Source organism: Nocardia sp. NPDC050408 (assembly GCF_044458905.1).
Taxonomy (GTDB): domain Bacteria; phylum Actinomycetota; class Actinomycetes; order Mycobacteriales; family Mycobacteriaceae; genus Nocardia.
On record NZ_JBITIL010000003.1, the window covers coordinates 470,502 to 528,172 of the forward strand.

General features: G+C 65.6%; 55 protein-coding genes (2 of these 55 cut by a window edge). 40 read left to right on the forward strand and 15 right to left on the reverse strand.

Annotated features, from left to right (window positions below; translation table 11 throughout):
• The 3 genes from ACIBJI_RS11910 to ACIBJI_RS11920 all read left to right on the forward strand — a co-directional run.
• Positions 1-272, forward strand: partial view of a VWA domain-containing protein gene (locus ACIBJI_RS11910; protein ID WP_364339110.1) — the final stretch only. The gene continues 1,144 nt to the left of window position 1, outside the view; the window shows 272 of its 1,416 coding nt (coding positions 1,145-1,416); the start codon falls outside the window, past its left edge; it ends in the stop codon at positions 270-272.
• A gap of 91 nt (positions 273-363) precedes the next feature.
• Positions 364-2,217 (forward strand): HSP90 family protein, encoded by a 1,854-nt coding sequence (locus ACIBJI_RS11915; RefSeq protein WP_364339112.1) that lies wholly within the window; start codon positions 364-366, stop codon positions 2,215-2,217.
• A gap of 1 nt (position 2,218) precedes the next feature.
• Positions 2,219-4,171 (forward strand): hypothetical protein, encoded by a 1,953-nt coding sequence (locus tag ACIBJI_RS11920; protein ID WP_397084008.1) that lies wholly within the window; start codon positions 2,219-2,221, stop codon positions 4,169-4,171.
• Here the strand turns inward: ACIBJI_RS11920 and ACIBJI_RS11925 are convergent, their stop codons facing one another.
• Complete coding sequence (locus tag ACIBJI_RS11925; RefSeq protein WP_364339116.1) at positions 4,172-4,606, reverse strand: nuclear transport factor 2 family protein; 435 nt, start codon at positions 4,604-4,606, stop codon at positions 4,172-4,174.
• Positions 4,607-4,902: 296 nt separating this feature from the next.
• On the opposite strand from ACIBJI_RS11925, the gene ACIBJI_RS11930 reads away from it, so the two are divergent.
• The 8 genes from ACIBJI_RS11930 to ACIBJI_RS11965 all read left to right on the forward strand — a co-directional run bounded on the left by ACIBJI_RS11930 (position 4,903) and on the right by ACIBJI_RS11965 (position 11,085).
• Entirely contained in the window at positions 4,903-5,652 is a 750-nt protein-coding gene (locus tag ACIBJI_RS11930; RefSeq protein ID WP_364339118.1) for an RsiV family protein, read from the forward strand.
• 65 nt (positions 5,653-5,717) lie between these two features.
• Positions 5,718-6,398, forward strand: a complete 681-nt coding sequence (locus ACIBJI_RS11935; RefSeq protein ID WP_364339120.1) for an RsiV family protein — start codon at positions 5,718-5,720, stop codon at positions 6,396-6,398.
• Positions 6,399-6,446: 48 nt separating this feature from the next.
• On the forward strand, positions 6,447-7,088 hold the full coding sequence (gene nadD, locus ACIBJI_RS11940; protein ID WP_364339122.1) for a nicotinate-nucleotide adenylyltransferase: 642 nt from the start codon (positions 6,447-6,449) through the stop codon (positions 7,086-7,088).
• On the forward strand, positions 7,089-7,526 hold the full coding sequence (gene rsfS, locus ACIBJI_RS11945) for a ribosome silencing factor (protein ID WP_364339124.1): 438 nt from the start codon (positions 7,089-7,091) through the stop codon (positions 7,524-7,526).
• Positions 7,523-8,182, forward strand: coding sequence for a histidine phosphatase family protein (locus tag ACIBJI_RS11950; protein ID WP_397084011.1), 660 nt, complete (start codon positions 7,523-7,525; stop codon positions 8,180-8,182). Before rsfS ends, ACIBJI_RS11950 begins: the two co-directional genes overlap by 4 nt.
• Positions 8,183-8,630: 448 nt before the next feature.
• Positions 8,631-9,392 carry a diglucosylglycerate octanoyltransferase gene (octT, locus tag ACIBJI_RS11955; protein ID WP_397084244.1) on the forward strand — a complete coding sequence of 254 codons (762 nt, stop codon included), beginning with the start codon at positions 8,631-8,633 and terminating at the stop codon, positions 9,390-9,392.
• Positions 9,393-9,395: 3 nt separating this feature from the next.
• Complete coding sequence (locus ACIBJI_RS11960) at positions 9,396-10,238, forward strand: DegV family protein (protein ID WP_364339127.1); 843 nt, start codon at positions 9,396-9,398, stop codon at positions 10,236-10,238.
• 346 nt (positions 10,239-10,584) lie between these two features.
• A complete protein-coding gene (locus tag ACIBJI_RS11965; RefSeq protein WP_397084013.1) occupies positions 10,585-11,085 on the forward strand; it encodes an HIT family protein in 501 nt (166 codons plus the stop codon).
• 3 nt (positions 11,086-11,088) lie between these two features.
• Here ACIBJI_RS11965 and thrS read toward each other — a convergent pair whose 3' ends face one another.
• Together thrS and ACIBJI_RS11975 are read right to left on the reverse strand one after the other, a co-directional pair.
• Positions 11,089-12,291: a threonine--tRNA ligase gene (thrS, locus tag ACIBJI_RS11970; protein ID WP_397084015.1), complete on the reverse strand. Its 1,203-nt coding sequence runs from the start codon at positions 12,289-12,291 to the stop codon at positions 11,089-11,091.
• 200 nt (positions 12,292-12,491) lie between these two features.
• Positions 12,492-13,247 (reverse strand): NAD(P)H-binding protein, encoded by a 756-nt coding sequence (locus ACIBJI_RS11975; RefSeq protein ID WP_364339133.1) that lies wholly within the window; start codon positions 13,245-13,247, stop codon positions 12,492-12,494.
• Between the two features lie 105 nt (positions 13,248-13,352).
• Here ACIBJI_RS11975 and lexA point away from each other — a divergent pair, with 105 nt between their 5' ends.
• The 5 genes from lexA to ACIBJI_RS12000 all read left to right on the forward strand — a co-directional run bounded on the left by lexA (position 13,353) and on the right by ACIBJI_RS12000 (position 17,301).
• On the forward strand, positions 13,353-14,012 hold the full coding sequence (gene lexA / locus ACIBJI_RS11980; protein WP_364339135.1) for a transcriptional repressor LexA: 660 nt from the start codon (positions 13,353-13,355) through the stop codon (positions 14,010-14,012).
• Positions 14,013-14,099: 87 nt separating this feature from the next.
• Positions 14,100-14,591 carry an FBP domain-containing protein gene (locus tag ACIBJI_RS11985; RefSeq protein ID WP_364339137.1) on the forward strand — a complete coding sequence of 164 codons (492 nt, stop codon included), beginning with the start codon at positions 14,100-14,102 and terminating at the stop codon, positions 14,589-14,591.
• A gap of 237 nt (positions 14,592-14,828) precedes the next feature.
• Positions 14,829-15,779: a non-homologous end-joining DNA ligase gene (ligD, locus tag ACIBJI_RS11990; RefSeq protein ID WP_364339139.1), complete on the forward strand. Its 951-nt coding sequence runs from the start codon at positions 14,829-14,831 to the stop codon at positions 15,777-15,779.
• 83 nt (positions 15,780-15,862) lie between these two features.
• Positions 15,863-16,597, forward strand: coding sequence for an NAD(P)H-binding protein (locus tag ACIBJI_RS11995; RefSeq protein ID WP_364339141.1), 735 nt, complete (start codon positions 15,863-15,865; stop codon positions 16,595-16,597).
• A 65-nt stretch (positions 16,598-16,662) separates the two neighbouring features.
• Positions 16,663-17,301, forward strand: a complete 639-nt coding sequence (locus ACIBJI_RS12000) for a histidine phosphatase family protein (RefSeq protein WP_397084017.1) — start codon at positions 16,663-16,665, stop codon at positions 17,299-17,301.
• Here ACIBJI_RS12000 and ACIBJI_RS12005 read toward each other — a convergent pair.
• Positions 17,282-17,869 carry a TetR/AcrR family transcriptional regulator gene (locus ACIBJI_RS12005; RefSeq protein WP_364339145.1) on the reverse strand — a complete coding sequence of 196 codons (588 nt, stop codon included), beginning with the start codon at positions 17,867-17,869 and terminating at the stop codon, positions 17,282-17,284. The two genes, ACIBJI_RS12000 and ACIBJI_RS12005, sit on opposite strands and share 20 nt — an antisense overlap.
• A gap of 63 nt (positions 17,870-17,932) precedes the next feature.
• Between ACIBJI_RS12005 and ACIBJI_RS12010 the strand changes: the two genes are divergently transcribed.
• The 4 genes from ACIBJI_RS12010 (at position 17,933) to holA (ending at position 23,800) form a co-directional block, all read left to right on the forward strand.
• Entirely contained in the window at positions 17,933-18,748 is an 816-nt protein-coding gene (locus ACIBJI_RS12010) for a class I SAM-dependent methyltransferase (protein ID WP_397084019.1), read from the forward strand.
• A 170-nt stretch (positions 18,749-18,918) separates the two neighbouring features.
• Positions 18,919-20,025 (forward strand): helix-hairpin-helix domain-containing protein, encoded by a 1,107-nt coding sequence (locus tag ACIBJI_RS12015; protein WP_397084021.1) that lies wholly within the window; start codon positions 18,919-18,921, stop codon positions 20,023-20,025.
• Positions 20,022-22,586 (forward strand): ComEC/Rec2 family competence protein, encoded by a 2,565-nt coding sequence (locus ACIBJI_RS12020; protein ID WP_397084023.1) that lies wholly within the window; start codon positions 20,022-20,024, stop codon positions 22,584-22,586. Before ACIBJI_RS12015 ends, ACIBJI_RS12020 begins: the two co-directional genes overlap by 4 nt.
• Positions 22,587-22,828: 242 nt before the next feature.
• Entirely contained in the window at positions 22,829-23,800 is a 972-nt protein-coding gene (holA, locus tag ACIBJI_RS12025; RefSeq protein ID WP_364339154.1) for a DNA polymerase III subunit delta, read from the forward strand.
• 81 nt (positions 23,801-23,881) lie between these two features.
• On the opposite strand, the gene ACIBJI_RS12030 is transcribed toward holA, so the two are convergent.
• Positions 23,882-24,952: an aldo/keto reductase gene (locus ACIBJI_RS12030; RefSeq protein WP_364339156.1), complete on the reverse strand. Its 1,071-nt coding sequence runs from the start codon at positions 24,950-24,952 to the stop codon at positions 23,882-23,884.
• A gap of 180 nt (positions 24,953-25,132) precedes the next feature.
• Here ACIBJI_RS12030 and ACIBJI_RS12035 point away from each other — a divergent pair, with 180 nt between their 5' ends.
• Complete coding sequence (locus ACIBJI_RS12035) at positions 25,133-25,987, forward strand: helix-turn-helix domain-containing protein (RefSeq protein ID WP_396955793.1); 855 nt, start codon at positions 25,133-25,135, stop codon at positions 25,985-25,987.
• A 49-nt stretch (positions 25,988-26,036) separates the two neighbouring features.
• On the opposite strand, the gene ACIBJI_RS12040 is transcribed toward ACIBJI_RS12035, so the two are convergent.
• Both ACIBJI_RS12040 and rpsT read right to left on the reverse strand, forming a co-directional pair.
• Positions 26,037-26,282: a hypothetical protein gene (locus ACIBJI_RS12040; RefSeq protein ID WP_364339161.1), complete on the reverse strand. Its 246-nt coding sequence runs from the start codon at positions 26,280-26,282 to the stop codon at positions 26,037-26,039.
• Between the two features lie 348 nt (positions 26,283-26,630).
• A complete protein-coding gene (gene rpsT, locus ACIBJI_RS12045; protein ID WP_364339163.1) occupies positions 26,631-26,891 on the reverse strand; it encodes a 30S ribosomal protein S20 in 261 nt (86 codons plus the stop codon).
• Positions 26,892-27,318: 427 nt separating this feature from the next.
• Between rpsT and ACIBJI_RS12050 the strand changes: the two genes are divergently transcribed.
• The 4 genes from ACIBJI_RS12050 to ACIBJI_RS12065 all read left to right on the forward strand — a co-directional run bounded on the left by ACIBJI_RS12050 (position 27,319) and on the right by ACIBJI_RS12065 (position 31,754).
• On the forward strand, positions 27,319-28,983 hold the full coding sequence (locus ACIBJI_RS12050; protein ID WP_397084246.1) for a circularly permuted type 2 ATP-grasp protein: 1,665 nt from the start codon (positions 27,319-27,321) through the stop codon (positions 28,981-28,983).
• 7 nt (positions 28,984-28,990) lie between these two features.
• Complete coding sequence (locus ACIBJI_RS12055; protein WP_396955794.1) at positions 28,991-29,965, forward strand: alpha-E domain-containing protein; 975 nt, start codon at positions 28,991-28,993, stop codon at positions 29,963-29,965.
• On the forward strand, positions 29,962-30,804 hold the full coding sequence (locus ACIBJI_RS12060; RefSeq protein WP_396955795.1) for a transglutaminase domain-containing protein: 843 nt from the start codon (positions 29,962-29,964) through the stop codon (positions 30,802-30,804). The genes ACIBJI_RS12055 and ACIBJI_RS12060 overlap by 4 nt, the downstream gene beginning before the upstream one ends.
• Positions 30,805-30,965: 161 nt before the next feature.
• Positions 30,966-31,754 (forward strand): aquaporin, encoded by a 789-nt coding sequence (locus tag ACIBJI_RS12065; protein ID WP_396955796.1) that lies wholly within the window; start codon positions 30,966-30,968, stop codon positions 31,752-31,754.
• Between the two features lie 33 nt (positions 31,755-31,787).
• Here ACIBJI_RS12065 and ACIBJI_RS12070 read toward each other — a convergent pair whose 3' ends face one another.
• Both ACIBJI_RS12070 and ACIBJI_RS12075 read right to left on the reverse strand, forming a co-directional pair.
• Positions 31,788-32,366: a type II toxin-antitoxin system PemK/MazF family toxin gene (locus tag ACIBJI_RS12070; RefSeq protein ID WP_396955797.1), complete on the reverse strand. Its 579-nt coding sequence runs from the start codon at positions 32,364-32,366 to the stop codon at positions 31,788-31,790.
• 72 nt (positions 32,367-32,438) lie between these two features.
• Complete coding sequence (locus ACIBJI_RS12075) at positions 32,439-33,167, reverse strand: hypothetical protein (protein WP_396955798.1); 729 nt, start codon at positions 33,165-33,167, stop codon at positions 32,439-32,441.
• A gap of 66 nt (positions 33,168-33,233) precedes the next feature.
• Here ACIBJI_RS12075 and ACIBJI_RS12080 point away from each other — a divergent pair, with 66 nt between their 5' ends.
• The 3 genes from ACIBJI_RS12080 (at position 33,234) to ACIBJI_RS12090 (ending at position 36,551) form a co-directional block, all read left to right on the forward strand.
• Positions 33,234-33,887 carry a DUF6304 family protein gene (locus tag ACIBJI_RS12080; RefSeq protein ID WP_396955799.1) on the forward strand — a complete coding sequence of 218 codons (654 nt, stop codon included), beginning with the start codon at positions 33,234-33,236 and terminating at the stop codon, positions 33,885-33,887.
• Positions 33,888-33,973: 86 nt separating this feature from the next.
• A complete protein-coding gene (gene lepA, locus ACIBJI_RS12085) occupies positions 33,974-35,836 on the forward strand; it encodes a translation elongation factor 4 (protein ID WP_396955800.1) in 1,863 nt (620 codons plus the stop codon).
• A gap of 106 nt (positions 35,837-35,942) precedes the next feature.
• Entirely contained in the window at positions 35,943-36,551 is a 609-nt protein-coding gene (locus ACIBJI_RS12090) for a Uma2 family endonuclease (protein ID WP_396955801.1), read from the forward strand.
• A gap of 3 nt (positions 36,552-36,554) precedes the next feature.
• Here ACIBJI_RS12090 and ACIBJI_RS12095 read toward each other — a convergent pair whose 3' ends face one another.
• The 3 genes from ACIBJI_RS12095 to ACIBJI_RS12105 form a co-directional block, all read right to left on the reverse strand.
• On the reverse strand, positions 36,555-38,129 hold the full coding sequence (locus ACIBJI_RS12095) for an ATP-binding protein (RefSeq protein ID WP_364339182.1): 1,575 nt from the start codon (positions 38,127-38,129) through the stop codon (positions 36,555-36,557).
• 407 nt (positions 38,130-38,536) lie between these two features.
• Positions 38,537-39,235, reverse strand: a complete 699-nt coding sequence (locus ACIBJI_RS12100) for a response regulator transcription factor (protein ID WP_396955803.1) — start codon at positions 39,233-39,235, stop codon at positions 38,537-38,539.
• Between the two features lie 67 nt (positions 39,236-39,302).
• On the reverse strand, positions 39,303-39,689 hold the full coding sequence (locus ACIBJI_RS12105) for a hypothetical protein (protein WP_364339186.1): 387 nt from the start codon (positions 39,687-39,689) through the stop codon (positions 39,303-39,305).
• 404 nt (positions 39,690-40,093) lie between these two features.
• Between ACIBJI_RS12105 and ACIBJI_RS12110 the strand changes: the two genes are divergently transcribed.
• Together ACIBJI_RS12110 and ACIBJI_RS12115 are read left to right on the forward strand one after the other, a co-directional pair.
• On the forward strand, positions 40,094-42,319 hold the full coding sequence (locus tag ACIBJI_RS12110) for a hypothetical protein (RefSeq protein WP_396955804.1): 2,226 nt from the start codon (positions 40,094-40,096) through the stop codon (positions 42,317-42,319).
• 87 nt (positions 42,320-42,406) lie between these two features.
• On the forward strand, positions 42,407-44,206 hold the full coding sequence (locus ACIBJI_RS12115) for a hypothetical protein (RefSeq protein ID WP_397084026.1): 1,800 nt from the start codon (positions 42,407-42,409) through the stop codon (positions 44,204-44,206).
• Between the two features lie 23 nt (positions 44,207-44,229).
• Here the strand turns inward: ACIBJI_RS12115 and ACIBJI_RS12120 are convergent, their stop codons facing one another.
• Complete coding sequence (locus tag ACIBJI_RS12120) at positions 44,230-46,218, reverse strand: glycoside hydrolase family 15 protein (RefSeq protein WP_364339192.1); 1,989 nt, start codon at positions 46,216-46,218, stop codon at positions 44,230-44,232.
• Positions 46,219-46,324: 106 nt separating this feature from the next.
• On the opposite strand from ACIBJI_RS12120, the gene ACIBJI_RS12125 reads away from it, so the two are divergent.
• Complete coding sequence (locus tag ACIBJI_RS12125; RefSeq protein WP_396955806.1) at positions 46,325-46,612, forward strand: hypothetical protein; 288 nt, start codon at positions 46,325-46,327, stop codon at positions 46,610-46,612.
• Between the two features lie 66 nt (positions 46,613-46,678).
• On the opposite strand, the gene ACIBJI_RS12130 is transcribed toward ACIBJI_RS12125, so the two are convergent.
• The gene (locus tag ACIBJI_RS12130) at positions 46,679-47,749 is read right to left on the reverse strand and encodes a M48 family metallopeptidase (protein ID WP_396955807.1); all 1,071 of its coding nucleotides are present in this window, start codon (positions 47,747-47,749) and stop codon (positions 46,679-46,681) included.
• A gap of 106 nt (positions 47,750-47,855) precedes the next feature.
• Between ACIBJI_RS12130 and ACIBJI_RS12135 the strand changes: the two genes are divergently transcribed.
• From ACIBJI_RS12135 to ACIBJI_RS12175, 9 genes are all read left to right on the forward strand, one after another.
• Entirely contained in the window at positions 47,856-47,945 is a 90-nt protein-coding gene (locus ACIBJI_RS12135; protein ID WP_309546086.1) for an Ms4533A family Cys-rich leader peptide, read from the forward strand.
• Between the two features lie 163 nt (positions 47,946-48,108).
• A complete protein-coding gene (locus ACIBJI_RS12140) occupies positions 48,109-49,167 on the forward strand; it encodes a sulfate ABC transporter substrate-binding protein (protein WP_364339200.1) in 1,059 nt (352 codons plus the stop codon).
• 208 nt (positions 49,168-49,375) lie between these two features.
• Positions 49,376-50,176: a sulfate ABC transporter permease subunit CysT gene (gene cysT / locus ACIBJI_RS12145; RefSeq protein ID WP_364339776.1), complete on the forward strand. Its 801-nt coding sequence runs from the start codon at positions 49,376-49,378 to the stop codon at positions 50,174-50,176.
• A complete protein-coding gene (gene cysW, locus ACIBJI_RS12150; protein ID WP_364339202.1) occupies positions 50,173-50,979 on the forward strand; it encodes a sulfate ABC transporter permease subunit CysW in 807 nt (268 codons plus the stop codon). Before cysT ends, cysW begins: the two co-directional genes overlap by 4 nt.
• A complete protein-coding gene (locus tag ACIBJI_RS12155) occupies positions 50,976-51,971 on the forward strand; it encodes a sulfate ABC transporter ATP-binding protein (RefSeq protein WP_364339204.1) in 996 nt (331 codons plus the stop codon). Before cysW ends, ACIBJI_RS12155 begins: the two co-directional genes overlap by 4 nt.
• A gap of 293 nt (positions 51,972-52,264) precedes the next feature.
• The gene (locus ACIBJI_RS12160; protein WP_364339206.1) at positions 52,265-52,975 is read left to right on the forward strand and encodes a hypothetical protein; all 711 of its coding nucleotides are present in this window, start codon (positions 52,265-52,267) and stop codon (positions 52,973-52,975) included.
• A 512-nt stretch (positions 52,976-53,487) separates the two neighbouring features.
• A complete protein-coding gene (locus ACIBJI_RS12165; protein WP_364339209.1) occupies positions 53,488-54,591 on the forward strand; it encodes an Hsp70 family protein in 1,104 nt (367 codons plus the stop codon).
• Between the two features lie 127 nt (positions 54,592-54,718).
• The gene (locus ACIBJI_RS12170) at positions 54,719-55,723 is read left to right on the forward strand and encodes a diiron oxygenase (protein WP_364339778.1); all 1,005 of its coding nucleotides are present in this window, start codon (positions 54,719-54,721) and stop codon (positions 55,721-55,723) included.
• Position 55,724: 1 nt separating this feature from the next.
• A complete protein-coding gene (locus ACIBJI_RS12175; protein WP_364339211.1) occupies positions 55,725-57,308 on the forward strand; it encodes an FAD-dependent oxidoreductase in 1,584 nt (527 codons plus the stop codon).
• A gap of 155 nt (positions 57,309-57,463) precedes the next feature.
• Here the strand turns inward: ACIBJI_RS12175 and ACIBJI_RS12180 are convergent, their stop codons facing one another.
• On the reverse strand, positions 57,464-57,671 hold the 3' end of the coding sequence (locus ACIBJI_RS12180) for a glucose 1-dehydrogenase (RefSeq protein ID WP_364339213.1). It continues 554 nt past the right edge of the window; only the last 208 of its 762 coding nucleotides appear in the window; the start codon falls outside the window, past its right edge — the gene reads right to left on this strand; its stop codon occupies positions 57,464-57,466.

The window sequence follows — 57,671 nt, forward strand, 5'->3', positions numbered from 1 at the left end:
CCTTCGTCGAGCAGTGGCCCGATGCGGTGACCTCCCGCAGCTCGCTGCTGATCCTCGGCGATGCCCGCACCAATTACCGTGATCCGGATCTGAATACGCTGCACGAGCTGGTGCGCACCGCCAAGCACGCGCATTGGCTGAATCCGGAGAAGCAAAGCAACTGGGGCACAGGCGATTCCGCCGCCAACAGATACCGCGAAGTGATCGAGATGCACGAGTGCCGCTCGGCCAAACAGCTGACCGCGGTGGTGTCGCGGCTGCTACCGGTGTGACGCGATTGTGACCGAAGTCATTATCGGTCTGCGTTAACACCATCAGCATTCGTTAAGAGAACTATTGGCGCTGCGCACCAGGATTCGCTCCATGGTGAACAACGCGCCGGATGGGTCTGGCCGCAGCGGTAGTGGGGATTATTCGTTCCAGGTCGATCTGCGTGGAATCGTCGATCTGCTCTCGCATCACTTGTATTCGAGCCCCCGTGTCTACCTCCGTGAGCTACTGCAGAACGCGGTTGATGCCGTCACGGCGCGCAGGCAGCGTGATACATTGGCGCCCACCGCGATTCGGCTGCTCATCGACGAATCAGGTCTGCGGATAACAGATCACGGTATCGGTCTCACCGAGACGGATGTGCACCGTTTCCTCGCCACCATCGGGCAATCGTCCAAGCGAGACGATATCGAGGGCGCGCGTCGAGAGTTCCTCGGGCAGTTCGGCATCGGGCTGCTGGCGTGCTTCACCGTGGCCGAGACGATCCGTGTGGTCACCCGCTCGGCCCTCGACCCGGACGCCTCGCCCGTCGAATGGCTGGCCGCAGCCGATGGCACCTACTCGCTGCGTCAGCTCGATCCGGCAGTGCGGCAAGAGCCGGGAACTACGGTGCATCTCACACCGCGAGCCGGTGCGCAGGAGTGGTTCACACCTGGGCGGGTGCTGGACCTGGTCCGCGATTATGGATCGCTACTGCCCTACGAAGTGACGGTCGAGGCGAATGGTGCCGGACTGCGCGGCACCGATGGTCCACCGGTATGGCGGCGCAGCTACGCATCTGCGGCGCAGCGACGCGCGGCGCTGTTCGAATACGGCGAGCGCGTCCTCGGTTTCACCCCGCTTGATGTGATCGATCTCGATGCCGAATTAGCGGGGGTCAGCGGGATTGCCTTCGTGCTGTCGCAGCCGGGCAATCCCGCCGAAAGCAGTGCGCACCGGGTGTATCTCAAGGGCATGTTGCTCGGTGACGCCGTGCGCGGACTGCTGCCGGACTGGGCCTTCTTCGTGCGATGTGTCATCGACACCGACAGCCTGCGTCCGACCGCCTCGCGTGAGGGCCTCTACGAAGACGAACGCCTCGCCATCGTCCGCGACAGCCTCGGCGACCGAATCCGTGACTGGCTCACCGAAATCGCCGCCGAACAGCCCGAGCGGCTCGCCGCGTTCCTATCCGTGCACGCACTCGGCGTCAAGGCAATGGCGCGGCATTCACCGGACATGCTGCGGATCATGGTGCCGCACTTGCTGTTCGAGACGACCGACGGCCGGGTTCCACTGACCGAATTCGCGCGCAACCATCCGACCGTGCGGATGACGGCGACGGTGGAGGAATTCCGTCAGGTGGCAGCCACGGCTGCTGCGCAGGGCATCGGCGTCGTCAACGGCGGATATACCTACGATGCGGAACTCGTCGCGCTGCTGCCCACGATCCTGCCCGGAGTCACGGTGACCGAGCTGGACGCGGCTGCCGTCACCGCCGCCCTCGACCTGGTGGATCCGGCCGAGGAACTGGTACTGGCCCCGGTGCTCGCCGCCGCGCGCACCGCACTGGATCCGCTGTCCTGCGATGTGATTCTGCGTGCGTTCCATCCGGTTTCGGTGCCCGCACTGCATCTGGACAGTCGGGGCGCGCGCAATGAACGAGCACGCGTCGAGACCACCGTGGGCGCGGATGAGATCTGGACCGAAATCCTCGGCGCGCTGGAGGCGAGTGCGCCCCGAGCGCAACTGGTGTTGAACCACAACAGCCCGGTGGTCCGACGATTGAGCCGGATCGACGACCCCGCCTTCCTGCGAACCGCGGTCGAATCGCTCTACGGCCAAGCGTTATTGATGACACACCGACCGTTGCGACCGGCCGATACCGCGCTGCTCAGTCGCGCATTCGGCGAATTCCTCAGCTGGGCGACCCGACGTGCGGCGGGCGAGACCGCGGAGGAGGCCTGAAATGGAAACCTCCGAGATCCAATCGGCCCTGGCGCAGAGCCGTTCGCTGCCGCACGGACGTGGCCGCACCGAACGCCTGGAAACGCTTGCCGCCGCGGCGAAGTCGGGTCCGGACCGGGCACTGGAGGGGAGTGTCCTGTTGGAACTGGCCCAGGCGTATGCCTATGCGGGCGAACGCGATCTGGCGCCGGTCGCCTACGGCAGGTTGCTGCGGATCTATGACGACTTCCCGGCCGAGCTCGGTCCGCTTGCGCATTCGGTGCACTGGTATCTGAAATGGCTGACCTGGGGGCTGATCGAGAACCCCGCGGTGCCGTTGCAGACTACCTACCGCTGGCTCGACGAGCTCGAAAGTCGTTATCGGCAGCGGGGATACAGTGTGCGCCCGGTGCTCGCATTGCGCTCGGACCTGGCGCGGGAACTGGGTCAGCACGATATGGCCGCCGAACTGCTGGACGCGGCGTGTGCCGCAGCACGGGACAGCATGTCCGATTGCGATGCCTGCGAACGCAACCAATGGGGTGCGAACTACGCGCAGGCCGGTGACGATGAGTCCGCGCTGGAGAGCTGGCGTCCGGTCATCGACGGTGCGCGCAGCTGTGCCGAGGAGCCGCATCGGGTGCTCGGGCAGGCGTTGCTGCCGATGCTGCGCACCGGGCGCACCGTCGAGGCGCGCAGTGCGCATTTGACGGGTTATCCGCTAGTGCGCCACCTTCCGGATTTGCGGCGTTCGGTCGGCGAGCACATCGAGTTCTGCGCGTTGACCGGAAACGAGGCGCGTGGTCTGGAGATGCTGGCCGAACACGCGGCGTGGCTGACCGATCCCGGCGCGGACGTCGCCATTCGGCTGGCCTTCATATCGGGAGTGTGCGTGCTGTTGCGGCGGCTGAGCGAGTTGGATCTCGGTGCACTCGCAGTCGGGGCGGGGACGGTGGATTCGGTACGCACCGAGTTGAGCGTCGAAATCGGCGAGCTGACCGCGAAGTATGACGCGCGTAATGGTAATACGGTGGTCAGCGATCGGGTCGCGGCACGGCTCGCGCAAGGACCGCTGGTTGGCCATCTTCCGCTCGGTATGCGAAATACCTTGCCGCGCAAGGTTGCCGCCGTGGCCCCCGCGACTTCCGCCACGGTCGACGAACAAGCCGAGGACGCACTGCAGCTGGCCGAACTGGCCGCGGTACGCCTCGTCGACTACCCGAAGGATGCCGAACAGTATCTGCGCCGGGCGCTTTCGATCGGCGCGACCGCGCTGCCCGCCGAACACCTCGCCCGCCTGAGTTCCCAGCTCGTGATGGTGCTCTCCGGACAGCCGGGCCGCGAATACGAACTGGCCGATGCCGCGCTCACCGCCGCCGCACGCTGGGAACCGATCTCGACCGCGGATGCGATACACCTCACCTTCGTCGCCGCGCGCGCCTGCCACCGGGCCGGACGGCACGGGGAGGCGGCCGCCCTGTTCGAACAGCCACTGGCCAGTGGAGAGCAGCCGTACCCGCCCGCCGAAATGGCGATAGTGCGCAGGCAATGCGGCGAATCCCTGCGCAAGCTGAACCGATTTCGTGATGCGGCAAAGCAATTCGTCGAGGCGGCCCGTCTCGTGCACAACGATCCTGACCGCGTCGAACTCGAAGCCGAGCTCGCCTGGTCGGCGGCCGCGGTCTTGGACTACTGCGGCGAAGACGAACAAGCGGTCGTGGCCTTTCTCCGCGCCGCCCACCTCTGGGGCGCCCTCGACCGCATCGGCCCCCGGGCCAAATGTCTACGCTCCGCGGCCTGGCTACAGCTCTACGGCGCCGGTATGGAATCCGACCGTCCATGGCTCACGACCATGCGCGACCTGCTCAGGGAACTGGAGAGCCTGGCCGAAACGTCCCCATCACCCGAGCTGACCACCGAACTCCTCAACACCCGCACCCAACTCGCCGACATGCAGCGCGACGAGGACCGCTGATCACCTGGCGACCAGCCCACCGAGCAGTGCCTCGACCTGGTCGAAAGCGATGGCACCAGCGAGCGGATTCGAGTAGCTGCGAGTCGAGACGATCAACCCGTCACGCACCCGGGAGACGTTGATGATCAGCAGGTCGAACCGCTTGCCGGTGGCCAACACGGTTCCGTTGATCCGATACTCGGCGATGACGACCTCAGGGTCGGCCGTCTCGTGAATGCGGACGTCGTCGACGGAATCGAAGCGCTGAATCCGAGCACCCTCCACCAGATGAGCGCGAAACGCCTCGCGCCCGACCTCGGGATGCTCGGCACCCGGCGGCAGAAACGGCAATTCGAACACCGCATCGTCGGCATACACATCGGCCATCTCCGGCGTCGGGCCGTCAGCGGTCAAGGAAAGCAGGCGTTCAATGGTCTCACGAGGGGTGGTGGACATGGCATACTCCTATTCGACAATTAACCGGGGTTATCACCCCGGTTAATATACGGGGCGGCCGCCCCGGTTGTCTCGCGATCGCAGCGGTTGCTGTTTGCCGCAACGGAATTCGCGACCCACAGCGGTTAGCAACGTTGATCTGCGATTGCCTCCGACCTACGCGGCACGCACCGGAATGACCCTGCTGGCTCGGGCTCGCCGACGTTTGCGGATGATAAGAAAACTGTTAGGTGGCATGGGCATTGTTGCGGGGGACACCGAGATCGGCTCGGTGCGACGTCGATTCGGAGCTCCGGATGAAGAAGACCGCCGCTGTTATCGGTGCGCTGGCCAGCGCCGCAGTACTCACGGCCTGCGGGCCGGACGACTCTCCGACGACCGGGGGCGGATCGTCGGTGCCCGCGACCTCGGCCGCGGCGGGAGCGTCGACGACCGTCGCCGGATCGCCTCGAGCCGAAACCTTCACCGCGACAACACTTCATCTCGAGGGCACGGGCTACAAGATCGACGTGCCTCAGGTGAGAGGTGGAAAGGCCAATGCCAGAGCCGAATTCAATGAGGCGATGCGGGCCGGTGCACAGGAATGGATCGATCGGATAAACCGGCCGGGCGATTCGGTCACCGGCGGTGACAGTCAGGTCCTCCGCATCGGTTCGCAGGTGCTCAGCGGGCATCTGGTTGTCGTTATGTACTCCGAAGGCGCCGCGCACCCGAACAGCTTCGACGCCGCGCACGTCACCAATATCGATACCGGCAAGGCCATCACCCTGCCCGATCTGTTCACCGACCTGCAACAGGGCCTGAACACGCTCTCGACTCAGGCCGAGGCCCAGGTACAGCAGAACCCGAGGGCGACCGGCTATAGCAACAGCCTGCTCACTCCGGTCGCCGAGCATTTCCAGACCTGGGTGGCCACGCCCGAGGGCATGCGGATCTATCTCGGTGAAATTGCTTCGCACGCCGCGGGCAATATCGATGTCATCGTGCCGTGGTCCGCGCTGGACGGCGTGCTGAAGCCGGGGATGCGCGCGATCCTCAGCAGCTGATGAACCTGCCATAGCTTGCGGTGGTAGCTTCTCGGGCACGAACGCGAGCTATTCGGGGAGGCGTAATGAGGAAGACCGCTGCCGCTGTCCTGGTCAGCGTCCTGTTCGCCGTACTCACGGCGTGTGGGTCCGCCGACCGGGCCGAGGCACCAGCGGCACCGGCCTTCACCGCGACCTCGATTCGACTCGAGGGGACCTGGTACTCCTTCGACCTGCCGCAGGTCGACGGCGGAACCGACGATGCGCGCACCGACTTCAACGAAGGCTTGCGCGCCGAGGTGGAGCCGTTCCTGCGGGATGCGGCGCAGACCCGGAAGGTGAGCGGATTCCACAGCGAGGTCGCCCATATCGGGCGCCATGTGCTCAGCGGTGTGCTGGGCATCGAGGTCGACGACGGCTATCTGCATCCGACCACCTTCAAACGCACGCATGTGACCGATATCGACACCGGCAAGGCGCTCACCCTGCCGGAACTGTTCACCGATGTGCCGAAAGCCCTCGATCGGCTCTCGGCACAGGCCGAGGTGCAGATCCCGAAGACCCGCGTCGGCACGAACCCCTACGACAAGCAGCGCATCGCACCGGCGGTGGAGAACTTCAAGGACTGGCTGGCCATGCCCGATGGTCTGCGCGTCTACCTCGGGGAGATCGCCTCGCATGCGGTGGGCTATATCGACATCACGATCCCATGGTCTGAACTGGACGCAGTGCTGAAGCCGGATCTGCGGGCAGTCGTCAGCAGTTGACCGTCCGGCCCCGGCTCGGACCGAACCGACCGGTTAAGCTCGGCTCTCATGCAGGAGAACGGGCGCCGTCGACGCAAGCTGGGGGTGATGGGTGGCACCTTCGACCCCATCCACCACGGCCACCTCGTCGCCGCCAGCGAGGTCGCGAACCGATTCGAACTGGACGAGGTGATCTTCGTCCCAACCGGACAGCCGTGGCAGAAGGCCGACAGGCAGGTCAGCCCGGCCGAGGATCGCTACCTCATGACCGTGATCGCGACCGCTTCCAACCCCCGATTCTCGGTCAGCCGGGCCGATATCGACCGGGGCAAGGTCACCTATACCGTCGACACCCTGCGCGAGATGCGCACCAAGCATCCCGAAGCCGAGCTGTACTTCATCACCGGAGCTGACGCGCTCGCCAACATCCTGACGTGGCAGGATTGGGCGGAGTTGTTCGAACTGGCGAAATTCGTCGGGGTGAGCCGACCGGGGTATGAGCTGAACATCGATCATCTCGAGGAGCATCTACGTGACCTACCGGTCGATGCGGTGACCATGATCGAGATCCCGGCGTTGGCGATCTCATCGAGTGAATGCCGTCGCCGCGCCGCCGAGAATCGGCCGGTGTGGTACCTCGTGCCCGACGGCGTCGTGCAGTACATATCGAAGCGGCATTTATATGTGCCCGTAGGAGTGGAAGGTAGATAATTGAGCGCATCTGTCGAGTCGGTGGAGATGGCGCAGGTCGCCGCGCGCGCGGCGGACGAGAAGCTGGCCACCGATGTCGTGGTGCTCGACGTGTCCGAACAGTTGGTGATTACCGACTGCTTCGTGATCGCCTCCGCGCCGAACGAGCGTCAGGTCAATGCCATCGTCGATAATGTCGAGGAGAAGCTGCGCGCGGCCGGGCATAAGCCGGTCCGGCGCGAGGGCACCCGCGAGGGTCGGTGGGCGCTACTGGATTACGTCGACGTCGTCGTGCACATCCAACACAATGACGAACGCAATTTCTATGCGCTGGAACGGCTCTGGAAGGATTGTCCGGTGGTTCCGGTGGACGGGCTCGCGGCCGGGACCGAGGTGTTCAAGCACACCGAGTCCGAGGGTGTGGCGGTGCGTGGTGAAGCGGGGGAAGAACGCGAGTGAGTAAGTATGCCGGCGTCCGCACGCTGATCCTGCTGCGGCACGGGCAGACCGAATGGAATGCTGCCGACCGGATGCAGGGGCAGATCGACACCGATCTCACCGAGCTGGGTCGTCGTCAGGCGAAAGAGGCCGCGCGCGAACTGGTTTCGCGCAATGCGATCGCCATCGTCTCCTCCGATCTGCGGCGCGCCTTCGATACCGCTTCGGCACTGGCCGACCACACCGATCTTCCGGTGGTTCCGGATCCGCGGCTGCGTGAGACCAACCTCGGCGACTGGGAGGGGTTGACCCACCTGGAGGTCGACGCCGACTACCCGGGCGCGCGGGTGGCCTGGCGCTTGGACGCGGCCTACACCCCGCCCGGCGGTGAGAGCAAACTCGAGGTGGGCGCACGGTCACTACCGGTTGTTCGGGAATTGTTCGCCGAGCGGCAGGATTGGCCGGGCCGGACTATCATCCTGGTGGCGCACGGCGGGCTGATCGCCGCCCTCACGGCCGCGCTGCTCGACCTGCCGCCGCAGAACTGGCCTGCCCTGGGGGGTTTGGCCAATACCAGCTGGGTGCAGCTGAGCAGTCACGGTCCGAGCATCGATCAGCCCGGTTGGCGCCTGGATGTGTGGAACGCAGCGGCGAAGGTGGCCCCGGATGTCCTCTGAAGAACCGGTTCGTCAGGTACCGGATGAATTGTTCCGTCGGGTTTCGGCGAAACCCGAACGGGCGATCCCGGACGCGCTATTCGGACCTCCCCCGGTGCAGAACGGCGAGGCGCGGGAACCGGCCGAGTCCGACAGCGACGAATCGGTCGCCGCCGACTCCGGGGAAGGTAACGAGGAGCCCGCCGCATCCGCGCCCGAATTCACAACTGGTGCGGAGCCGGCCGAACCTGCGAGTGAACCACCGGAAGGTGTTGCGGCAGTTTCCGATACGGATATCGTGGCCTCGGTCACCGACGAGGCGTTGACCGACGCTGCTCCCACCGACGAGTCCCTAGCTCCCGCAGCGGAATCCGCGCCCGAGGTCATGGCCGCGGTTTCGACAAGCGGTGACGAGTCCACAGTGGATTCGGGTGTCGACGATCCCGAATCGGTATCCGCGCTCGAAACGATTATCGGCGACGAGGTTTCGGCCGGTGCGGCCGAACCGGCCTCGACCGATGAATCGGATCGCCCGGTGCTGCTGGTGATCGCGGACTCGCTGTCCTATTTCGGTCCCAAGGGCGGCCTGCCCGCGGACCATCCGAAAATCTGGCCGAACCTGGTCGGCGCCGAACTCGATTGGGATGTCGAGCTGATCGGGCGGATCGGCTGGACCTGCCGCGACGCCTACTGGGCGTTGATCGGCGATCCCCGGGTCTGGGCCGCGGTGCCGCGCGCGGGTGCGGTCGTCTTCGCCGTCGGCGGCATGGACACCCTGCCGTCGCCGCTGCCGACCGCGCTGCGCGAGTTGATCCGCTATGTGCGCCCGCCGGTGCTGCGTCGCGGGGTCCGCGGCACCTACAACTGGCTGCAGCCCAAGCTGTCGAAACTCGGTCGCCCGGTGGCATTGCCGCCGAAGGTGAGCGTGGACTACCTGGAGCAGTCGCGCGAGGCCCTGGCCCAGCTGCGTCCGGATCTGCCGGTCGTGGCGGTGCTGCCGTCAGTGCACAACTGTGCCGCCTACGGGCATGTGCACAGTGGCCGGGAGCGTGCCGTCAAGGCGCTGCGAGCATGGTCGGCCAAGACCTCCGTCCCGCTGGTCGATCTCGGTGAAGCGGTGCGCGAGGACGTCTTCTCCGGCGATGCGAATCCCGATGGCATCCACTGGGGCTGGGCCGGACATACCGCGGTGGCGAACGCGATGGTGAAGACCTTGCAGGAGGTTCGGTAGTCCGTGGCCGTTGTGGTGGTCACCGATTCGTCCGCCAGCCTCCCTGCTGAACTCGTCGGTGAGTTGGACATTGCCGTTGTCCCGCTGCATGTTCTGGTCGGCGACCGTGCCATCCGCGAAGGCGTCGACGCCATCGATATCGACTACGGCTCGGATACCGTGACGACCTCGGCGGCCTCACCCGGTGAGCTGCGCGCGGTCTACGAGCAGGCACTGGAGCGCAGCAACGGGGACGGTGTTGTCGCGGTACATCTTTCGCGCCAACTCTCCGGTACCTGGGAAGCGGGACGGCAGGCGGTCCGCGATATGGACGCCGCCGATCAGATACGGCTGGTCGATTCACTCGGCGCTGGTCTGGCTACCGGTCTGCCGGTGCTCGCCGCCGCCCGCCGCGCGCGCAGTGGCGCGACATTGAATATCGTCTACGACACCGCCGTCGCCGCGGCCAGCCGATCACGCACCTTCGTTCTGGTGAACCGCACCGAACAATTGCGCCGCGGCGGTCGATTGAGTAGCGCCGCAGCATTTTTCGGCAGCGAACTGGTCAGCAAACCGCTGCTGCAGATCGTCGAGGGCCGTTTGGAACTGCGCGAAAAGGTGCGTACTCGCTCCAAGGCCTACGCCAAACTCGTTGCGGCTGCGGTTGATGCGGCGGGTGACGATGGCGCCGCCGTCGCCGTACAACACCTGGGTGCCGAGGACGCCGCGAATACCGTCGCCAGCCAACTGCGCGAGCTACTGCCCGGTATCCGTGAACTGATTGTCGCGGAATTCGGGCCGACGCTGGGCGTTCACCTCGGCGTCGGTGCGGTCGGTGTGTTGGTCGTCCCGGGTGGCTGCGCCTGATCGGCTACGGTCCAGCACTCGCGGACGTGCCGCATGTCCGGTCGAATGGCGTGGTGGGCGTAATAATTTCTGCGTGATCGCAACCCCTTCGGTCGGCACCGTAGGTGACTAACGTCGCGGCATGACGAGTTCCGTAACTCCGATCATTCCGCCGCTGACCGTCGAATCGGTCGAGTGGGAGCATCCGGACGTGGTGATCCTGCGCGATGAGATGGCCGCCGAGGCTCTGAACTGATCGCCGATGCCACGATCCGCAATGTGCGGCGGCGCCGCCCGGCGACACCGCCCGACCCGACCCCGGCAGCGGGATAACATCAAGTGCCGCAAGGGCGCTCGGCGATATCGAGTGGGATGGCGCAGCTTCGATATCGAGGCGATGCACGGAAGCTACGGTGAGGATGTGGGCGACGAATGTCCGATCTGCGATAAGCATCGAGGGATCGGCGCGCTGGTCGGCCCGGTGATCTACGCGGACGACCTGGTGTTGGTGACGCATCGGCCGCTCACCGAGGGCATGCCGGTGCCGGGCTACCTCTTCGTGGAGACCCGGCGGCACGCACCGACGTTATCGACCTTGACCGACGCCGAGGCGCGGGCGGTTGGCTGGGCCGCTCGGCGCGCCGCGCACGCGTTATATGTCGAGCTGGCACCGGAATTCGTATTCTCCGCGATCACCGGACTGAGCGTCGCGCACTTCCACCAGCATGTATTCGCTCGCCCGCACGGCACCCCCGCCTCGGTGCCGTGGACGAACGCCGATGCGTGGCCGGACGCGCCACGCGTCGATGCGTGCGCACTCGGTGAACTATGCGATCGCTTGGCGATCCACTTCGTCACCGAGCACTGAGGGTCACAGCTCGATGCTGTGCGCGCCGATGAGTTCGGTTATGCGGGAAAGCAATTCGTCGGCAGGCAGCGGACCGAAGCGCTGTCCGTCCCGAAGCCGCACCGCGACAAGGTCATTCGCGACCTCATTCGGACCTATCACAATTTGGTAGGGGACCAGGCGAGCTTCGCGAATGCGCGCGCCGAGACTGCCCTGATCGGCGGTTTCGGCGCGCAGTCCTAGCCCGAGACAGCGTTCGACGAGCGCTTCGGCGGGCGCCGCCTCGGCCGCCGAAATCGGCAGGACAATCACCTGGGTCGGGGCCAGCCAAGCCGGGAACGCACCGCCGTGCACCTCGATCAGGTGCGCGACGGCCCGCTCGACGCTGCCGATAATGCTGCGGTGCACCATGACCGGGCGGTGTTCGGCGCCGTCCGCACCGATGTAGTGCAGGTCGAATTGCTCCGGTTGGTGGAAGTCGACCTGCACGGTGGAGAGGGTGAATTCGCGGCCGGCGCTGTCGGTGAACTGGATATCGATCTTGGGACCATAGAACGCGGCCTCGCCCTCGGCTGCTTCATACGGCAGGCCGGAGCGGTCGAGAACGTCGGTGAGCATGGCAATCGATTGCTGCCAGAGTTCCGGGGCCGCAACGTATTTCCCGCCCGGACCGGGCAAGGACAGCCGGCATCGAGTGGGGCGGATGCCCATGGCCGCGTGCGCCGATCGGATCAGGTCCAGCGCGCCCGCGACCTCGTCGGCGACCTGATCTACGGTGCAGAAGATGTGTGCGTCATTGAGCTGGATCGCGCGGACCCGGGTCAGTCCGCCGAGTACGCCGGAGAGTTCGGATCGATACATCCCGCCCAATTCGGCCATCCGCAAAGGTAATTCGCGATAGCTGTGCGAGCGGGAACGGAACATCACCGCGTGATGCGGGCACAGGCTCGGGCGCAGCACCACCTGTTCGCCGCTCAACTCCATCGGCGGGAACATGTCGTCGCGGTAATGCGACCAGTGCCCGGATATTTCGTAGAGCTCCCGCTTTCCGAGTGCCGGTGAGTACACGTGCCGGTACCCGGCCCGACGTTCCGCGGTACGGATGAATTCCTCGAGTGCGTGGCGCACAGTGGCGCCGTCGGGCAGCCAGTACGGCAGGCCGGATCCGATCAGTGGGTCGGTATCGAACAGGCCGAGTTCGCGGCCGAGTTTGCGGTGGTCGTGCACGGGGTCTCCTCGCGGACAGCGGGCGAGTGACCACAAGACGAAGCCCCGGGCACTCGCCCGGGGCTTTCGATCAGGACAACGATCAGCGCGCCGGGACAGTCTCCGGCGTCGTCGTCACAGCAGCGCGCTTCATATGCGCCACGGTAGCAGAACGGTCATGGCGCTGGCACATCAATTATTCCTGCGTTGTGCAAGGAGATTCACACCTGCTCGGCGAGGAAGTTCTCCCAGGTGAGCTTGCCGACGGTCGCACCATCGAGGGTCAGATTCTCCTTCCCGCGATACGCGCGCCCGACCTTGCCCGGCACCGGAACCGGTAGGAACAACCGCCGCTTACCCTCGGCCTTCAGGTAGCCGCGGATCAGCTCGGCCATCGTGTACACCGTCGGCCCGACCAGATCGGGTACCCGCCCGGCCGGTGCGCCGCGCGTCAGCTCCACGAGCCGGGCGGCCACCTCCCGCGAATCGACCGGCTGCCACAGCACCGCGCCGGGCGCGGGGACGACCGGGCTCTTCGCCATGGCTTGTGCGGTCTTCAGGGCGAGGTCGTCGAACTGGGCCGCGCGCAGGATGGTGTACGGGACGCCCGATTCGATAATGGCCTGTTCGGCCGCGAACTTGGCTCGGAAGTAACCGATCGGCAGCTTTTCGGCGCCGACCACGCCGATGTAGACGATGTGCTGCACACCGGCCTTGGCGGCGGCGTCGACCAGGTGCCGGGTCGCGATGTCGTCGCCCTTGGGGCCGCCAGCGAGGTGCAGGATGATCTCCGCGCCGTCGACCGCGGCCTCGACGCCGGTGCCGGCAAGCAGATCTCCGGTCACGAATTCGATGCCGTCGGTCGATTCGTGGGCATTGCGGCTGAGCATCCGGATCTTGAAACCGGCTTCTACCAGCAGCGGTGTGACGTGGCGGCCCAGAGTGCCGGTGCCGCCGGTCAGCAGGATGGTCGTCATGGTTCCTCCAGGGTTCGCATGTGCTGGTCGTTACCGGGATGACGACGCAGGCGGGCCCGGTGTGACAAAGCCGGAATTGTCCGCGCGCACCTCTAAGATTCGCGGGTGACCGGATACGACCACGATGCCTTCGACCACCTCGACACCTCGACCCTGCCGCCGCGTCAGCAGCGGATCCTCGCCACGATCCGGGACTGGGTGCTGCGGTACGGGTACGCGCCGAATACCAGGGAGATCGGCGATGCTGTCGGCCTGCGGTCCTCGTCCTCGGTCTCCAAGCATCTGAAGTCCTTGGAGGACAGGGGGTTTCTGCGCCGCAGCGAGACCATGTCACGGCCGATCGATGTGCGGATGTTCCTGCAGGCGTCGGTGGTTGCGGAGCAGGCCGATGATTCGGTCGCGGTTCCGGTCGTCGGTGATATCGCTGCGGGCACGCCCATCCTCGCCGAGGAACACGCCGACGACGTGATGACGCTGCCGCGCGAACTCGTCGGTCGCGGAACGGTTTTCGGGCTGCGCGTGCGCGGCGATTCCATGATCGATGCGGCGATCTGCGACGGCGATCTGGTGGTCATCCGCAAACAGTACGAGGCGCATTCCGGTGACATCGTCGCCGCGATGATCGATGGGGAGGCGACGGTGAAGGTGTATCGGCGTCGCAACGGGCATGTCTATCTGGAACCGCGCAATCCGGCCTACGACGTGATCGACGGTGATGAGGCGGTGGTGCTCGGGAAGGTCGTGTCGGTGATGCGCCGCGTGTGAGCCCGGAAATTCCGTTGCCCGGGCTAATGACCAGCTGTAGCGTTCCTTCGGTTTGTCCACCGATCGATCGAAGGAGTCGATGCCGTCATGAAAGCCGTCACCGAACGCGACATCAGGTCGTCGTTCATCAACTGTTCCAAGACGACCGCCAAGAAGTTGCCGGTGCCCCGGGACCTGGACAAGCGACCGTGGGATGACCTGGACTTCCTGGGCTGGAGCGATCCATCACTGCCCGGTCGCGGCTATCTCGTTGTGCCGCGCGACGATCGCATCCTCGGCATCGCGCTGCGCTACGAAACCGGTGGATCCGGCCGTACCCAAATGTGCGCGATCTGCCTGACCTCGCATACCGGTCGCGGCGTCTCGCTGATGACCGCGCACAAGGCGGGCGAATCCGGACGCCGGGGCAACTCGATCGGTACCTATATGTGCACCGATCTGGCGTGTTCGCTGTACGCGCGCGGTAAACGAACGCCCGCGCTCGGCAATCGGTACCGGGAAGATCTGATCACCGAGGAGACCAAGATCGAGCGAGTCCGGGACAACATGAACGCCTTCGTCACCAGGCTGTTCACCTAGATCCGTCGATTCGGTCCCAGCAATGAAATGGAGGTAGATGCCATGTGCCGACACTCAACAGAACTCTGGATGCTCAGGATTCCTCTCCGGTTGAGCAGGCCCGGAATCGGTCCGGACCCGCTCATCCGGAGAGGAATCGTTCGATAACCCTCGCCTGCCAGACCAGTCGGTATCATTCAGCTAATTGTCAGCAGCGTTCGAGTTCGCAAGGGGACCGGCGATGGCGACGAGGCGGGTGTGACGAGGCTGCCGCACTATGCGGCGATGCTGGCGCTGGCGGGTGCTCTCCCCGGCGACGGTGACCGCTGGGGCTACGAGGTCAAATTCGATGGCATTCGCGCCATCGGGTACGTCGATAACGACCTGCGGCTGATTTCGCGCAACGATAAGGACATCTCCGCGGCCTGGCCGGAACTCGCGGATATCGCACCCGGGAATCCGAGATTCGTCGTCGACGGCGAGGTCGTCACCTTCGCCGCCGACGGCCGGACCTCCTTCGAAGCACTGCAGCCACGCATGCACCAGCGCAATCCCGCCATGATCCGCGCGTTGCGGAAGTCCATTCCCGCGACGTACCTGATCTTCGACCTGCTCCACATCGGCGACCGATCCCTGATCGACCTGCCCTATCAGCAGCGTCGCCAACTGTTGGAACAACTCGGCCTACGCGGCCCGCATTGGCAGGTTCCACCGCGCTTACACGGCACCGGCGCAGATGTACTCGCCGAATCGAAACACCTTGGCCTCGAAGGCATTCTCTGCAAACGCCTCGACAGTCCCTACCTCCCCGGCCGGCGCAGCCCATTGTGGACCAAGGTCAAAAATATGCGCGACCAGGAGGTCATCATCGTCGGCTGGCGACCGGGAACCGGCAGACGCGCACGGACCATCGGCTCCCTCCTGATGGCAGTGCACGACGACTCCGGAAACCTCGTCTACATCGGCAACGTCGGCACCGGCTTCACGCAATCCGCCCTCGCCGACCTCCAATCCGAACTCCAACACCTACAACGCAATAGCCCCACCGTAACCGCCGACGTGCCCGACGCTATCTGGACAACCCCAACCCTCGTCGGCGAAGTGACTTTCACCGAATGGACCAGCGACGGCCGCCTCCGCCATCCCTCCTGGCGCGGCCTGCGTCCCGACAAATCCCCGACGGAAGTGAAGGCGCCATTATCGGATTAGACGCGTGGGCTCGACAGCGTGCGGACCGTCGACACAGTGCTCTACGGGGCGATCCGCCCCGATAGCGAACAGGAGGCAAGCTCATGAAGATCGCAGTCATCGGCACCGGACTCATCGGCTCCCAGGTGGTGGAGAAGCTCACCGCGGCGGGACACGATGCGACCGGGCACTCGCGCTCGACCGGCATCGATCTCCTCACCGGCGACGGACTCGACCAGGCGCTGCGCGGTGCCGAGGTGGTCGTCGACGTGGCCAACTCGCCGACCTTCGACGAGGCCTCGCTCGACTTCTTCCGCACCTCGGTGCCCCACCTCTTGGCCGCCGCGCAGGCGGCGGGCGTGCGCCACATCGTGACGCTCTCGATCGTCGGCGTCGACCAGGTGCCCGACCTCGTCTACTACCGGGCCAAGACACTGCAGCAGGACCTGGTCGAGGCCGGACCGATCCCGTACTCGATCGTCCGCGCGACTCAGTTCATGGAATTCGTTGTGGCGGCGCTGGACTGGACAACCGACGGTGATGTCGTGCGGCTGCCGTCCACCCCGATTCAGCCCATCAGCTCCGCCGAGGTCGCTGCCGCCGTCGCCGAGGTCGCCGCAGGCGCTCCGCTGCGAGGCATCCGCAATATCGGCGGCCCCGAAGTCTTCCGACTCGACGAACTGGGCCGAATCGCACTGGAGATCACCGGCGACAACCGCCGCGTCATTACCGACGAGACCGCCGGCCTATTCGCAGCCGTCAAAGGAGATGTGCTCACGGCGCCCAAAGGCACCCACCTCGCTACCACCCACTTCCGGGACTGGCTGCGGTCACGCTGACCAGGTGAACTCTTCGGAGGCAGTCGAGTCCGCAGCGTAGGTCCCGCCTCGACGAGGATCGGCTCATGCGAACCGTCTATGTCATCGCCCATCCGGAGTCGACACACCATGTCGAGGGCCTAGTGGGCGGGTGGTATGACTCGCAGCTCACGTCTGCGGGTTTGCGCGCTGCGGATGCCATCGCCGATGCGCTTCGGGCGAGGATTGCAATGCAGGTCGACGTGGAGTTGTTCGCATCGGATCTGCGACGTGCTGCGCGTACCGCGACCGTGATCGGCAACGTTCTGCAGGTACCGCCGGTTCTCGATCCGAGATTGCGCGAGAAGTCCTATGGCGAGGCCGAGGGCAAGCCCCGGGAGTGGCTGGATCGGAGATTCGTGCGGCCGCCGGTGCTCGGGGAGCGAATGCGCCACGATGAAGGCATATCGGGATCGGAGACCATTGCCGCATTCGCACAGCGGGTCTACGCGGCGATGGATGCGATTCGGCAGCGCGACTGCGATCATCAGATCGTGGTGCCCCACGGTGGCGCAATCACTTTCGTGGTTGCGGCGTGGACTATGTTGCCGATCGAAGCACTCGGTTACGCCCGGTTTCACGCTGCTCCGGGAAGTATTACCGAGTTGCGTGAGGATGACTACTTTCACAACCGCCAGGTCGTCAGGCTTGGTGACACTCGCCACCTCAGCCGAGAGCGCTTGTGATGACGGTGGTTACGACTTTGCGGGTGGCTTCGGGGGTGGGTGGGGCGGTGGTTCGGTCGGCGAAGAGGAGGTGGGCGCTGCCGATGAGGGTCAGGGCGAGGGTGTGGGTGTCGGCTTCGGGGGTTATGCGGCCCAGGGCCTGTTCGGCGGTGAGGTAGGTGGCGAGCATCGTGGTTGCTTCGGTGAGTACCGGGACGCCGGAGGGGCGGACGGGGCGCAGGCGGGCGCGGAGTTCGTCTCGGAAGGTGACGAGGCTGACTATGGCTACCGCGACCGATTCGAAGACGGTGGTCAGGGCTTCGGTGAGATTGTCGGTGACCGTGCGGGTGCCTGCGGATTCGCGCAGGGCGGCGGACTGCTGATCGATTCGGCCGATGCGGTCGAGGACGAGTTCGGCGAGGAACGCGTCGAAGTCGGCGAAGTGCCGGTGCAGGACGCCCTTGGCGCAGCCTGCCTCGGTGGTGACCGCGCGGCTGTTCAGCGCATTCGGACCGTCTCGCAACAGGATTCGCTCGGCGGCAGCGAATAGCTGCTCGCGCGGATCGCGCATGGCCACCCCTGTCGGCACGGTATCTCCTTTTCTCGGGCGCACCCCGTTGGCAAGTGGGCGCGCGCCCACTATGGTGGGCGCATGCCCACTCTACCTCCGGAGCGCACCGCCTCCGACCAACGCGAATCCCATCGAGCCCGTGAGCTGGCCGAATCGTTCGGCTCGGATCCGCAACGCTACGACCGGGCCCGACCCAGCTATCCGGCTGCCATGGTGGATGCGATCGTCGCCGCCAGCCCGGGCCTCGAGATCGTCGATGTCGGCATCGGTACCGGCATAGCGGCTCGGCAGTTCCGGGCCGCCGGTTGTCGCGTCCTTGGTGTGGAGGTCGATGCGCGGATGGCTGAGTGGGCGCGCAAGCACGGCTTCGAGGTCGAAGTGTCGGCCTTCGAATCCTGGGACCCCGCTGGCCGAACCTTCGACGCCGTCATCTCCGGCCAGAGCTGGCACTGGGTGCACCCTCTCGCGGGTGCCGCAAAGGCCGCCGAAGTGCTGCGACCCGGTGGACGGCTGGCCGTGTTCTGGAATTCGGGCCAGCCGCCAACAGAGTTGGCCCAAGGCTTCGCCGCGGTCTATCAACGGGTCGTGCCCGACTCGCTTGCTGCTCGTTGGGCAGCGGGGGCGACGACGGCGTCTTCGTCGCCGTCGATCAAGGCGAGCGAGGGGATTCAGGCGGCGGATGGCTTCGGTGATCCCGAGCAGTGGACGTTCGATTGGGAGCGGACCTACACCCGGGACGAGTGGCTGGATCAACTGCCCACGACCGGCGGTCATGCTCAATTCTCTTCTGCCACACAGGAAGAGGTGCTGGCAGGCGTCGGGGCCGCCATCGACGCGGCTGGTGGTTCCTTCCCGGTGCAGTTCACCACGACGGTATTGACAGCACTGCGGAACTGACCTATGCCTCAGTTCGAGCCCCGTAACGTGCGCCCGCCGACGCTGTTGTCGGACAGGCATTCGCGCCTTCGCGAGCGGGGTTATCCACAGGCACGGAGTTATCAACAGACTTTTTATTTCGCCTGGTCGGCACCGATTCTCGGCCGTGCGGTGGGACTAGCGTCGCCGCCATGTCCCGACATGACGAGCGCGAGCGGATTCGCCGACGACTGACCGTGCTGACCGAGCGGGTCGGTGCCAGCCGAACGATCGGTGCCGGGAGTCCGGCGCGTAACGACCGCCGAGGCGCTGAGCTCTGTCGAAGTTCGCCACGTTCGTCGAAGTCCGGAAAACGATCGGGGCGAAGTGCGCCGCTGGTCCGCGGTGGACGCTGGGATGACCAGGAGTTATCCGACGCTGTGGAGTCCGATACCGATTTTTCGTCTACCAAGGACGCCCGGTCCGATCTCGATGATGAGGAGGACTGGGCGGACGGGGTCGGCGAGGTGCGGGCACCGAGTTGGCTGGATGAGCCGCGGCACCGCTCGGCGTGGCGGGAACATCTTGTGCCGGAACGGTTTCGGGGTACTCGACTGGATCCGGGGTGGCGGGGACTGGTGACGCTCGTCGCGGTCGGACTGGCAGCGGTGGTAGTCGCGGCTGTCGTGGTGTTACGTGAGCGACCGGTCGCGCAGGCGGTGCCGCTGCCGTCCGCGGTGCGCGTCAGCACCGGCACGGCACCGGCTGGGCTGTCCGCCGCAAGCATGGCGGCATCATCCGGCGCGGCATCGTCTGCCCTGCCGGTAACTACGAGTCCCACAACGGAATTGGTGATCAGCGTGGTCGGTCTCGTCCATCGCGGGGGCCTGGTGCGATTGCCCGCCGGGTCGCGAGTCGCCGACGCGCTCACCGCTGCGGGCGGTGCGAAGGACGGTGCGGATCTGAGCGGGCTCAACCTCGCGCAGCGTCTCCAGGACGGCGACCAGGTTCTCGTTGGTCCGAGCGGTCCGAACGCGGGGCCGCAGCTCGGCAGTGCCACGATCGGTGCAGGTGGACGGCCGCCGGGCGGATCTGCACCGAATTCCACTGCGGCGCAACGCCCGTCGAGCAAGATCGACCTCAATACCGCGACCGAAGCCGAACTCGATGCCCTCCCGGGCACCGGCCCGGTCACTGCTCGCGCAATCGTCACCTGGCGCACCACGAATGGACGATTCACCGATGTCGCCCAACTCGGCGAGGTCGACGGCATCGGCCCGGCCCGGCTCGCCCGCCTGCGCGATCTGGTGACGGTATGACCGCATTCGACGGTGGGACAGATGGGCAGGGCGATATCGATCGACGGGCTGCCGAGGATGGTGAGCCATCGGTGCAGGCAGCACGGGTGCTCGACGCGCGGTTGCTGCCCGCCGCGTTGAGTTGTTGGGGCGCGACGATTGTCGTGCTGACGGTGGGATGGGTGGCCGGTTTGGTGCTGGCGTCGGCGCTGGTGCTGCTGGCGATCGGCCTCTGGGTGGTGCTTTTGCGCGCGGTGGCCCATCCCAGCGAGCGGTGGCGGGTGGTCGCCGTCGCCGCACTCGCCGCGCTGCTGATGGGTGCCGGGTTCGCGGTGGCCGGGGCATGGCGCGAGCATCGGGTGGCGACGCATCCGTTGCGGAACACGGCCGCTTCGGTGCGTGTGGTCGTGATACCCACCGATGATCCGAAACCGGTGCGGTCCAGCGCATTCGGGGGTGAGCAGCGATGGACGGTGCAGGCTCGGTTGCGCGAGTATCGGCAAGGCGGTGTGACGGTACGGGTGGGTGGCACCGTGGTGATCCTCGGGTCCGGCATGGACTGGGGCGAGCTATTGCCCGGGCGAGCGGTGGAGTTTCGGGCCAAGCCGGAACGGCCGTGGCACCGCGACCTCACCGTCGCCACGCTGCGGGCTCAGGGACCGCCGGTGGTGGTCAGTGCCTTGCCCTGGTGGCAACGGGTCGCGGCGGCGGTGCGCACCGACCTCGCGCAGGCGGCACGCGTACTACCCGAACAGCAGGCGGGGCTGCTGCCCGCGCTGGTGGTGGGAGACACTTCCGCGCTGCCCGACGAAGTCCGCGAGGAGTTCGAAATCGCTGGACTGGAACATATTTGCGTGGTCAGCGGGGCCAATTTCACGATTTTGTTGGCGGTCGTGCTCGGTGCTGTGCGGCTGCTCACCCTTGGGCCGCGCGCCGGTGCCGCGGTCGCGGCTGCGGCACTGCTGATGTTCATTGTTGTGGCACGTCCGGATCCGAGTGTGCTGCGGGCAGGGGCAATGGGCGCGATTACTCTGCTCGCCTTGATAACCGGACGTCGCAAGCAAGCATTGCCCGCGCTCTGCACCGCGGTCATCGGTTTGCTCGCACTGTGGCCAGAACTTGCCGTGCGAGCCGGATTCGGACTGTCGGTACTGGCGACCGCCGGACTGATCCTATTGGCACCCAGTTGGGCGGATTGGTTGCGCGATCGCGGCTGGTGGCGGGTGCCAGCCGAGATCGTCGCCGTATCGGCCGCCGCTTTCGTGGTGACGACACCGGTCGTGGTCGCGTTGACCGGGCGGCTCAGTCTGGTCGCGATTCTCGCGAACATCCTGGTCGAACCCGTAATCGCACCGGTCACGGTGCTCGGTGCGGTCGGCACCGTACTTGCTGCGGCCTGGCCGCCGCTGGCCGAACTGATACTGCGCTGCACGCAACCGCCACTGTGGTGGTTGCTGTTCGTGGCCGAACATGCGGCGAACGTGCCGGGCGCTGAGATCTCAGTGCGCGGTGGTCTCACCGGCGGGGCTATCGCTTGTGCGGCAGTAGTTTTCGCTGTGCTCGCATTGCGGTCGGCGATGATGCGCCGCCTCGCAGCTGCCGTGCTCCTCGGCGTCGCGGGCGTGCTGATTCCGGTGCGGGTCTGGCATCCGGGCTGGCCGCCCGCTGGCTGGGTATTGGCTGTTTGTGATGTTGGTCAGGGAGACGGACTCGCATTGTCCGTCGGTGACCACACGGCGGTGGTCATCGATGTCGGACCGGACCCGCGCATCATGCGCACCTGTCTGAATCGCCTGCGCATCAACCGGATCTCGCTGCTCGTGCTGACACATCCGCACGCCGACCACATCGCCGGATTGGCTGGTGCCTTACAAGGCCGTGCGGTCGACGCCCTGGCAGTCGGGCCCGGCGAGCTCTCCGGAACAGCGGGAAATGTCGAATCCGCAATCACCGGCGACCGTCGAATATCGAATTCGACCAGATCGGAGGCGGATTCGGATGCGTCGACGGACTCTTCCCCCGAACCGCATTCGCCACGACATCGGCGCGCATCGGTCAGCGGACCGGAACAAGTCGCTGGTCTCGCGGCACAGGAACACATCCCGGTGCTGGAGTTGTCTTCGGGACAGGTATTGCGTTTCGGCGCTGTCGAATTGAACGTACTCGCCCCGGCCCCACTCCAACACCGCCCGACCGGCCCGCCTAGCACCGATGATGCCAATGACCGCTCGATCGTCATCGCCGCCACCACACCTGCGGGCCGAATCCTGCTCACCGGCGATATCGAGGCCCCAGCGCAACAACGACTGCTCCACTCGGGTGCTCCTGTGCAAGCCGACGTCCTGAAGCTGCCGCACCACGGATCGCGAACGACCACGAAGGAATTCATTGCCGCCGTCCACCCGCGACTCGCCTTGGTCAGCGTCGGTGCCGACAACACCTTCGGCCACCCGAATCCGGGTGTGCTCGCAGATCTCGCCGCCCTGGGTGTCGCCGTCGCGCGGACCGATCAACAGGGCGACGTACTGGTCCTGGGTGAGGGCCGTCAGCTGCGAACCCTGACCACCCGAAGAGCCAGATAGCTGTCCCGATAGTCTGCGCGCCGATCTGGACAAGCTGCTGGACCCCGGAGCTTCGGAGCGCAGGCTCGCCGTTGGATCCGTCCGGCCGAAGTCGGGACCGGTACCTGCTGGAGTGCAGCGCGTGGATGACGGACGGAATAGCTAGACGACCGGGAGGCCCGAGTTTCGAACACGGATGGTGAAAAGGCGGAGGAGCCTGCGAGGTGTGAGGAGGTGTCGGTGACGAACCGTAGGATGCTCGCGTGAGCGAACGGACTGCGGCAGTGCACCTGGTGCTCGGTGATGAAGAGCTGTTGGTCGAACGGGCCATCGCGGGGATTACGGCGCAGGTGCGGGCGAATGCGCCCGAGCCCGATGCGGTGCCTGTTGATCGGCTGCGGGCCGGGGATGCCAGCACCGCTGAGCTAGCAGAGCTGCTGAGTCCTTCCCTTTTCGCCGAGGATCGGGTGATCGTGCTCGAGTCGGCGGCGGAGGCCGGTAAGGAGGCGGTCGCGGTGATCACCGCTGCCGCCGGGGATCCGCCCGAAGGTGTGGTGCTCGTGGTGCTGCATTCCGGGGGCGGTCGGGCCAAGGCACTGGCCCCTGCGCTGCAGAAGTCGGGTGCGCAGGTGCACGATTGCGCCAAGCTGACCAAGGCGGCCGAGCGGGTGGAGTTCGTACGCGGCGAATTTCGCAATGCCGGGGCGCGGGTTTCGAGCGAGGTCGTGCAGGTGATGCTGGAGGCGGTCGGCTCGGATCTGCGGGAATTGTCCGCGGCCTGTTCGCAATTGGTCGCCGATACCGGCGGCAAGATCGATATCGCCGCCGTGCGCCGCTACTACTCCGGCAAGGCCGAGATTTCCGGTTTCGATGTCGCCGAACTCGCGGTCGCGGGGGATCGCCCCGGTGCCATGGAGGCATTGCGCTGGGCCACCGACCGCGGCGTACCGCATGTACTGCTCGCCGACGCACTCGCCGACTCCGTCCACACCATCGCCCGTGTCGGCTCCGCGGGCCGCGGCGACCCGTTCAAGCTGGCCCAGCAATTGGGCATGCCGCCGTGGAAGGTGAAGAAAGCCCAGGCCCAAGCGCGGGGTTGGAACCAGGCCAGCATCGGCACGGCCCTGCAAGTGGTCGCCACGCTGAATGCCGACGTCAAGGGTGGTGCCGCCGACGCCACCTACGCCTTGGAACACGCCCTCACACAGATCCTGGACCTGCACTCCGCAAGCTGAGATAGCGCTGAACCCTGCTCGATGTCCGACACGCCGATGCGGTGGGTGCGAATAAGGCTCGCACCCACCGCAAGGGGAAACTCACTCGCGGCCTTCGATTTTCAGGTCGCCGAACGTCACTCCGCGGGTCATCGGACGCGCCAGCATGTCGTGCGGGAAGCCCAGTTCGATCGCGCTGGCTTGTTCCAGCCGGTCCAGCTGGGCGGCATCGAATTCCACCTCGAGCGCACCGAGGTTGTCCTCCAACTGTGCCGCCGTCCGCGCACCGATGATCGGTGCCGTGACGCCTGGGTTCTGCAGTGTCCAGGCGAGCGCAACTTGCGATGGAGTCTTGCCCAGTTGTGCCGCAACATCTTTCACCACGTCGGCGATTACCAGGCCGCGTTCGGTGAGCGAGCCGTTGGCGGCGGCCACGTTCTTGCGGGTGCCCTCGGGTGAGCTCTCCGCGTCGTGTGTCAGGTCGGCGCGGCTGTACTTGCCGGTGAGCACACCGCTGGCCAGCGGCGACCACGGCACCACACCGAGGCCGAGTTCCCTCGCCATCGGAATGAGATCGCGTTCGACGGTCCGCTCGATCAGGCTGTATTCGATCTGCAACGCGATCAGTGGCGACCAGCCGCGCAGGTCGGCGATGGTCTGCATGCGTGCGACCTGCCAGGCCGGTGCGTCGGAGATGCCGACATAGAGCACCTTGCCGGCGCGGACCAGATCGTCCATGGCGCGCAGGATTTCCTCGACCGGGGTCAGGAAGTCCCAGGCGTGCAGATACAGCAGGTCGATGTAGTCGGTGTTCAGCCGACGCAGGCTGGCCTCCACCGAACCGACCATGCTCTTGCGGTGATTGCCGCCGGAGTTGGGGTCGGTCGGCCGCCGCAGCATCGTGTATTTCGTTGCCAGCACCAGACTTTCGCGATTGGCGGCGCTGAATTCGCCGAGCAGCTGCTCGGAGGTGCCGTTGGTGTACTGGCTCGCGGTATCGATGAAGTTGCCGCCGCGCTCGACATAGGTGTCGAAGATCTTGCGGGCCTCGTCCTTATCGGCGCCCCAACCCCAATCGGCGCCGAACGTCATTGTCCCGAGGGACAGCGGAGACACCCGAAGACCCGAACGGCCGAGCAACCGGTAGGTATCGAGGGTGCGGGCTCCGGACATGTCGTGCTCCTGTCGTTAGTACTTCGTTTCCGGTGTCATCGAGTCTGGAACGGTGCGAGAGCTTGGGTAAGGGAAGGTCTTTCCTGGGAAAGCCAGTCCTAGTCAGCCGTAAGATCGAGGGCGATGACGAGCACGGTGAATGCGACACAGCGGAGCGAGCTCAGGTCCGGAGGCGGTAGCTTGCGTGACCACGAAGGGTCAGGGAGCTCCGCGAATTGGGCACAAGCACTCGCGGCCTTCCTGCGCGCTCGGCGCGAGCGCTTGAATCCCGGCGATCTGGGGCTGCCTCCGCGCAAACAGGCTCGGCGCACCCCGGGCCTGCGCCGGGAGGAAGTCGCCGAGCTGGCGGGTGTGAGCACCGACTACATCGTGCGACTGGAACAGGGACGCGGCCTGCGCCCATCCGCGGATGTCCTGGAGGCGCTCGCCCGCGCCCTGCGTCTGGATACCGACGAGCGCGCCTACCTCTTCGATCTGGCCCAGCAGCGCCAGCCGAATGCCGGGAAACCGAGCACCGTCCCCGCGCCCGCTCTAGAGCTGCTGGTGCACGATCTGTCGCCGCTGCCCGCGATGCTGATCAACCACCGCTACGACATCCTGGCGTGGAATCCGGAAATGGCGCGGTTGGTCGTCGACTTCGGCGCCCTGCCGCCGCGGCAGCGCAATTCCATGTGGCTGTGCCTGTTGGATCCCGCGATGCGCGATTTCTACTGCGACCGGGATCGGATCATTCGCGAGGGCGTCGCCGATCTGCGCGCCGCGTGGGCGGCCCATCCGGACGATCAGGAACTCGCCGATCTGGTCGCTGAGTTCACCGCACGCAGCGAGGAGTTCGCGCAGGGGTGGGCCAGGCACGACGTCCGGGTGCAGGGGCGCGGGGAGAAGCCGCTGCGCCACCCGGAAGTCGGGCCGCTGGTGGTCAATTTCGAAGTACTCATGCCGCTACAGGATCCGGACCAGCGCATCATCATCTATCGCGCGGCCGATGCGGACTCCCAAGCCGCGCTGGATCGGTTGAACGGCGATCTGGATTGAGTACCCAGAGATCCGCACCCGCTCGGTGCGGGTGCGGATTCGCGGGGATCTATTCGACCGAGCTGAGAACCAGCTCGATGTCGTCTTCGGACTCCTCGTACCGGCCCTCCCACTCCTCGTAGGCCGGAATTTCCTCGTCCCGGGTGACGATCCACTCGAGCGAGTAGCCGCCTTCCTCATCGGGGACCATGACGTTCTCGATCTTCAGTCCGATGCCTAGGACCTCGGCTGCGCGGATGATGTCCGGCAGATCTTCGGAGCGGACCGGCGTCTGATTGGCGTAGACGGTAACCATGCGCCGAATCGTAGCGGGAACCTCCGACATGTGGCTGCCCGATCCGAATACGGCTCGAGGAGTGGGATGCGGCGATGACCTGCGGATGCTGGCAGGGCCAGCACTTTCCTGCCGATTTGCCAGGAAAGTCTCGATGACACGGCACCTGCCGGGACGGTTCCGCTCAACGCCCAGGCAGCGGCATCGCTACCGTGACGGAAGATTGCTGAACTATTGCTGAAGAAATATCCGAATCCATGCCGCCGGACCGAAAAAGTGACCCTCGCAATAGTTGATGGGGACGACAAAAGCCGCCGTGGTCATCGTGGCCACGGCGGCTGCGTCAACGTATGGACGGTACTGTTGCGATCAGAGCTTGTTCAGCGCCACCGCGAGAGCCGACTTCTTGTTTGCGGCCTGGTTGGCGTGGATGACGCCCTTGGAAGCGGCCTTGTCCAGCTTGCGGCTGGCGTTCACGACCAGACCGGCGGCCTTCTCCTTGTCACCGGCCGCGAAGGCCTCCCGGACCTTGCGGATCTCGGTGCGCAGCTCGGACTTGACCGACTGATTGCGCAAGCGCGCCGCCTCGTTGGTGCGGATCCGCTTCATCTGGGACTTGATGTTGGCCACGCCTGTTTCCTCGTGTTCCTGTCGCTGGTGGACTGTGCTGAAAAGTTCGCGAGCGCGCGTTGGAAACCGGAGCAATCAGGTAACGCGACGCCGAAGATCGAGGGTACCAGCCCCCGCGTCGCACACGAAATCACCACCGCCCCGGCACGCGAAATCGCTACCGCGCGAACGGCTCGGCCGGCAACGCTACCGACCGCGTAAGGGGCGTAAAATCCGGAGTGATGCAAGAAATTTACTTGCGTCTCACACGGCATCGATGCTGCTGTAGCACGATTTTCGCATGACTCCCGGCTCGCCGCCACGTTCGGCACGATCTGCGCCGAATCGCGTCCGGTCGAACGGGCATGCGAACGGCAACGGTAGAGCAACCACATCCGGACTATTCGAGGGCTACCAACCCGGCCGGTACGCGGACGCCTTCGACGAAATGTTCGACAGCCAGGGTCGGGTGCGTCAGCCGTATAAGGGAATCTTCTCGGCGCTCGCGCCCATCGACGTGGCCGATCTCGCTGCCCGTTCGGACGCACTCGACCGCGCCTTCATCGATCAGGGCATCACCTTCTCGCTATCCGGACAGGAGCGTCCCTTCCCACTCGATCTGGTGCCTCGGGTGATCGCGGCCGCCGAGTGGGCCAAGCTGGAGCGCGGGATCAAGCAGCGGGTCACGGCGCTGGAGCTGTTCCTCGCCGATATCTACGGCGAGCAGAACATCCTGCGCGACGAGGTCATCCCGAAGCGGCTGGTCACCTCATGCCAGCACTTCCACCGCGAGGCCGCCGGACTGGTGCCGCCGAACGGAGTGCGCATCCATGTGGCCGGCATCGATCTGATCCGTGACGAGCGCGGCGATTTCCGAGTGCTCGAGGACAATCTGCGCGCACCGTCCGGGGTGTCCTATGTCATGGAGAACCGGCGCACCATGGCGCGGGTCTTCCCGGATCTGTTCTCCTCGCACCGGGTGCGCGCGGTCGGCGACTATCCGACCCATCTATTGGCCGCCCTGCGCGCAGCGGCCGCGCCGAACGAGGCCGATCCGACGGTCGTCGTGCTCACGCCCGGCGTCTACAACTCGGCCTACTTCGAACATTCGCTGCTGGCCAGGCAGATGGGGGTGGAACTGGTCGAGGGGCGCGACCTGTTCTGCCGCGACAATGTCGTCTACATGCGCACCACGGCGGGGGAGCGTCAGGTCGACGTCATCTACCGCCGCATCGATGACATCTTCCTCGACCCCATGCACTTCCGGCCCGATTCGGTGCTCGGCGTTGCCGGACTGGTGAACGCCGCGCGGGCGGGCAATGTGGTCATTTCCAGCGCGATCGGCAACGGCGTCGGCGATGACAAACTGACCTACGCGTATGTGCCGACGATCATCGAGTACTACCTCGCCGAAAAACCGGTACTGCCCAACGTCGATACCTACCGCTGCTGGCTCGACGACGAACGCGAAGAGGTGCTCGACCGCATCGCCGAACTCGTGATCAAACCGGTCGAGGGGTCCGGTGGATACGGCATCGTCATCGGCCCGGTGGCCACGCCACGAGAATTGGACACGATCCGGCGCAAGATCAAGTCGGATCCGCGGGGCTGGATCGCCCAGCCGGTGGTGCAGCTGTCCACCGTGCCGACCAAGATCGGCAACGAACTTGTCCCACGCCATGTCGACCTGCGGCCATTCGCGGTCAACGATGGTGACGACATCTGGGTGCTGCCGGGCGGTTTGACGCGAGTGGCGCTGCCGGAGGGGTCGCTGGTCGTCAACTCCAGTCAAGGCGGCGGCAGTAAAGACACCTGGGTGCTGGCCGGGCGCGCCTCGCCCGCCGACCGTGAGCTCGCGGGCGAGGAGCTAGTGAGCGATCCGCCGCAATCCGATCAGCGTGAGCTCGGCCGGGAATCGACCCCGACGCAGTCGAGTCGGCAACAGCAGCAACAACAGCAGGAGCAGCGGCTGGGACCGATGCGGCAGAGTCAGCACCAGTTCGGTGGTCCCGGGTCCGACCGACAACAGGTCGGTGTGCCCGGAAAAATCCAGCACCTTGCCGAATCCGGCAGCAGTCCGTCCCCGGGCAAGACCAACGAGAAGGCGGGGTGATGCGCTGATGCTGGCTCGCAACGCCGAATCCCTGTACTGGATCGGACGGTACGTCGAACGGGCCGACGACACCGCCCGCATCCTCGACGTCGCGGTGCATCAGTTGCTCGAGGACGCCACGGTGGATCCGGACCGAACCTCGCGAGTTCTGTTGCGGGTGTTGGGTATCGAACCGCCCGAGGTCGAACTCGATGTCTGGTCGGTCACCGACCTGGTCGCTTTCAGCCATGCCCACGGCAATTCCATTGTCGACTCGATCGCCAATGCCCGCGAAAATGCCAGGGGCGCACGCGAAGTCACCTCCAGCGAGATGTGGGAGTGCCTGAACGCCACCTATATCGGGCTCACGGCCACCGAGAAGGCCGCGCGCAGTCTCGGCCCGCACGAGTTCTTCCACTACATCAAGGGGCGCGCGGCGATGTTCGCCGGACTCTCCGACTCCACCCTCAGCCGCGACGATGGTTACCGCTTCCTGCTGCTCGGTCGCGCCATCGAACGCGTGGATATGACCGTGCGCCTGTTGCTTTCGCGCGCGGGTGATCGCACCTCGTCACCGGCGTGGGTGACCGTATTGCGCTCGGCCGGTGCGCACGACACCTATCTGCGCACCCATCGCGGCGCGCTCGATGCCAATTTGGTCGCCGAATTCATTCTGCTCGACCGGCTTTTCCCGCGTTCGGTCTTCCATTCGGTGCGGGTGGCCGAGGCCTGCCTCACCGAACTCGATCAGCGCCCGAGCAGCCGGGTCGGTGCGCGCCACGAGGCGCAGCGGTTACTCGGCCGGGCCCGCAGCGAACTCGAATTCCTGCCGCCCGGTGCGCTTCTGGAGGATCTGCAGAATCGCCTGCTTTCGCTTCAGAAGACCTGTCGCGAGGTCAGCGAGGCGATCGCACTGCAGTACTTCCACGCCGCGCCATGGGTGGCCTGGACCGATCTGCGCAGCAGTCAGGATAACCATGCGCAGGTGGAGGGAGAGCTGTGAGCTGGCGGATCAGGGTGGTGCACACCACCGGTTATGTTTATGACGCCCCGGTCACCCGATCGTTCAACGAGGCTCGGCTCACTCCGCGCGCGGACAGCAGGCAGAACGTCATCCTGAATCGGGTCGAGACGGTGCCCGCCACCCGGTCCTATCGGTATACCGACTACTGGGGTACCGCGGTCACTTCCTTCGATCTGCACGCCCCGCATACCGAATTGGAGGTCACCGGATCATCCGTGGTGGAGACCGAACCGTTCGCCGGTCCGGTCGAGGAGTTGTCCTGGGAGGAATTGCTTTCCGAACACATCGGTGACCGTTACGACGAAATGCTTTCGCCCACCGCCTATGTGCCGCAGGACAAGAAGCTGGCCGCGATCGCGAAACAGCTCGCGCGTGGCGTTCCGCCCGCGAAAGCCGTTGTACGAGTGGCTGAATGGGTGCACGACGAAATGAATTACATAGCGGGTACCACATCGGTGCACACATCGGCCGTGCAGGCTTTCGCCGAACGTCAAGGCGTATGCCAGGATTACGCGCACCTGACCCTGGTGCTATTGCGCAGCATGGGGATTCCGAGCCGCTACGTCTCCGGATATCTGCACCCCAATCCGGCCGCCGAGATCAATACGACGGTCGCGGGGCAGTCGCACGCCTGGATCGAGGCGTGGACCGGCGCGTGGTGGGGCTACGACCCGACCAACAATATCGCCATCAACGAACAGCACATTTCCGTCGGTGTCGGCCGCGACTACGCCGATGTGCCGCCGCTCAAGGGCATCTTCTCCGGCGGCGGTTCGACCGATCTGGAGGTCGTCGTAGAGATCACCCGGCTCGCCTAGCCCAGCACCGTGGCGATCCCTTGCGGATTGCTCGAAGGGTTAGCGTTGTAGTGCTCACCCGTCTCGCGTAACGTCCAGTTTCACATCAGCCGTGATTTTCGTAGCAGGTCCAAGGCACAACCCCGTGCATACGGGGAAGATCCTCTCGGAAGGTGGCGCGTATGTCTCCCACTGCTCAGGAAGTCGTCGAGGAAGTCACCGAACTGGAGCCGACGCCGGAGGCCAAGAAGTGGGCCGCCGAGGCGCTCGGCACATTCGTGCTGGTCATGAGCGGTGTAGGTACCGCGGTGCTGGCCGGTGAGCGCGTCGGTGGGCTCGGCGTGGCACTGGCCTTCGGTCTTTCCCTGCTGTTCCTGGTCTACGCGATCGGGCCGATCTCCGGCTGCCATGTGAATCCGGCCGTGACCGTCGGGCAGTTGCTGCTCGGCAGGCTTTCGGTGATCTCCGCGGTCGGCTATGTGATCGCGCAGCTGATCGGTGGATTCCTGGCCGGACTCGTGCTGTTCGCAATCGCCAAGAATCTGCCCTCCTACGACCGCGCGGTCAACGGGCTCGGTGCGAACGGCTGGGGTAAGCACAGTCCGTCCGCGGTGCGCGGTCCGCTCGGACAGGTGGTGATCGAGAACGGATACGGCCTGTCCGCGACGATCATCATCGAGGTCATGCTGACCGCGCTGCTGGTATTCGTGGTGCTGGCCTCCACCGACCAGATCTCCGATATTCCGCTGGCCGGTCTGTCGATCGGTGTCACCCTGACGGTCATCCACCTGATCTCCATCCCGGTGGACAACACCTCGGTGAATCCGGCCCGCAGCCTCGCCGTCGCCTTCTACCAGGACGGCGCGGGACCGCAGGTCTGGGTGTTCGTGGTGTTCCCGCTCATCGGCGGCGTACTCGGCGCACTGATCTACGGTCTGCTGTTCGGCCGCTCCCGGGAAATGATCGCCTGACCGCCTCTCGTAACTTCGGGGCGCGATTCACGGTCAGTGCCAGCTGTATTCGGCGCACAGGCGGTGGGCGACCAGGTCGAAGGTCTTGCGGGCCAGGATCGCGCCTTCGCGACGGATGCCGTCCTCCGGGACATCGAGTACTCGATCGAGGCGGACCCAGCTCGACCTGCCCTCGTGATCCCAACTGCCACTGCCGATTCCGACCCAGTCGCGATCGTGGGCGCGTTCCGGATTCGACGACAGCATCAGCCCGAGCAGGGTCCTGCGGTCGCGGCCGACGACGAGCACCGGGCGGTCCTTGCCGTTAGCCGGGTCCTCCTCGAAGGGCACCCAGGTCCACACGATCTCGCCCGGATCGGCGCGACCGTCCAGCTGTGGGCAGTAGACGACCTGCCTGGCCCGCTCGGCGGTCGGCACCGGGGTCGAAGCGGTCGGCCGGATCACGACCGGGGGCGCCTTACGCGTCGCCAGCGACCCGACCGCGCGCTCGAGCAGCGATGAGCGCTGCAGCTTGTCGACCAGCTTCGGTCCCTGCTGCTTGACGATCTTGGGACCCTGCTGCTTCGCGATGAGGCCTAGCTGCTTGCCGATCGTGTTCCAAGTTCGGGCCATCCTTGGATGGTAACGGCGCGATCTCGTGTTCTCATCAGCGCTGCCTACCGCCGGGTAGCGAGAGTTCGCGCATTATGCGTCGGTACGCTGATATGTCCGTGTCGAAAACGGTTGCAGCACCGGATATCTGCTGGCGGAGACGGTATCGAGGTCGCGATCGGCGCCGATCCGGGTGACCGAGTCGAGCATGCGCCGCACCCGGTCCTGGAACTCGGCCGCGTCGCGCGCGCCGTACCAGACCAATGGATCGGTGAGCGCCGCCGCCGGAAACTGTTCCTCGACAATGGCATCGATGGCGGGCGCGTCCGGTGTGATCGCCCGTACCACGACGTTCTGGGAATAGCCGAACGTCGACTGCGTCTCGATGGCCACCGCGGTATGCCGTCCCTGCCAGTCACTCAGCCATTCCGCCCGCATGAGTTCGGCGGGCTTGCGCAGAAAGGCGAGGTTGCCGAAGCCCTCGGTGCGGGTCGCGACCGAATCGTCGAGCCGCATCGGCACCGACTCGGTCACCAGATAGCCGTGTGCCGCGGTGGCGAATTCGGCGAGAATCGCCGCCGCGGCCGTGGCCTCGGGACCATAGCTCTGCTCGACCCAGACCGTGACCGCCGCGGCGATCGGCGGATCCAGCGTGACCATCCGCATCAATGCGGCCTGGACCGCCGCATCACGTACATAGACAGTGACACCCGCAACCCCCAGGTCGACCAGTTGCGCGGCCACGGTGGTGCGCAGCGATTCACACCACGACTCGGTTGCCTCGGCATCGGATCGGCGCAGGACGAAGACCATTTTCTCCACCCGCCGAAAATACGTCGAATTCTCGGTTAGAGTCGGGCAATTCGTCGCGGGAGTAAGGATCCAGCTGTGCAACCGCAGGTTTTTCCGGGAACCTACACCGACGATCACGGTACCGATCGCATCATGTGGCGGATCGGGCCATCGCGGCACTGGGGTCCGAACCGGTTCGATATCCGCACGGTGATCCGTGGCGTCCCGGTGGCGGGTCCGGACTTCGACGCGCTCGGTCCCTATGACAAGAGCGCCGCGCTTCGGGCCGGACTGCCTGTCGACGAGTGGGACGCCATCTCGGGCTGCGTCTTCTCCGGCGAACTGCCCTGCTCGGTGCAGGTGCACGACCAGCGGCAACCCGGCGTGATCCACTTCCGGCTGATCCTGCCCCCCGGCGGGGCGGGGGAGTCACTCGAACTCGCCATCGACATCGACGGACTGACCTACCAGGGCACCGATAGATACTTCGAGGACGCGTTGTTCCGACTCGGACAGCAGTTCCCGGACGACATCCGCCTGCTGTCCTGCATAACATGCCTGTTCTCCGATTACTCGCCGTACGGCCACGGCCTCACCGGCATGTGGTGTCATCGCGATGCCAAGGACCAGTACCTCGCGGTCCGCACCAAGGACGACTATTTCGAGGTACCAGTGACCGAGCAGGTACCCGAGACCTACCTGTGCACCGACTACGCGCACCGCATCCCCGGCACCGGCTATCGCGGCTGAAAAGTGGTACGGAGCCCTGAACAGTGAACCGCTGACAGTGCCGCTACCTCGCGCATGGGACGATGGATAGCAGTTTGCCGATACCCATGAGGAGTGGAGTGCCCGCCAGCTTCGCCGACACGACGTTCACCGATCCCGCCCGGATCCGGAACTTCTGCATCATCGCGCACATCGACCACGGCAAGTCGACGCTGGCCGACCGCATGCTGCAGCTCACCGGTGTGGTCGAGGAGCGGGCGATGCGCGCCCAGTACCTGGACCGGATGGACATCGAGCGCGAGCGCGGCATCACCATCAAGGCGCAGAATGTGCGGCTGCCCTGGCAGGTCGACGGCACCGACTACGTACTGCATCTGATCGATACGCCCGGCCACGTCGACTTCACCTACGAAGTGTCGCGTGCGCTCGAGGCGTGCGAGGGTGCGGTGCTACTGGTCGACGCGGCGCAGGGCATCGAGGCGCAGACGCTGGCGAATCTGTACCTGGCGCTGGACAAGGATCTGACGATCATCCCGGTGCTGAACAAGATCGACCTGCCCGCCGCCGATCCGGACCGCTACGCCGCCGAGATCGCGCATATCGTCGGCTGCGAACCCGATGATGTGCTGCGGGTCTCCGGTAAGACCGGCGTGGGCGTGGTCGAGTTGCTGAACGAGGTCATCAAGCAGGTGCCCCCGCCCGTCGGCGATCCGGACGCACCCGCGCGCGCCATGATCTTCGACTCGGTCTACGACACCTACCGCGGCGTGGTCACCTATGTCCGTGTGGTGGACGGCAAGATCGTTCCGCGCGAGAAGATCAAGATGATGTCCACCGGTGCGACTCACGAGTTGCTCGAGGTCGGCATCGTCTCGCCGGAGCCCAAGCCCACCCAGGGTCTCGGCGTGGGCGAGGTCGGTTATCTGATCACCGGCGTGAAGGATGTGCGCCAGTCGAAGGTCGGCGATACCGTGACCTCCGCGCGTGGCGGTGCCACCGAACCGCTCACCGGCTATCGCGAGCCGCGCCCGATGGTGTACTCCGGGCTGTACCCGGTCGACGGTTCGGACTACCCGGACCTGCGCGATGCGCTCGACAAGCTCCAGCTCAACGACGCCGCGCTGACCTATGAGCCGGAGACCTCGGTGGCGCTCGGTTTCGGGTTCCGCTGTGGCTTCCTCGGCCTGCTGCATATGGAGATCACCCGCGAGCGTCTGCAGCGCGAATTCGATCTGGACCTGATCTCCACCGCGCCCAACGTGGTCTACAAGGTGGAGATGGAGGACGGCAGCGAGCACGTTGTCACCAATCCGTCCTACTGGCCGGAGGGCAAGGTGCGCCATGTGTACGAGCCGGTGGTCAAGTGCACCGTCATCTCGCCGAGCGAATTCATCGGTTCGATCATGGAGCTGTGCCAGGGTCGCCGCGGCGAACTCGGCGGCATGGACTATCTGTCCGAGACCCGGGTCGAGCTGCGCTACACCATGCCGATGGCGGAGATCATCTTCGACTTCTTCGACTCGCTGAAGTCGCGCACCCGCGGCTATGCCAGCCTCGACTACGAGGAGTCCGGCGTGCAGGAGTCGCATCTGGTCAAGGTGGACATTCTGCTGCAGGGCGAGGCGGTGGACGCGTTCAGCGCGATCGTGCACCGCGACGCTGCCCAGGCCTATGGCAACAAGATGACCACCAAACTGCGCGAACTCATCCCGCGCCAACAGTTCGAGGTGCCCATCCAGGCCGCCATCGGCTCGAAAATCATTGCCCGCGAGAATATCCGCGCTATCCGCAAGGACGTGCTCGCCAAGTGCTACGGCGGTGACATCAGCCGCAAGCGCAAACTGCTCGAGAAGCAGAAGGAGGGCAAGAAGCGCATGAAGACCATCGGCCGCGTCGATGTCCCTCAGGAAGCCTTCGTAGCCGCCCTCTCCTCTGATGCCGCCTCCGATAAGCCGAAGGGCCAGAAGTAGGTTCGCCACTCCGGCGGCGGTCGGCAAAATGCGGGATCCTGTCTCATAGGGAGGGACTATGAGGCAGGATCCGTTGTCAGGTGGGCAGAAACCGAGGCGGCGGGCTGTGACTGCGGTGCACGAAGACCCGACTCGTGTGTCGGAAGAGGGGCCCATCCTCACGACCGAGTTCGAGTCGATCGCTCGGGCCGTCGAGCGTGAGACCGCAGGCGTGCAGGTTGAACTCATCGGCGGACGACTGGTCGTCAAACGAGTGCCCGATGGCGACCATGGCCGGATACTCAACTGGCTGCTCTTGCTGCTGATGCCGTTGAATCCGGGGCTGTTTCTGCATGTCATCGGGCAGGGTTTGGCAGTTGGGTCGTACGGCAAGGGGCGAGCTCGTCCCGACGGCATTCTGGCGCCACCGGATGCCTTCGCCGGCGCGGGTGAGTGGGCCTCACCTGATGCCGTGGTGATGACGGTGGAAGTCACGTCTCATGATCCGGACACCAACCGGCGCGATCGAGTCGACAAGCCGATCGCCTATGCGCGAGCTGGGATCCCGATCTATCTGCTCATCGATCGCCAGACCGGCAAGGTAGTCGTGCACAGCCAGCCTGATGAGGATGGCTACCAGGACGTGCACAGCTATGCATTCGGGCGGGCGGTGAGCCTCCCAGAGCCGGTGGGCATCACGCTCGATACCGAGTCGCTCAAAGACATGGGCGACTGAGCTTCAGCTTGGTCGCGGGAGCGCGATCCGCACGTGCAAGCGAACGCCGCCTAACGGGCTGGGGCCGAGTTCTGCTGTGCCGGAGTGGAGTTCGGCTTGCTGGCGGACCAGGGCCAGGCCGAGGCCGGAGCCGGGCGAGCCGGGACCTTTGACGAAGCGGTCGAAGGCGGTGCGGCGCAGGGTTTCGGGGATGCCGGTGCCGTCGTCGTCGATGATGATCTCGACTCCCAAGGTTGCGTCGGCGACGTTGTGGTGGAGTGCATTCGAATTGGCCGGGGGCACATAGGCGTTCGGATCCGCGGCGTTCACCTCAGCCGGGCTTGTACCGGCGGTGTTCGGCTCGGTGGGGGTTGGACCGGCCATGCTCGGATCAGCCGGGTTCGCTTCGGCAGGGGTTGTACCTGCGGTGCTCGGACAGTCAGAGCTTGAATCGGTAGGGGTTGCGACGGCCACGCTCGGATTCGGGGTGTTCGCAGCGGCGGTGCTCACGCCAGCGGGGCCTGGACCAGCCACGCGCGGATCGGTTGGGTTCGTCGCGGTGGTGCTCGGATTGCAGCGACGGGCGGCGATCGTGATGGTGCGCGCGTGACCGTGCTGGACGGCGTTGGCGACCGCATTGGTGACGATCAGCATCAGTCCGCCTGGTAGGCCGGTCAGCGTTGTCGGGGTGCATTCGGTGAGATCGATGCGGACTTCGGGGTGTCGGCGGCGGGCGTCTTGCACTGCGCGGTCCAGGGTTTCGCAGAGTTCGAAGGGTTCGAAGGCGTCGGATTCGGTGAGTTCGCCGACGGCGAGTTGTTCCAGATCGGTCAGGGTGTTCTCGATCTGGCGTTCGGCGAGCAGGACATCGGCGAGTACCGCGCGCTGCTGGTCGGCGGGTAATTTCTTGGTGGCCAGGACTTCCAGGTCGGTGCGCATCGCGGTGAGCGGTGTGCGCAACTCATGAGCGCAGACCGCGGCGAAGTCCCTGGCACTGGCGAGTGCGCGGTTGGTGGCACCGTGTGCCGCCTCCAGTCGTGCGAGCATGCGGGTGATCGCGTCGGAAAGTTCCTCCGCCTCACGGGCTCCGCGGCCGCTCAGCGGCGGGAGCTGTTCGAGGGTATCGATGCCGTGCGTCGCGGCGGCCAGTCTGCGCAGTGGCCGCGCGGCGTAACCGGCCAGGAACCAGCCGAGCACTGCGGCGAGCAGCACGCCGGCGATGCCGATCCCGACGCCGATCAGCTGGCTGCGGCGGATGGCCGAATCAACCAGTGCGCGATCGGGATCGAGCCGCACCACCAATCCGGGCGCACCCGCCACGGTGGTGCGGACGCCGTCGGGACCGACGAGCACCGGCCCGGACACCGCGGGTCCCGGCAGTGGCGGCGGCGGAAGTGGCGGAAGTGCCGGAATCCCCGCGTGCGGTGGCACATCGAACCGTTGCACGACCGCGACGCCCATCGTCGACACGGTCTCGTCGAACTGTCGAGATCCGGTGGCGTCGAGCAGGGCGGTGTAGGCGATGCCGAGCGTGACCGCCACCAGCGCGGCCACGACGCCCGATACCAGTGCGACCCGGGCGCGCAACGATAATGACACCGTCGTCGCCCTCACCGTCCGGCTCCACACGGGGATGCGTACTCGTTCATAACTCCACTTCGTTGCCGCTCGATTCCGCTGTGCGCCAAGGCGCACCGTGTCGTTGGGTGCTCTCGCCGGAGCTCATTCATGGCTCCGGCTCGTCGATGTTGGGCTTCGCTGTGTGCGAGGGTGCACGGTGTTGTTGGGTGCTCTTGCCGAGGCTCATTCATGGCTCCGGCTCGTCGATGTTGGGCTTCGCTGTGCGTGCGGGCGCACTGCGACGTTGGTTCACCTAGCTGAAGCTCACGCATGGCTCCCACTTCATCAGCGGTCGATTCCGCCGTGCGCGAGGACGCGCTTTCCCTCGGCAGTCATTCACCACGACCGCCGTTTTCGCGATGCCCAGCGCTGGCTCCGACCCTCGCTCACGCTTCCTCCCGCAGTACAAAACCCACTCCGCGCACGGTGTGGATCACTCGCGCCGCACCGTGCGCCTCCAACTTCCGTCGCAGATACGAGACGAACACATCCACCACATTGGTGTCGGTGGTGAAGTCGTAACCCCAGACAGCGGAAAGGATCTGCTCGCGGCTGAGGACGATGCCGATGTTCTCGGCCAGCAGTGCGAGCACCTCGAATTCCCGTTTGGTCAGCTCCACCTGCTGTCCGCTCGCGAAGACCCGATGTCCGGCCCGATCGACCCGCACCTGTCCGACGTGGCGTTGATCGTTGCCGTGCGGCCGGATCGTCGCGGGCCGACGGCGCAACAGCGCATGCAGCCGGGCAACCAGTTCACCGAGGTCGAAAGGTTTGGTCAGGTAATCGTCGGCACCGCGCTCCAGAGCCGCGATGCGATCGCTGACCGCGGTTCGCGCACTGAGCACGCAGATCGGAATGTCGTTGCCCATCGCGCGCAATGCCGTAACCACGCCGGCCCCATCGAGATTCGGCATATTCACATCGAGCACCATGGCGTCCGGTTCGGCGCTGTGGACCATCGACAGCGCCTCGGCACCGTCCCCCGCGGTGACCACTTCGAAGTCCGAGAGTTCGAGTCCGCGCCGCAGCGACGCGAGAACTCGAACCTCATCGTCCACGACCAAGATGCGCTGTCCACCCGTCACCCGGCACCCCTCGCCCAATCGCTGCCCGACGCTTCCGTCATGGGGTCACGATAGAACCGTTGCTCGGTCAGCTGCCGCTGCTGCCGGTATGAGCCGGATGCGCGGGATGGACATGCACGACGCCGGGCCCGCCAGGTTCGATCATCACCTGCGGACCACCGGGTCCGACGATGACCGGTCCGGATGGATCGATATCCGGGCAGTCGGGCAGCGCGGCACCCGGCGGCAGCGGTGTGGCCGGAACGGCGAGTTCCTGACCCGGCCTGCGCTGGATCAGGACATGTGTATCGCCCGGACCGTCCAGCACACACGTCACGCTCGGGCCGCCCGGCGCAGGCAGCGGCGGCCGGGCCGAGGCGGTACCCGCGACCAGCGCGGCCGCGGTGGCGGCGAATGCGGTACCGGTGACGATGGTGAGAATACGGGCTCGGCCGCGTCCGAAAGGTGCGGTCATGATGCGATCTCCTTCGCGTCGATACCGGGTTGTCCCGGCGAGACCGACGCTAGAGAGCCGAACTTCACCATCTCTTGAGCAATCATTAGAGATCTCTTGCGGCGCATCGAACTTCGGGCTGTACGCCTGGCCGCCGCCGAGTTAGTCTCGTCGACACGGTTCGGGTCGTGGGCCCGGAGCGCTCGAGCAGGTCGGATGGTGATACCTGCCCCCGTTCGTGATGCCCGCAGAAACAGGGCTTCCGTTCTGGTTTCCGCAATGGCAAGGTTATGTTGCTCGTCACAGTCGTATGCTCTGCGGACCTGCAGAATGTGACAGTTGGGTTTTCCGGAATATCGTTAGGTGATCTTCACTCGGTCTGCCCGGCGTGGTGAGGATGCTGGAAACCTGAGAGTGGAGCTTGCATGACGAGTGACCTGCCCTTCGACAGCGATGCCACCGAAGCTGACGATCGTGCGGGCGATACCGCCTATCGCGTTGCCACCGGCGTCGCGCGGGTAGCGCGGGCGGGCGCGTACGTCACCGGCGGCGCGCTGGTCGCCACCAATGGCGGTCCCGCACCTGTCCATCCCGGCGGGCAACGGCTCGACAGTTGGACTTCGGCCTACACCCGCGACCCCGATGCTGGCGCGCCGAGTCCGGTGGTCACCTTCCCGGATCCGGACCCGAATTCGACACCGTCCGCGCCAGTGCATTCGTCGACGCCCACCCCGCGCGATGTCAGCGTCAACGCGCCGTTCACCATCCCGAATGTGCCCAATTCCGGCGTGTACATCGGGCCTGTGCCGCAGCAGCATTCAGTACAGCCGTGGCAGAACACCGGGTACGGCAACAGTTATCAGCCCGGACTCGGTCTCGGAACCGAAAGCGAACGGTCCGGACTCGATCTGCACAGCGATTCACCGCAGTCCGGGCTCGATCTCGGTACCGGACACGTGCCCGGCGGCTTCGGCAAACTGCCCGGATTCGACCTCGGTCAGGGCGACCATGGTTTCCACCTCCCCGACCCGAACAGCTTCCTCGCTCCGGGTTCGAATCCCTTTACCCTGCCCCGTGTTCCGACGTCGGCGACGGCCCACAACACGGCGATCAGCGAGTCGGTGAGCAGCGATGCCGAAAGCGCCGACGACGGCGATGCGGTCGCGAGCAACGTTCCGTTCTACGGCGGAAACATGTTCCACAGCGGCGCGACCGGGGGCAGTGGTGCGCTGTTCCACGGTGACGACGCGTACCACGGCAATGACGCCTTCCACGGCGCCGATATGTTCCACGGTGTCGGTAATCCGGATGCCGTCGGCGTATTCATCAATGCAGAGGCCGCGTTCAGCGTGCATACCGAGCTCGAAGTCGACTTCAGCGTCGGCCCGAACGGGATGTACCTGGCCACGCAGTCCAAGGTCGAGGTCGACGGCGCGCTGAAGATCGAGGTGGGCGCGGGCCGAGTCGGTGACAATATCGACAGGTTCTCCGATTGGCTCGGCCAAACCCCCGGCACCACCGGACGTTCCGGACTCGACAATTCCGGCACGCATGGCACGGTCAACCCGGTCGGCGCCCAGCCTGTGGGCGGATCCCCGTACTCGGCCGTGCAGCCCGTCGCGGTGCAGCCTGTGCAGCCGTTCGCGGCGCCGCTGCCCGCCCCGATCGCACCGGCCGTCGCGCCCGCGGCGGTGGCCCCCGCGGTCGTCGCGCCCGCGGCGGTGGCAGCGCCGGTCGCGGCCACCCCGCTGCAGACCACGATTCAGCCGGATGTGGCGAGCACCCCGGTCGCCAATGTCCTTGTCGCGCCGCAGGGGCCGTCGCCGCTGACCGCACCCGCCGCGACGGTGCCCGCGCTATTCGAGCCGCGGCCGGTTCCGGCGAAGCATCCGGTCGTGGTCGATGATTCGCATTCGACCACCACGCCGGTGACCAGCATCCCGACCACTGTCACCAAGACGGTGCCGATCCCCGCCGACAACACCACCGGGCATCCGACCAAGGCGCCCGATACGGGCAGCACCAGGCCCGGCCACACCACAGTTCCGGATCCGGATATCAGCGGGACGACGAAGATCCCGACCGCCACCCACGCGCCGACCACACAGGCCCCCACCACGCAGGCACCGACCCACACCGCTACGCCGCCGACACCGGACGACGACGATGTGACGCTCCCGAGCACCGGCAACGGTGGTGGAACCAGCACCGGCCACAACGGCGGGACCACTCCGAGCACCGTCAACGGCGGCAACTCCATCCCGAATACACACACCACCCAGCCGGAAGTCGACGACCCGACCGTGGATGTCCCGACCGTCTCGGTGCCGACGGTCACCCACTCCGCACCGACGGTCGCACCGACCCCGGATATCGATATCCCGACCGCGAACTCCCCGGCGCCGATCCCGACTCAGCAGCCGCACGTGCCCGCGCCGACGATGCCCGCCCCGGTCACCCCGATCAAGCCGCCGACGCACCCGATCGCCGCCGAAATCAGCGATCCGGCCGATTTCGCGCACCCGGTATACGAGCCCGATCATGCGGCGCTGAGCCTCATGGCCGCCGGGCTGTCCACCCCGCTGCTGCCCGATCCGGGTGTCGACGACGGCCACCACCTCGTGCCGGGCTTGGATATCACCCTGATCTAGGAAGCCGCATTGGGGGTCGCGCGCACCCGTCGCGCTGGCGCATGTCATCGTCGAACGCGATATCCGCACGACAGTTAGGAGGAGCGGTTGTCTGCCGCAGCCGGGCTGGAGGCCGCCACGGTGAAACATCCGGAGGCGATGGCGCCGGTCATCGGAATCCTCGATCAACTGCAGGAGATGACTCGCTCCGCGGGCCGGCAAGACCTGGGTGGCCGACTGAGTATGGTCCGGGCCCGGGTCGGTGACACACGGCTGCGCCTGGTGGTCGTAGGTGCCGCGAAGAACGGTATGAGCACCCTGGTCAACGGTCTGATCGGGGCGCGGGTGAGCGCCACCGAGAGTGCGATGAGTGTGCCGGTGATCGTGGAGTTCGGACCGGAGCCGAGCGCCGTGCTGGTGAAATCGCTGGGCGCGGGCCAGATCGAACGTCAGGCTGTCGATCCGCTGGACCCCGGGCCTGCGCTGGCCGCCGACGGGGTGATCCGCGCCGAATTCACCGAGCCGAGCCCCCTGCTGGCCGAGGGCCTCGTCCTGATGGATGCACCGGGTTCCAACGGCGACGACCACACCACCTGGTCGATGATCGCCGCCGCGGATGCGGTGCTCTACGTCGGTGACGCCGGAATCGAATTCAGCGCGGAACAGATCGGTTACCTCGAGCGCATCCAGCAGCTCTGTCCGACGGTCATCTGCGCGCTGAACAAGATCGACCTGCACCCGCATTGGCAGCACACCCAGCAACGCAATCGCGAGCTATTGGACGCGGCCGGTCTCGGCTTCGCGGTGGCACCGGTGTCCGCGCTGCTGCATCTGCAGGCGGGCGATTATCAGCGCGATATGGAGTCCGGCGTGCCCCAACTGGTCGACCACCTGCGCGACTACGTGCTGGCACGGGCAGACAGCCTGGTGCTGGAAGCCGCGGCCAACGACATCCGGTTGGTCGCCGACCACTTGGCCGTGACCCTGCGGACCGAGGCCGAGGCGCTGCGCGATCCGCGCCGCCGGGTGGAAATCACCGAACAACTGGTCGCCGCCCGCGACCGGGCCGATCAGCTGCGACAGCGTTCGGCCAACTGGCAGGTCACCCTCGGTGACGGCAGCACCGAGCTGATGGCCGATATCGAACACGATTTGCGGCACCGGCTGCGCAGTCTGGTGCGCGATGCCGAGGCCGAGATCGCCCAGACCGATCCGGCCCGCGGCTGGCAGGATTTCGGCGCGGATCTGGACGCGCGCATCTGCGAGGCCGTCGAAGAGAATTTCGTGGTGGCGCACTACCGGGCGGTTGAGCTGTCCGAACAGGTTGCGGCCAAATTCCCCGCCGATCACCGCACCCCGCCGCTACCGGACCTACGCCTGGAAAATCCCGGTGAAGTGCTCGACCAAGTCGCGCCGCTGGATCCGCTGATCAGCGGGAAAGCCGGTGTGCTCGGCCAATTCCTGACCGTCATGCGCGGGTCCTACGGTGGCCTGCTGATGGTCGGTGTACTCACCAGCCTCCTGAAAATGCCACTGGTGAACTGGTACTCGGCCGCCGCCGCCCTGCTGCTCGGCGCCAACGCCCTGTGGGACGACCGCAAGGCGCGCAAGCAGCGCCGTCAGGCCGAGGCCAGGGTTTCGGTGGCCAGACTGATGGACGATGTGATCTTCCAGGTCGGCAAGGAATCGCGAAACCGGTTGCGCGCCATGCAACGCTCCCTGCGCGATCACTTCACCGATATCGCCACCGACGTACTCCGCACCGCCGACGAACGTTTGCGGGTCGCGGAGGTGGCCTACGGCAAATACGGCGACCACCGCGAGGAGCGCATCGCCGACCTCGATGTGCAACTCGCCAGGCTGCGGGGGCTGCGCGCCGAGGTCGATGGGGTCAGCGCGGCCGCGTAGGCAAGACCGTACGCTTCACGGCCTCAGGTCGGAATGCTCGCCGGTGTGTGCGCTGGCTGGAACCCGCCGGAGTGGTGTGACTGCTCGGCCCTGATCACGTGCGTTACCGCATTGATCAGCGCCAGATGGGTGAATGCCTGCGGGAAGTTGCCGAGATGACGCCCACTGCGCGAATCGATTTCCTCGGCGTAGAGCCGCAACGGACTCGCATAGCCGAGCAGCCGCTCGCACAGATGTCGGGCCCGCTGTACTTCGCCGATTTCCACCAGTGCGGAGACCAACCAGAACGAGCAGATCGTGAAGGTGCCCTCCGCGCCGGTCAATCCGTCATCGGTGGTCTCGGTCCGGTAGCGCAGCACCAGACCGTTCTCGGTGAGCCGGTCGGCGATCGAGAGCACGGTGGCGCGCACCCGATGGTCGGTGGGCGGCAGGAAGCGGTTCAGCACCACCAGCAGCAGTGACGCGTCCAGGGTGTCGCCACCGTAAGTCTGGGTGAAGACACCGTCGGCATTCACGCCGTTGGTGAGGATATCGGCCTTGATCTGGTCGGCGATGGTGTACCACTCGGTGGCCCGCTCGTATTCGCCGTGCAGTTCGGCCAGCTTCGCGCCGCGGTCCAGTGCCACCCAGCACATCACCTTCGACGAGGTGAAATGCTGTGGCTCGCCACGCACCTCCCAGATGCCGCGGTCGGGCTCCCGCCAGCGCGCGATGGTTGCCTCGACCTGGCGCTCCAACAGTGGCCACAGCGACTCCGGCACGTGTTGGCGGGATTTCACGTGCAGGTACACCGCATCGAGCATGGTGCCCCAGATATCGTGCTGGTCCTGGTTGTACGCTCCGTTGCCGATGCGCACGGGTTTGGCGCCGTCGTAGCCGGTCAGGTTGTCGAGGGTGGTCTCGGTGAGGTCGCGTTCGCCGCCGATACCGTAGAGCACCTGCAGCGGAACGGGTTCGCCGTTGTCACCGGTGGTGGCGTCCCTCAGGAAGGCGAAGAAGTCGTTGGCCTCGCGGTCCAGACCGAGTGTGTACAGACCCCACAGCGCGAAACTGGAATCACGCACCCAGGTATAGCGGTAGTCCCAATTGCGTTGGCCGCCAGGGGTTTCGGGCAGTGAGGTGGTTGCCGCGGCCATCAGCGCACCGGTCGGCGCGTAGGTGAGTCCCTTGAGCGTCAGTGCGCTGCGCTGCAAGTAGTTGCGCCACGGATGATCCGGGAAATCGCCGAGGGTGATCCACTGCCGCCAGCATTCGGTGGTCTGCCACATCTTCTGCGCCGCCTCTTCGAAGGTGCGCGGTGCGGGCAACTCCGACCAGGTCAGCGCGACGAACACCTCGTCGCCCTCCTTCATCCTGGTCCTGGCGCGGGCCTCGCGGCCCTCGAGTCCGAGCCGCAGGTCGGTGGTCAGCACCAATGTCGGGCCCGCACTCGGATCGGTGGTGCGCACCGCGGTGGCCTCCTCGTACACCTTGCCGGTGTACTCCCAGCGGGCCGGGGCGCGGTGGTAGTCGAAGGCGGGTTCGCAGCTCATCTCCAGCTCGACCGTGCCGTTCACGCACTTCACCGTGCGCAGCAGGACGTGCTCGGCATCCCAATCCATTGGCGTGCGGCGATGGGTCTTGCTGCGCTGCTCATTGTTGTGCCATGGGCCGAGCACCAGTGCGTCCCGCACGATCAGCCAGCCGGTCTCGGTCTGCCAGGTGGTTTCCAGGATCATGCCGCCGGGCAGATACCGCCGCGATGCGGGCACATTTACCCCATACGGGCCGATCCGGAAATGTCCGGCGCTGCGATCGAGCATCGCGCCGAAGATGCTCGGCGAATCGGGTCGTGGCACACACATCCACTCGACGCCGCCATTGCTGGCGATCAGACAGCTGGTCTCACAGTCGGACAGGAATGCGTAATCGTCGATCGGCGGATAGGTGGCGTGCTGGCGCACCTCGGTCAACTGACTGAGCACAGGCAGGTCGGCAGGTTCGTCGACGGTCAGATCATCGGAAGACGCCATACCTTATCTTCGGTCCGTCTGCCCGTATCGTCCACCGCGCGCGCCGAAACCCGACCACCACGCGGTGCCGACGGCGCGGCAAATTCAACACGGCTAGGCTGGTGCCGTGCATCAGATCGCAGGGTGGTGGGACGGCTTCGAACTGTGGGTCGCGGGATTGCCGTTTATCCCGCAGTTCGTCGTGGTGTTGGTCGGCATGGTTCCGGTCAGCTTCGCCATCGCCTACCTGCTGGACCGACTGCTGCGGATCTCGCTGCAACTGCTCGGCCGTAATCCCACGGCCTCGACGGCACTCACCGCGCAGGATGTCGTGGGCACCGAGCCCGTCCTCATGCCCGAGCCGATCGCGCCGCCGGTTGCCGTGCGCGAGACCGCGCAGAGCGGGGCGCGTTGATGCCGCGTTCCCGTGTTCAGCTCGCCTTGATCGCCCTGCTCGTGCTCGTGGTTATCGCCTGGCTTATTACTCGTTAGCGTCCCGGTCCGCACCGGTGCGCCAGTCGTTGAACCGCTTGCCGATCTTGGAGACGGTTTCGCCGACCTCCTGACCGACCGTGCTCACCGCCGATCCGACATCACGCCCGAGATTTCGTACGGTGCGGATCAGCGGATCCTCCGACTGGTCGAAGTTCTGCCGGTAGATGCGTGCGGCCTCCTTGATCTCATCGCTGATCCTGGTGTTCTTATCGTGTTCGCGGCGCGGGTAATCGCCGCCGAGCACGCGGTTGTATTCGCCGGATTGGATCCAGCGGCGCAGCTCCGCGGCCCGCAGCACCGAGAACGGATGACTCTGCAGTTCCAGATTGAGCAGCTTCAGCACACCGTCGCGCAGATCGCCGGAGCGCTCGTAGTCATCGGCCTGTTGCAGGAACGCGCCGTGGTTCATCTCCTTGATCCAGGTGCCGCCCGCGGTCTTCATGTGCACCCGCACCGACGCCTCGACATCCTGACCACACAGCAGCCCGGCCCGATCGCCGGACAACTCGGACTTGCGGCTCCACTCCATCAGTGCGGCAACGATCGCGCGCAGTGCCCAGCCACCCACCGGCACCCAGCCCAGATTGGCCGAAATGCGCAGCAGATGCATGAGCATGGTGCGGTACACCGCATGTCCGGACAGCGCGTGCCCGATTTCGTGACCGACGACGAAGCGCAGCTCCTCGGTGTCCATCAGATCGATCAGCCCGGTCGTCAGCACGATGAACGGCTGGTCCATGCCGATCGTGAAGGCGTTCACATGCGGGCTCTGCAGCACGAACATCTCGGGTGTGGTGCGCGCGTCCAGTACCTCCACACAGTCCTGACGCAACTGGTGCAGCGAACGGAACTGGCGTTCGTCCACCCGGACCGCGGTCGCGAGGTACAGCAGCCGGTGCTGGCGTTCCTGCAGCAATCCGGACAAGGTTCGTAAAACGGTGTCGAACCCGGCGAGCGAGCGCAGCGTCACCAACGCGGTGCGGTCGGCGGGATGCTCCCATGCCCGAGTGCTGATATCGGGGAACCGGGTGCGTACGCGGTCCGGGCTGGTAGTCATGGGATGAAACCCCCCTCTTCCAGTAACTTTGTCGGTTTTTGCCGCCTGCAAGCGGATAGCTAGCGTTGATTCGAACTGGTGACGTTTCCTCTGCTACAGTCTGCCCGTGTCTTCGAGTGCCGTCCCGCAGGTCCGCCATGAACTGGCGTTGATCGCTGTCGGCAACCTCGCGGTCGCGGACATTCTCTGTCGCTGATCGGCTCCGGGCGCTGCTGCGCACCCATCTTTCTCTAGACTGGCGCGCAAACTTTTCGCAGCAGTGTCCGTACCCCGACCTTCGGTCGACAAGTCGCGCCGCAGTTCTACCGCCGCGACAACTAGTCCATGTCGTGGCGGAGCGCATAGGAAAGGTTCCACCCATGTCACCCAGGTCCTTGCTCCTCGGATCGTCCCGATCGCACCGTCGCCCGGTGATCGCGGCACTAACGGCCGTCGCCGCCGTTGTGCTCGCCGCCTGCGGTGGTGGAGCGAGTGACACCGTCGGCGGCGGTGGCGCCGACGGTAGCGGCGGCACCCTCAACCTGTACGCCTACGCCGTCCCGAAGCCTGGTTTCGACAAGGTCGTCCCCGAGTTCAACAAGACCGATAAGGGCAAGGGCGTCCAGATCAACGGCTCCTACGGCGCGTCGGGCGATCAGTCCCGCAAGGTCAAGGACGGCGCCGAGGCCGATATCGTCAACTTCTCGGTCGAGCCCGATATCACCCGCCTGGTCGACGCCGGTCTGGTCGACCCGAGCTGGAATGCCGACGCTACCAAGGGAATTCCGTTCGGCTCGGTCGTCGCGATCGTGGTGCGCAAGGGCAATCCGAAGGGCATCAAGGACTGGGACGATCTGCTGAAGCCAGGCGTCCAGGTCGTCACCCCGAACCCGTTCAGCTCGGGTTCGGCCAAGTGGAATCTGCTCGCGCCGTACGCGGCCAAGAGCGACGGCGGCAAGAACCCGCAGGCGGGTCTGGATTACCTGAGCCAGCTCATCTCCAAGGAGCATGTGCAGGTGCAGCCGAAGTCGGGCCGTGAGGCCACCGAGACCTTCCTGCAGGGCACCGGTGACGTGCTGCTGAGCTACGAGAACGAGGCGATCTTCTCCGAGCGCAATGGCGATCCGATCGAGCACATCGTGCCGCCGACCACCTTCAAGATCGAGAACCCGGTCGCGGTACTGAAGAACAGCAAGCATCTGGACACGGCGAACGCCTTCCGCGACTTCCTGTTCACCACCGAGGGCCAAAAGGCTTGGGCCTCGGCGGGATTCCGCCCGGTCGACCCGAAGGTGGCCGCCGACTACGCCAAGGACTTCCCGACTCCGCAGAAGCTGTGGACCATCGCCGATCTCGGTGGCTGGAAGACCGTCGACAAGGACCTGTTCACCCCGAACACCGGCTCCGTCGCGGTCATCTACGACAAGGCCACCAAGTAATTCGGTGATCCGAAACACCCTGCGGTGTGTGCGACGGGCCCGGAGTAAGCAGCTCGCATAACCACGAAGGGCCCCGCGCACACCGCAAATCGAAGCAGGATACTGGACGATCGTGACTGACAGCAGCAGCGCCGGGATCGGGCATGCGCCCGCTCCCGGCGGCTCCGAAGACGCCACACCCAAGGCAGCAGGCCGGAACTGGTCGTGGCTGCGGGTAACCGGTTCGGTGGGTCCGCTCGGCATCGCCACCGCGGTGCTCTGGCTCAGCATCATCGTGCTGCTACCGCTGGCCGCGCTGACCGTCACCTCATTCGATGACGGCTGGTCCGGGTTCTGGGATGCGATCACCGCACCTGCGGCCATCGACTCGCTGCGCATCACGGTGCTCGTCTCCGTGGTGGTGGCGATCATCAATGTCGTGATGGGCACGCTGATCGCCTGGGTGCTGGTCCGCGACGAGTTCCCGGGCAAGAGCATCGTCAACGCGCTCATCGACCTTCCGTTCGCGCTACCGACGATCGTCGCGAGCATCGTGCTGCTGTCGCTCTACGGGCCGCAGAGTCCGATTGATATCCACCTCAACGCCACCCAGCCCGGCCTCGTGGTGGCACTGGCCTTCGTCACGCTTCCGTTCGTGGTCCGCTCGGTGCAGCCGGTGCTCATCGAGGCGGACCGGGAGGTCGAGCAGGCCGCGCTGTCTCTCGGTGCGGACAGCTGGACCACCTTCCGCCGCGTCGTCTTGCCGACCCTGGCCCCCGCCATCATCAGCGGCGGCGGCCTTGCCTTCGCCCGCGCCATCGGCGAATACGGTTCGGTGGTGCTGATCGGCGGCGCCATTCCACGCAAGACCGAAATGGCCTCGCAGTACATCCAGAAGCAGATCGAGATCGACCGGCCGGTGAATGCGGCTGCGGTCTCGGTCGCACTGCTGGTCATCTCGTTCGCGACCCTGCTGGTACTGCGGCTGTGGGCCGAGCGTACGGCGCGCAAAGAGCAGGAGGCGCGATGAATCTGTCCTGGCCGACCCGTATTTCGCTGCGCGTGGTTGCGCTCGGCTACCTGTTCGTCCTGCTGGTGCTACCCCTGGTCATCATTCTGTGGCGCACCTTCGAGAAGGGCATCGGCGCGTTCATCGACTCGATCTCCACGCCCGCGGCGATCTCGGCATTCCAGCTGTCGGTCCTCATCGTGGTGATCGTGGTCCCGGTGAATGTCATCTTCGGCATAGTCACCGCGATCGCCCTGGTGCGCGGCAAGTTCCCGGGCCGCACGCTGGTGCAGGGCATTGTGGATCTGCCCTTCGCCGTCTCGCCGGTCGTGGTGGGCGTCGCGCTGATCCTGCTGTGGGGTGCGGACGGCTGGTTCGGCGGACTCGAAGACGTCGGTTTCAAGGTGATCTTCAATCTGCCCGGCATGGTGATCGCGACGATCTTCGTCACGCTGCCGTTCGTGGTGCGCGAGGTCGAGCCGGTGCTGCACGAGATCGGCGACGATCAGGAGCAGGCCGCGGCCACCCTCGGCGCGTCCCGCTGGCAGACGTTCTGGCGGATCACCCTGCCCGCTATCCGCTGGGGTCTGACCTACGGTGTCGTGTTGACCGTCGCGCGTGCACTCGGTGAATTCGGCGCGGTGATCATGGTGTCCTCGGCGCTGCCGGGTAAATCGCAGACGCTGACTCTGCTCGTACACGGTCGATACATCAACGACCACAACATCTTCGGCGCCTATTCCGCCGCGACTCTGCTGATGGGCCTCGCCCTCGTAGTCCTCCTGTTGATGACCCTCCTCGAGCGTAAGCGGGGCACCAAGTGATCACCGTGACCAATGCGAAGAAGAACTATGGTTCCTTCGCCGCCCTGAACGATGTCAGCATCGAGATCCCGTCGGGGGAGCTGACCGCGTTGCTCGGCCCGTCGGGTTCGGGCAAGTCGACCCTGCTGCGCTCGATCGCGGGCCTGGAGTCGCTGGACGGGGGCATCGTCACCATCGCGGGCAACGATGTCACGCACGTGCCGCCGCAGAAGCGCGATATCGGCTTTGTATTCCAGCATTACGCCGCGTTCAAACATATGACCGTGCGCGATAACGTCGCCTTCGGCCTCAAGATCCGCAAGCGCCCCAAGGGCGAAATCGCCAAGCGCGTCGACGAATTGCTCGGCATCGTCGGCCTCGACGGCTTCCAGCACCGTTACCCGGCCCAGCTTTCCGGCGGTCAGCGTCAGCGCATGGCACTGGCTCGCGCGCTCGCGGTCGACCCGCAGGTGCTGCTGCTGGACGAGCCGTTCGGCGCGCTCGATGCCAAGGTGCGCGCCGATCTGCGCACCTGGCTGCGCAGGCTGCACGAGGAGGTCCACGTGACCACCGTGCTGGTTACTCACGACCAGGAGGAGGCACTCGATGTCGCCGATCGGATCGCGGTGATGAACAAGGGCCGTATCGAACAGGTCGGCAGCCCGGAGGATGTCTACGACCGGCCCGCCAACGAATTCGTCATGTCCTTCCTGGGCGCGGTGGCCCGGCTCAATGGACATCTGGTGCGTCCGCACGATATTCGCGTCGGCCGCGATGCCAGCATGGCGCTGGCCAAGAACGAGGGCACTGCGGAATCGGCGGGCGTCACCCGTGCCACTGTGGAACGCGTTGTGCACCTCGGTTTCGAGGTGCGCGTCGAGTTGCGTAATGCGGCGACCGGCGATCTGTTCGCCGCTCAGGTGACCCGCGGTGATGCCGAGGCGCTGCAGCTCAGCGACGGGGAAACCGTGTACGCGCGTGCCACCCGTATTCCGGAACTGCCTGCGGGATAAGGGCACTGTCGATTCGCGGCGCCGTCCGCGGTTACGCTCCGCTACCGCCTCTGGGCGCGCCGCACACGCCGCGAATTCGACTCCGCTTTATGGCTGCGGATTCCGCATGCGTGAAATCCGTGGCCATTCATGGCGTGTCGAAACCGAACTCCGGTTTCCACGTCTCATATTGTGCTGAATGCGAAACATGCTAGTGGGTTCCGGTGAATTATCGGGACGTAATCCGATGTGAGCATTCGCAATGGTCGTCGAACGCGGCCCTTATGTGGGCGGCGGGAAGTTGATCGATCACCATGTCAATTCGAAGACAGATGTTTCTCGCGCTGGCCGCTGCCGGCGCGGCGGTGATAATCCAATCCGGTCCGGCAATCGCCGCACCACCACCCGGAACGCCGGCCGTGCGGGCACCGGATGGCCCGGTTATCACCGAGATTCCCGCGGACTCGCCCGGGGTAGCCACAATCGGTCCGGAATCGGTGGGGAAGCCGATCCCGAACTCATATGGCGGTCTGACTCCGGCGCAGTTGATACCGCACGGAATCGAGGGCGAGCAGCGGCATTTCACGCCGAATCCGGAGCAATGGGATAACGCGCGGACGATTGTCGAAGTGGTCCTGCGTCGCGATATGCCCGCCTATGCGGCGGTGGTCGCGCTGGCCACCGCACTGCAGGAATCATTGCTGCGCAATCTGACCGAGGCGGTCGATTACGACTCGCTCGGGGTGTTCCAGCAGCGCCCGTCCGCGGGCTGGGGTACGCCCGAGCAGCTCATCGATCTGCGTTATGCGACCGAGCGATTCCTGGACGCACTGCTGGTCCACGCGCCGGACTACCGGGCGATGCCGCTGTGGCAGGCCGCGCAGGCCGCGCAGCGCTCGGGCTTTCCGACGGCGTACGCGCGGTGGCAGGAGCAAGCCGCGCAGATGGTCTCGCGGTTGCTCGGACCGCGGCAGGCACCGGTGCGACGGGCGGCGAGCGCCAAAGCGGTGCTGGGATGTTGCTGATCAGTTGCCGATGGCCGCAATGGTTTTGATTTCCCGCACCGGAATCGCTTGCGAATTCCGGTGCGGGGAGTCGCAACTCGTTGCTGGATCGGGCTCGTCCGGCCGGTCGCGGACTGGTCGGTATCGACATGGTTCGGGTCGGCTCATCGCGGCCTGTTCGGCAACCTCGATGGGTAGTTGATTTGTCGCTGTTTTCGCATGTGAGCTCGTATATCGACAACCAAGACGGCAGGGTGGTCACCGGCTGGCAAACTGCGAGAGGTCATCGTTGAATTCCGCCACGCCGTAAGGAGATCCGGCCGCGACATCCGCGGTTCACGTTTCGTGCCAGGTGAGCGGGGTCGGTGCTGGTCCGATGCCGCCCGCGTCAATGGCGGCGGCATGCGGACAACCGTATGTCCGGTAGTTGGCAGGCTGGTCGCGGAGTGGTTGCGTGAAAAGGGTTCGAAGCAAATCGACTCGGCGATCAGAGGATTGCGATGGCGGTTGGTCTCGGTTTGAGCATAGGCACGGTGAACACGGTTTCCGCTCTGGCGGAGGAGGGTTCGGCCAAGGCTCCACCCGGTCGCCGCTCCGCCGCCGAACGCTCGCCCGCCGTCACCCGCCGCACCACCCTCACCTTCGACAGCAACGGAATGGCCAGGGTCGGCATGATTCCGCGCCACGGGCGCGCCATCACCGAATTCGCCGATCTGAGTCAACGCAAGACCAAGCAGGCCAGGGTCGGGCACCGCGCGCTGACCGCGGCCGATCTGATCGCTGTCGTCGCGGAATGCCTGATCGCCGAGGCGCGGCGTGATCGTCGCGCGGACGGTGCGGGGGTCATGCTGACACATCCGGCGGGCTACGCCGAGGGACACGTGAAGGAGTTGCGCGCGGCGCTGGACGCGATCGGCTTATCTCATGTCGCGATGGTTGCTGAACCCGTTGCGGCGGCCACCTGGCTCGAGGCCGAACGCGGGCCGTTGATGCCGGGTCTAGCCCTGGTTTATGACCTAGGCGGTGCCAGCCTCGATATCACGCTGGTGCGAGTCGGCGCGGGCCGTCCGCGCAATCCGATTGTCGGCGTACCGATCCGCTCGACGGACTTCGGCGGGCGGGCGTTCGGCGCGCTGGTCGCCGCACGGGCCGGGAACGGGACCGTGCCCGCCTCTATCTCCGGTGTGGCCACCGCCGACGAATTGCGCGCCATCCATATCCGATCCTCGTTGAAGTTGATCTATCGCTGTCTGCGGATGGCGGATGTGACCATGGCCGATGTGGACTGCGTCCTGGTGGTCGGCGGCGCGGCCCGGCCGGTCGAAGTGGCCCAGGTGCTCGCCGGTGAACTGGCGCGTCCGGTGATCACAGCCCCGGATCCGGAACGCACGATCGCCGACGGCGCCGCCATCCTGGCGCGTCGCGCCGTTGCCGCGGACAAGGAGGCGACCGGACATCATCATCGGCGCACAGCACGCGCAGCGACGACGCGCGCCCTCTTACTTTCCCGGCGCACCAGGCGCCGCTTGACCCGGGTGGCGATCGCGGCAGGGATGTCGGCCGCAGGAGTGGCGCTCGCGCTGGCGCTGCCCGCCGACACGGTGGTCGCGGGACTGTCGCAACTCGGGCTGCGGTAAAGGCAGACCCGGCGGCGTACCGCAGCGTCGCCGGGGATGCCGAATATGCGCCAGGTTGACGTGACTCCTCGTAGGTGTAACTATGGGATACAGTAAATGTGTCTTACGAGGAGAGGCAGTGACGACGATGTCTGCAGCCGTGACGCCCGCAGTCGATCCCGAACTGGCGAAGGCGCAGGAGTATGCCGCCAAGCTGCTGCTGCTCTCCGAAGGTTCGGTGAACAAGCACTTCGACCCCTTCGAGGACATCGACTGGGACAATCCGGATTTTGCCGCGGATGCCGGTGAAGAGCGCTGGGTGCTCCCCGTATCCGGAGATGCGCTCGGTCGCCATCCCTGGTACCAGGCGCTGCCGCTGGAGCGGAAGATCGCGATCGGCAAGTACCGCCAAGCCAACGTCGCCAAGGTCGGTCTGCAGTTCGAATCCATCCTGATCAGCGGTATGGTCACGCACAGCTTCGGCCTGCCCAACGGTTCGCCCGAATTCCGCTACTGCTCCCACGAAATGATCGAGGAGCACAACCACACCCTTATGTTCCAGGAGATGGTCAACCGGATCGGCATCGACGTTCCCGGTATGGGACCGCTCGTGCGCAAATTCAAGTACATCGGCGCGCCGGTGGCCGCGCTGTTCCCGAACCTTTTCTTCATGGCCGTGCTCGCGGGTGAGGAGCCGATCGACCACATTCAGAAGGCGATCCTGCGCTCGGGGGAGGATGTGCATCCGATCATGCGGGGCGTGATGGCGATTCACGTCGCCGAGGAGGCGCGCCACATTTCCTTCGCGCACGAATTCCTCCAGCAGCATGTGCCCGAGAAGAATGCGGCCAATAAGCTGGTGCTCTCGATCGTTATGCCGATCGTCATGTTCATCCTCGGTCGCTCGATTTACACCCCGCCCCGGTCGTTCTTCAAGGAGTTCGATATTCCGGAGGAGGTGCGCAAGGAGCTGTTCTACGGCTCTGAGCAGGCCAAGCGGGAGTTCAGCGACTTCTTCGGCGATGTACGCACATTGGCCGCTGACATCGGCCTGATGAACCCCATCGGCAAGGCGGTCTGGAAGTTGCTGAAGATCGACGGCCACACCACCCGCTACCGCTCCGAGCCGCTGCGCTCGGCCAAGGCCGGCTGACGTGCCGTACGTCGTCACGCAGTCCTGCTGTAGCGATGCGTCCTGCGTCTACGCCTGCCCGGTCAACTGTATCCATCCCACGCCAGACGAACCCGATTTTCTGACGGCGGAGATGCTGTATGTCGACCCGCAGGCGTGCGTGGACTGCGGCGCGTGTGCGAGTGCGTGCCCGGTCGATGCCATCACATCGTCGAAGAAGCTGACCGACGAGCAGAAGCCGTTCATCGAGATCAATGCCGACTTCTATCGGCAGGCGCGCCTGCGCCCGCTGCTGGCGAAGCCGGTGCCCGCGGCCGAGATCCACACCGAGCGTCAGCCGCTGCGGGTGGCGATCGTCGGATCCGGCCCCTCGGCCATGTACGCGGCCGACGAACTGCTGACCCAGCCCGACGTCACTGTGACGGTCTTCGATCGACTTCCGGTACCCCATGGACTCGCCAGATACGGCGTCGCGCCGGATCATGACAGGACCCGGCAGGTGAATAAGCTCTTCGATATCATCTCGGCACAGCCCGGTTTCGGGTCGTATCTGAATATCGAAGTGGGCAAACATATTTCGCATGCGGATCTGCTCGCGCACTTCCACGCGGTGATCTACGCGGTCGGTGCGTCCTCGGATCGTAAGCTCGGCGTTGCAGGAGAAGGGTTGGCGGGCAATGTATCCGCCACCGACTTCGTCGCCTGGTACAACGGACATCCGGATCACGCCGAGCGAACCTTCGATCTGTCGCAACGTCGGGCGGTCATCGTGGGCAATGGCAATGTGGCTCTCGATGTGGCGCGCATTCTGGCCAGCAATCCGGAGACATTGGCGGGCACCGATATTGCACCGCATGCGCTGAAGGCACTGCGGGAGAGCAAGGTCGAGGAAGTGGTCGTGCTCGGTCGGCGCGGTCCTCTCGAATCCGCTTTCACCGTACCGGAATTCGTAGGACTGCTCGGTGCAGATGTCGATATCGTCATCGAGGGCGAACTGCCTGCGGTGACCGACGAGCTGCCGTATCAGGTCGAGCAGAAGCTACGGTTACTGCACAGCGTGGCCGAGCGGCCGCTCGGCGCGCGCAAGCGGATCGTCTTCCGGTATCTGGCCGCGCCGACCGCGATTCTCGGCACGGACGAGGTAGCCGGTATCGAGGTGAGCCGCAACGAACTCGTCACCGATCCGGATGGTCGCGTTCGTGCGGTGGCGACGGGGGAGACCGAGCGGTTGGATGCCGGGCTGGTGCTCACCTCGGTGGGTTATCGCGGTGTTGCTGTGCCCGGCTTGCCGTTCGACGAGCAGGCCGCCGTGATCCCGAACCTGAACGGTCGCGTGCTGGAACAGTCCGGTGGTGCGGTGCTGCCCGGAATCTATGTCACCGGCTGGATCAAGCGCGGTCCCACCGGATTCATCGGCACCAACAAATCCTGTGCGCAGGAGACGGTTCGGCAGTTGGCCGATGATTTCAACGCCGGTAGGCTGCGTGAACCCGCCAGTAGCGCAACGGATTTCGACCATCTGGTGCATCGTCGTCGGCCCTCGGTCGTGGCTCGCCGAATCGCGGTACGAACCGGTATCGTGCGCCGTCTGTTCGCCCGCGCCTAGCGGCGCATGCGCGCCCATGTCTCATTCGAGCTGTGTAACGGATTTCGCCCCCCGTCGACATGATGGTTGCGCGGTAGGGTCCGTGACGACGGTTGGCACCTCGGCGCACGGCGACGCGATGAGGGCGAGTGCCGGGCCGAGGTGCCGATTGGCGACTATTTGGCGGTGAATCCACCGTCGATCGCGAGTGCCGCGCCGGTGATGAAGCTGGCCTCATCGCTGAGCAGGTAGGCGCAGAACGAGGCGATCTCCTCCGGCGTGCTGATCCGGCCGAGCGGGTGCAGTGCGGCGATGGCCGCTTCACCCTCGGGGGTCGCGCCCATCGAGTTGCGGAAAGCTGGCGTGTCGACCGCGCCGGAGACC

Bases quoted from the DNA above. Each gene is read 5' to 3' on its own strand.
- ACIBJI_RS11915 (WP_364339112.1), top strand. From the start codon at position 364: ATGGTGAACAACGCGCCGGATGGGTCTGGCCGCAGCGGTAGTGGGGAT.
- ACIBJI_RS11920 (WP_397084008.1), top strand. From the start codon at position 2,219: ATGGAAACCTCCGAGATCCAATCGGCCCTGGCGCAGAGCCGTTCGCTG.
- ACIBJI_RS11925 (WP_364339116.1), bottom strand. From the start codon at position 4,606: ATGTCCACCACCCCTCGTGAGACCATTGAACGCCTGCTTTCCTTGACC.
- ACIBJI_RS11930 (WP_364339118.1), top strand. From the start codon at position 4,903: ATGAAGAAGACCGCCGCTGTTATCGGTGCGCTGGCCAGCGCCGCAGTA.
- ACIBJI_RS11935 (WP_364339120.1), top strand. From the start codon at position 5,718: ATGAGGAAGACCGCTGCCGCTGTCCTGGTCAGCGTCCTGTTCGCCGTA.
- nadD (WP_364339122.1), top strand. From the start codon at position 6,447: ATGCAGGAGAACGGGCGCCGTCGACGCAAGCTGGGGGTGATGGGTGGC.
- ACIBJI_RS11975 (WP_364339133.1), bottom strand. From the start codon at position 13,247: ATGACGACCATCCTGCTGACCGGCGGCACCGGCACTCTGGGCCGCCAC.
- ACIBJI_RS11985 (WP_364339137.1), top strand. From the start codon at position 14,100: ATGAAAGCCGTCACCGAACGCGACATCAGGTCGTCGTTCATCAACTGT.
- ACIBJI_RS11995 (WP_364339141.1), top strand. From the start codon at position 15,863: ATGAAGATCGCAGTCATCGGCACCGGACTCATCGGCTCCCAGGTGGTG.
- ACIBJI_RS12000 (WP_397084017.1), top strand. From the start codon at position 16,663: ATGCGAACCGTCTATGTCATCGCCCATCCGGAGTCGACACACCATGTC.
- ACIBJI_RS12010 (WP_397084019.1), top strand. From the start codon at position 17,933: ATGCCCACTCTACCTCCGGAGCGCACCGCCTCCGACCAACGCGAATCC.
- ACIBJI_RS12015 (WP_397084021.1), top strand. From the start codon at position 18,919: ATGTCCCGACATGACGAGCGCGAGCGGATTCGCCGACGACTGACCGTG.
- ACIBJI_RS12020 (WP_397084023.1), top strand. From the start codon at position 20,022: ATGACCGCATTCGACGGTGGGACAGATGGGCAGGGCGATATCGATCGA.
- ACIBJI_RS12030 (WP_364339156.1), bottom strand. From the start codon at position 24,952: ATGTCCGGAGCCCGCACCCTCGATACCTACCGGTTGCTCGGCCGTTCG.
- ACIBJI_RS12040 (WP_364339161.1), bottom strand. From the start codon at position 26,282: ATGGTTACCGTCTACGCCAATCAGACGCCGGTCCGCTCCGAAGATCTG.
- ACIBJI_RS12050 (WP_397084246.1), top strand. From the start codon at position 27,319: ATGTTCGACAGCCAGGGTCGGGTGCGTCAGCCGTATAAGGGAATCTTC.
- ACIBJI_RS12055 (WP_396955794.1), top strand. From the start codon at position 28,991: ATGCTGGCTCGCAACGCCGAATCCCTGTACTGGATCGGACGGTACGTC.
- ACIBJI_RS12065 (WP_396955796.1), top strand. From the start codon at position 30,966: ATGTCTCCCACTGCTCAGGAAGTCGTCGAGGAAGTCACCGAACTGGAG.
- ACIBJI_RS12070 (WP_396955797.1), bottom strand. From the start codon at position 32,366: ATGGCCCGAACTTGGAACACGATCGGCAAGCAGCTAGGCCTCATCGCG.
- lepA (WP_396955800.1), top strand. From the start codon at position 33,974: ATGAGGAGTGGAGTGCCCGCCAGCTTCGCCGACACGACGTTCACCGAT.
- ACIBJI_RS12105 (WP_364339186.1), bottom strand. From the start codon at position 39,689: ATGACCGCACCTTTCGGACGCGGCCGAGCCCGTATTCTCACCATCGTC.
- ACIBJI_RS12110 (WP_396955804.1), top strand. From the start codon at position 40,094: ATGACGAGTGACCTGCCCTTCGACAGCGATGCCACCGAAGCTGACGAT.
- ACIBJI_RS12120 (WP_364339192.1), bottom strand. From the start codon at position 46,218: ATGGCGTCTTCCGATGATCTGACCGTCGACGAACCTGCCGACCTGCCT.
- ACIBJI_RS12130 (WP_396955807.1), bottom strand. From the start codon at position 47,749: ATGACTACCAGCCCGGACCGCGTACGCACCCGGTTCCCCGATATCAGC.
- ACIBJI_RS12140 (WP_364339200.1), top strand. From the start codon at position 48,109: ATGTCACCCAGGTCCTTGCTCCTCGGATCGTCCCGATCGCACCGTCGC.
- cysW (WP_364339202.1), top strand. From the start codon at position 50,173: ATGAATCTGTCCTGGCCGACCCGTATTTCGCTGCGCGTGGTTGCGCTC.
- ACIBJI_RS12160 (WP_364339206.1), top strand. From the start codon at position 52,265: ATGTCAATTCGAAGACAGATGTTTCTCGCGCTGGCCGCTGCCGGCGCG.
- ACIBJI_RS12170 (WP_364339778.1), top strand. From the start codon at position 54,719: ATGTCTGCAGCCGTGACGCCCGCAGTCGATCCCGAACTGGCGAAGGCG.